Genomic DNA, 56,195 nt, shown 5'->3' on the forward strand with positions numbered 1-56,195 from the left:
GCTCTCCCATTCACCGCGTCGTACTTCCGAGCATGCTTAAGCAAAACTCACGTTATTTAAGTAGAGGAATAATCCAAGCCGCGACAAGGCTCACCAAAATCGCAATTTCCAAGGCAATCATCGTCGTCATTGGTTGAAACCATTTTCTCCAAGCTCCCTGCTGGACACTCGACCACCACCTAGAAAGCTGCCCAGACCAAAGAGTCGGACTATCTTTCTCGCGAAACTCCCAAGTCAGCATTGAGAGCAACAATGGAGCCCCACCCACTTTGGCATTCATCAACAGGTGTAGAGCAATGGCACCGACCATTACCACCCACGAAATGAGATGAGCGTAGTACCAAGCATGGTTTAACTCCCCATCGGGTAGCCAGTTTTCATCCATCATCTTGCCGCTGAACACAGCAAAGGTTAATGCCAGCAGTGCCAGAGTATTTGTCACTCGATTGAGGTTATACCACCAGATGGGTTTGCCCACTTGAGTCAGTTTTCTCAAGGTATTGGGTTGTATCAATCGTTTTTGCCCCCGATGGAAGGCATAGATGATAAACGCCGGAAATATTAGTAATGTCCACAGCCCAAAAGTGCCATGGATGCCCTCAATGTCTGGGAAGGTGGGCAGGGGAATTTTGCCCCAGCGACCGTCGTAGGTGTCGTATGTCCAATAGGCGGTGAGAATAGCGGCCATGAGGAATAGCCCCACAGAGCCATGCAAAATACGCAGGAGAAGGGGTTGATAAGGGCGGGATAATGCCATCTTTTTAGTTGATTTTGTCTAAGGTTGAAGGATTTTAGATCTGCAAAAGGGTTGTGACTTAGGGGCTTTCCATCGCAGCGAGGATGCCAAAGCCGATAAATAAGACACCGCCTAATGCTGTGAGTAGACGCTCAGAAATACGTCCAGCGATGAGTTTGCCACAGACTACGGCGATCGCCGCGCAACTGACATGACCCAAAATTGCTCCTAATAACACGCCATAGGGATGCTGGGCAGATGCCATGGTGACGGTTGCAATCTGTGTGCGATCGCCCCATTCGGCAACAAAAGTGAGGGTAAATGCTTCCAACATAATGGATCTAGCAGACCAGATAACAATGTTTCGTTCACGCTGTTCGACTGCCTCTAGAGCCTCCGCCTGTTCACCGTCCATGGTTGCTTGGCCAGATAGGCGACTGGCATCATAGAGCAGTTTTAGCCCAAAACCAATAAACAACGCGACAGCAATGCCCCTGACGTAATGCTGCGGGAAAAAAGTCATGATTTGCCCAATCCAGACCGAGAGCAAAGTCATGCTCGTCAGAGCCGCCGCCGCCCCAATAAACACCCACTTTCGGGGGTGACGCATGGCTAAGATTGCCCCAATAAAAAAGCTTTTATCCCCGATTTCCGACAGGGTGATCAGTAACAACCCAGAGGTAAATCCTGTTAAAAAGTTCATGCTCTACTCCAATTTGAGATGGATTAAGTAGGCATGACGGATATCTAGAAAGACCCCACCAAGCCCACTTTTTCCGTGGACTTAGTGAAGGTCTCGCTGACAAATCAGAAAAACTAATTTGCTATCGGCACCAGGCTCATCACCAGTATGTTGACGCCGATAACGGGCGATCAATCGCCCAAGCTACTCCCCTTCATTGATTTAGAAGCACCATGATTTTCGGTGAATGTCAAAGCAAAATGATCGCCATCAATCCCCGACTCAGGCGATCGCCGCTTTCCTATTCCAATCCCTATTTCCTGTCAGCCAACAAACTGGATAAGATAAAGAGCAACGGCGATCGCCACCTTTTTTACCTGAACCCCAGAAGTTATGACCATGCGCATCAAGGAAATCCTAAAATCTGCTGAAATCCAGTCCACCGTTACCATCGAAGGCTGGGTCAAAACAAAGCGGGAACTAAAAGCGTTTTCCTTTATCGAGATTAGCGATGGCTCCACCATGGACGGCATACAGGTGATCATCGACAAAGATTTAGCCGACTACGACAACATCATCAAACAGCTCAACACAGGTGCATCGGTCACAGCAGAAGGATTAGTGGTCGAATCACCGGGAAAAGGCCAACGTATCGAAGTGCAAGCCTCCGCAATTACTGTGCACGGCGAAGCAGATCCTGAAACTTATCCCCTCCAGAAAAAACGCCATAGCTTTGAATTTTTGCGGACAATCGGTCATCTTCGGGGCAAAACCAATACCCTCGGCGCGGTAATGCGGGTGCGTAACGCTTGTGCCACAGCCATTCATCAATTTTTCCAAGAAAAAGGCTTTATTTGGGCGCACACACCGATTATTACAGCGAGTGATTGTGAAGGAGCTGGCGAAATGTTTGCGGTCACGAATTTTGATATTGCCAACCCAAAACGTGACAAAGCTGGGGCAATTAATTACGCCGAAGACTTTTTCGGTCGTCCGGCCTATTTAACGGTGAGTGGTCAGCTCGAAGCCGAAGTGATGGCGATGTCTTTTAAAAATGTCTATACTTTTGGCCCCACTTTCCGCGCCGAGAATTCCAATACCTCCCGTCACCTCGCAGAATTTTGGATGGTGGAACCGGAGATGGCTTTTTGCGATATTATTGGCGACCAAGATTTGGCGGAAGAATTTCTCAAGTACATCTTTAAATATGTGCTGGAAACTTGCCCAGAAGACATGGAATTTTTCAATAAGCGTATCGACAAAACTGTTCTTGAAACCGCCAACAATATTATCGATAACGAGTTTGAGCGCATTACCTATACCGAGGCGATCGCCCTACTAGAAAAAAGCTCTAAAAAATTTGAATTTCCCGTGGCATGGGGTATCGATATGCAGTCCGAACACGAACGTTATTTAGCAGAAGAATTATTCAAAAAGCCCCTAATTGTCACCAACTATCCCAAAGAAATTAAAGCCTTTTATATGCGTCTAAACGACGACGAAAAAACCGTTGCCGCCATGGATGTTTTAGTCCCAAAAATTGGTGAACTCATTGGCGGTTCCCAGCGGGAAGAACGACTAGACGTACTCGAACGCCGCATCAAAGCAATGAATATCGAAGCCGATGACCTCTGGTGGTATCTCGATTTACGTCGCTTTGGCACAGTGCCCCATGCAGGCTTTGGTTTAGGCTTCGAGCGACTGGTGCAATTTATGACGGGCATGGCAAATATCCGCGATGTGATTCCCTTTCCCCGCACACCTCTCAATGCAGAATTCTAAACATCATGTTCGATAAGCAACGCCGGAAAATTTTGATCGTAACAAAAACATACCCATCTATCAGTACAAAATATAAAGAGACAGTCTGTACTGCTGGAATGCTATTAGATGACGAAGAGAAACCTCTAGGTTGGATAAGAATTTACCCTATCCGCTTTCGAAAACTAGATTTTGATAAACGATATCCTCGTTGGTCAATTATTAGTGCCGAAATTTGGCGTGATGAAAGAGATAGCCGAAAAGAGAGTCATAAAATCGAAGATCAATCTATTCAGTTAATTCGAAAAATTGACACACAAGATGCATGGCAAGAGAGAAAGAGCTTTATTCTGCCTTTTCTTGACCAATCTATTAAACAAATCCAATCTGAAAACAGATCTTTAGGACTACTTAAACCTAAGCAAATTAAGAAGTTTTACATTAAAGAAACAACAAGGGCTTGGAGTGAAAGACAACAAGGAGTACTGGATCAGTATGATTTATTAGAGAAACCTGTCGATTTAGAAAAAATCCCATATCAATTCGGTTATGAATTCATAGATGAAGATGATTTTTCTCATAAATTTTCCATTAATGATTGGGAGATTGCTCAACTTTACCGTCAATGTCGTGATAGATCTAGGAAGATAGGTTTGGAGGCAGAACAAGAAGCTTTAGTTAAAGTAAAGGCGAAACTTGAAGGAGATTTCCTGAAAAATAAAGATCTTTACTTTTTTGTCGGTAATCAGAAAAGATTCAAAAACTTCATGACTATTGGCTTGATTTATCCTCCTAAAGTCAAGACAAAACAATTATCATTTGATTTATAATTTTTCAACTATGCAAACTCAATCTCCACAAGCATCTATTTTTACATTCGGCTACGGTAATCGGAAAAACTATGACCAATTTCTCGAATATCTTCAAAATCATGAAATTGATTGTGTTGTGGATGTTCGACACACTCCTAGGGCTTGGACTCGAAAGTGGTATGGTCAACAAATTCAAAACTTGTGTTCAGAACATGATGTTGAGTATTACTCTGAGCCAGCATTAGGGAATACTTCTGGTTCCAAAAACTGGATTCCACCAAACCTTGCCCAAGCGGATCAAGCACTCCAAGATCTTGCTAAAAAGATTCAATCATGTAGGGTTCTTTTATTATGTTCTGAACTGGATCACCACAAATGCCATCGTACTGAAGTTGCGGAACAACTTATGAAGTTAACAGGGAGTGAGATTCACCATTGCTGTTAGTTTCTGAATTACAAAGCGTTCTGTTTATGACAACTTCAATATTCTGTCGCTAGAGCATACTGCGTCATTCTCGTTTAGGCTTCGAGCGACTGGTGCAATTTATGACGGGCATGGCAAATATCCGCGATGTGATTCCCTTTCCCCGCACACCTCTCAATGCAGAATTCTAAACACCATGATTTCTAGACCGCGCTGGACGATAGGTTGTCTATTCGTGCAAAGTATCCTCTTGGGTAATCGGTAAACGGATGGTAAACGTCGTACCTTGTCCTTTACCCGAAATACATTTTAAAGAACCTCGATGTTTTTCGGTAACGATTTGATAGCTAATCGATAGCCCCATACCTGTACCTTTACCCACCGCCTTTGTCGTGAAGAAAGGATCAAAAATGCGTTGACAGGTTCCTTCAGACATGCCAGTACCATTGTCTTGGAACATGATCGCAACAGCATGGTCATCTAGTTGTTGGGTGCGAATAGTGATGCAGGGTTGTTTTTCTTTAATCTCTTGGTAACTGAGGCCTTTATTGCTTTCTTCAATAGCATCGATGGCATTGGCCAATAGATTCATAAATACTTGATTAAGCTGACTGGGAAAACATGTCACTAGAGGTAAGCTGCCATAGTCTTGAATAAGTTCAATGGCAGGGGAACTACCTGTATCCTTGAGGCGATGTTGCAAAATTAATAGGGTGCTGTCGAGACCTTCATGGATATCGACGGCTTTAAATGCGGCTTCGTCGATGCGGGAAAAATTTCGGAGGGATGTGACAATTTCCCGTATGCGCTCGGTGCCTAGGGAAATAGAATCAACAATTTTTGGGAAGTCTTGTTTGATGAAGTCGATGTCATATTCATCTATGGCTTGGGCTACGGTGGCTTCTGGTTCTGGGTAAACGGCTTCGTATACTTTTAGGAAGTTGAAAAGGTCGTGGACATGGCCATTGAGATGGCTGAGATTGCCATAGATAAAGTTGACGGGATTGTTGATTTCATGGGCCACGCCTGCAACTAATTGTCCTAGGCTAGCCATTTTTTCGGTTTGGATGAGTTGGGCTTGGGATTCTTTGAGGTTATCGAGGGTGTTTTTGAGTTGTTCGGCTTGGTTCTGGATATATTGGACATAATCAGCTTGCTGTAGGGCGATACCCAGCTGTTCGCCGACTTGGGCTAATAGGTCTATTTCGTCGGCTTGCCATGATCGGGGAGCGTTATTTTGGTAGGCGGCTAGTAGTCCCCATAGTTTATCGTCGTCAAAAATCGGGGCGATCGCGTAGGCTTTTGCTTGAAATTCTTCTAGGAGTTTAATATGGCAATCTTGGTGACCAACGGTATAGATATCATCGACGCTAAAAGTCTCGTTGCGGCGGTATCTTCCCCCTTGGTTTTCCATTAAAAAGGTATCTTCGACCGGTGGGATGTTGTTCACTAGGGGCTGCCATTGCTCTGCCACGGACTCGAAAAGGAATTGTCCACTCCAGTCGCTATTGAATTGATAAATGGCGACGCGATCTGCGTTAAGGATACTGCGGACTTCATCGGTAGCGGTCTGACAAATGTCCTGAAAATCAAAGGAGCGACGAATCTTGCTCACAATCTTGATTAGGGATTTTTGGCGATTAATGGCGCGTTCTTGTTCTAGGGATTGTTGGATGGCGATGCCTAGTTGTTCGCCAATTTGTGCTAATAACTCGACTTCATCATTTTTCCAAGGGCGAGGGCCTGTATTTTGGTAGGCGGCTAGTAAACCCCATAGTCTATTGTTTTCAAAGATCGGGGCGATCGCGTAGGCTTTTGCTTGAAATTCTTCTAGGAGTTTAATATGGCAATCTTGGTGACCAACGGTATAGATATCATCGACGCTAAAAGTCTCGTTGCGGCGGTATCTTCCCCCTTGGTTTTCCATTAAAAAGGTATCTTCGACCGGTGGGATGTTGTTCACTAGGGGCTGCCATTGCTCTGCCACGGACTCGAAAAGGAATTGTCCACTCCAGTCGCTATTGAATTGATAAATGGCGACGCGATCTGCGTTCAGGATACTGCGGACTTCATCGGTGGCGGTCTGACAAATGTCCTGAAAATCAAAGGAGCGACGAATCTTGCTCACAATCTTGATTAGGGATTTTTGGCGATTAATGGCGCGTTCTTGTTCTAGGGATTGTCGGAGGGCGATGCTGAGTTGTTCGCCGATTTGGGTGAGGAGTTCTATTTCGTCGGTTTGCCATTGTCGGGGGCCTGAGTTTTGATAGACGGCGAGCATGCCCCAAAGGTGATCTTTTTCAAAGATTGGGGCGACGACATAGGCTTTTGCTTGTAGTTGCTCTAGTAGTTTGATGTAGCATTCTGTGTATCGGGCTTGGTAGATATCATTGATGGCGAGAACTGTGTTGTTTTTGTAGCATCCGCCCTTGGTTGCCATGAAGTGGGTGTCTCGGATATTGATTAATGTTTCTGTTAGGCTTTGCCAGCCTTCTTTGTGGGATTCGAATAAGAATTTACCGCTCCAATCTTCGTTGAATTGGTAGATGGTGACGCGGTCTGCGTCGATGATATCTAGTGTTTCTTTGGTGGCGGTCTGGCAAATGACTGTCCAGTCAAGGGATTGGCGAATGCGATTGGTGATTTTAACGAGGGCTTTTTGGCGTTTGAGTGCTCGGCTTTGGGCTTTGGTTTTGGCTAGGAGGGTTGCTTGGTTGGTGATTTGTTCGAGCTGTTCTGCTTGTTGGAGGGCGATCGCGAAGTAGTCGGCAATTTTTCGGACAAATTCAATTTCTGGCAATTGCCAGCGGCGGGGCTGGTGACATTGGTGAACACAGAGTAAACCCCAGAGTTCTCCGTCTTTGAGAACTGGCACGATGAGGTTTGCTCGCACTTGGAATCGCTTGAGGATCGACATGTAGCAATCGCTCAGGTTTGCTTCGTCAATGTCGGCGATCGCCTGTATGCGTCCTTGGGCATAGTCGGCGGTAAATTGTGATCCGAAACAGCGGTCATAAACTCTCTCGGCGAGGGCAGAAGAGATTCCTTCAGTAATATCTTCGGCAACAAATTCTCCTTCTTCACAGCCACTTTCTGGAAGGAAACGAAATACACAGACACGATCTGCATTCAGTAGCTGACGAATCTCTGTGGCAGTGGTGTTTAGGATTGTATGGAGATCGTTGGACGAGCGAATTTTGTCAATGATGCCGGCGATCGTTTTTTGCTGCTGAATCTGCTCAAAAAGTTTGTCTGTACAAGAAGCCAATTGGTAGGCAGCTTGTTCGAGAGCATTAAAATTTGATTGGGGATCAGGGACGGCTGCCATAGGTACTCAAGGGAAATGTGGCTGAAATTAGTCGGATGAATTTTAAGTCAGCGGGAGTATTGCGGTGGGAATATGAACGAAAAGGCTTTTTTTATTCTAAATACAAGGTAACGAAAACTGTTCCGCCATGTTTACTAAAATAATAATTTAATAAGTTAGATGAGCTTTTCAGGGTATTTGGTGTTGGTAATTGTGAAGCTATGGTTCATAAATGTTTCACATGGGATATGGGTAAAGGAAGGGGATTTGGATAATGCTTGAGAAGTGATGAAGCTGGCTTTAGATGTCATACTAAGGTCTCATGACTAAAGCTTCTTTCTCTGTTTTCTCATAAGTGAGGGGCGATCGCCCTAGATAACGTCAGTTATGGATAAGAATTTAGCTGATATTTCTTTAAAGAAAAGAAGACAAGGAGAGGTAGAGACACGGAGAACCAACGAAAATTTGCGTTTTTTGACCCCTAGGATTGTTTGGATAAAACATCTCCCTATCTCTCGCTCTCTTATTCGCCGCGTCGTATTGCCGAGTACCCTTAAGCAAAACTCAGGTTAGATATGATGACTCGCTGATTATCTTTTCGTAAGGATTTTAGTTTACCCATTGGCCGCTCTAATTTTTTTAAATTGATATAACCATCTTTGGTATGACAATCTTTGAATTTTTTTTATCTTTTTTTTGATTTTTCATATCAAAGGGTTTAGGAGACTTTTTTTAGCTTTACAGATGAGTTTATTTAGCCTTGATTCTGTGCTTGGTCAAATAGATATTGATTGTAAGGTCCCCAAACTTCGGCAGCAGTGTGGTAACCGTACTCAAACCTTTTCTTGCTCTTGACTGCCCAGAATTGCTGGAGTGCATACATCGCAGCCTCTATGATGGCGTTGTTTATACCATGAGCACGTAACATCCCAATCACATTGGCTGTGGTTGCCGATGGCCCTGCATTTTTCTTTGTATGCTTTGGTAGCTTCTTACTCCAAGCACTTTTTTTGTTGTATCGCGGCATTCCCAATATATTTTTACTCTTTCTCCCCGCAGCCAAAGGCCCATGACGAGGTAAAGCGGATGCAGTCGCATCATCGTCAAATATTGATGATAGATTCTCTAAGTCATCTGCATATTTATAATGCAAGGCAAGATCAGCAAGTAAGCCACCGGTTCTTGCAATGCCCCAGTCCCTTGACCATGTTCGTAGGCCGTCGCCTAAAGTCATGTTGCTGCCACTGCCCCAATGCTTCGCATCTCGACCAACTCCTGCGAGTAGATTGTCTAATTTTCCTTGCCATTGTGCTTGGTCGTTGAGGTCGTCCATGTCATCAATCATCTGTTGGATGTCTGCTATTTTCTGGTTTATCGTTCTGATGATCGTTTCTAGATGGCCTAGTTCTACGTTGTCGTCACGGTTTTGTGTCACCGTTGTTTCGACGGGATCTTTTTTGGTTTGAATGCGGGATGATGGGCTTTGTTGCTGGACGACATGGGTTAGCTCATGGGCGAGTAATGTTTGGCCTGTGTGGCTATGGGGTTGGTATTGGCCTTTGCGAAAGAAAATATCTTGTCCTGTGGTGAAGGCTTTGGCTCTGATGGAATGGTTTAGATGATCTGCGTTGCTGCTGTTATGGATTCTGACGTTACTAAAGTCATGGCCGAAAGCTTGTTCCATTTTTGGTTTGAGAAAGTTCGGGAGTTTTTGTCCTGTGCCTCTGGCTTGATTGATGGCTGTTTCGAGGCTTGCGGTGTGATGGGAGGATGGGCGATCGCCTTTGCTTTGGAGATTTGGAAAGTTGAGAGGGGTAATGTTCGGTAATTGTTGGTTTGTTGCTTTTTTTTGTTGTGGCTGCTCTTTTTCTAATGATGTAATCTGGGGCGTTTGAATCTGTTTAATGATTTGAGCTGCAACGTGATCGGCTTCTTTTTCGTATTTGTCGTTGGGTTTAGCGATCGTTAGTTTTGTTTGAATCGGAAAAGATGGCTCGTGGGATAAACCAAAAAAGTTCGGGTTACGAGGTTTTACGCTTGACTGGGAATCTAGGGAAAAGTTAGGTGTTTGCTGAGGAGATGGGGAGGCGATCGCCATGCTAGGTTTCTGGGCGGGCGTTGTTGTCTGTCGCTGTCTACTAGTCATGGCGATAATTCCAATGCGCAATAAGTTTATTGTAAGAAGAAAAGTCCTTGGTATGGATCTTTTTTATGTGGGCATAATTTTGCTTTTTTCACTGTGGTTCATTGCGTCACTCGTCATTTTTATAAATAAAAAAAGAGATCTACTTTATAGATCCCTTTTTCCATTATGATGCTAAATTTCAAGCCTTAAAGTGCATCTACTGGGCTAACGGTATCGATGACTTCTAGGCTGCCATCTTCATTAACTTGCCAAACATCGTAACTACCGGCGAGGTCACCATTGTCGTCAAACTCAACGTTACCGCTAGCGCCTTGGTAGTTGATTTCCTTGCCTTCACGAATCATGGCGATCGCCTCACAGGGATCACTCACTTCTTCGCCGGGTTCGTTGGTCACCGCCCGGAGATTGTCACGGATGCCTTCGCCAGTATTTACATCGGCTTTTTCTGCTGCCAACATCATGGCGATCGCCGCATCCCAAGAGTGAGGCACAAACGCGCTAACTTCTTTGCCAGTTTCCTCTTGCCACAGTGTCGTGAATTCTGCCAGAGCCACACCATCAGCACCGGGCACAGTACCGAGGGAGCCAGCAATGATGGACTTTCCATCCGGCGTTGTCCCAACTTGCTGCGTGAAGTCAGGGCTATAAACACCATCGGTGAGCAGTACCGTTACACCTTCACTTAAACCCTGCTCATAGGCGGCCTTCAGCAAAACACTACCCGTCTCTGCGTAGAGAACACCAAGAACCGCATCAGGCTCCCCAGCAAAGGCTGCCGCCGCCTCACTATCGAGGGTTGCCGCTTTGGGATCATAGCGAACAGGATTATCCTTATTGACGATTGTGCCGCCAAGTTTTTCGAATGCTTTCACAAATTCCTGCTCAAAGCCCACACCATAGTCGTTATTAATCACAACGGTGGCCACACGCTCGAAGCCTTGCTTTTGAGCCAAAACGGCCAAGGCGGGAGCTTGATAACTATCGGGCGGCGCAGTCCGTGCCCAGTAGCCATCAAAGTCACCTGCTGCTGCGCGCTCAGTAAACACAGGACTGGTACTACCGGGGGAAATTTGCATCACGCCATTCCGCACTGCCACGTCCACCGCCGCACTAGAAACACTACTGGCAAAGGAACCCACAACGCCCGCAACTTTATCAACTTCTGCCAACTTCGTCATTGCGGCACCGCCAGCCGTGGGGTCAGTTTGGGAATCCTCTTGGACAAGGCCCACGGGCATGTCATTCACACCACCACAGGCGTTAATGGTGTCAACGGCCAACTGCACTGCCACGGGCATATTTTGACCGATGGAAGAAAGGTCTCCCGTGGTGGGGGTTAGGGAGCCAAGTTTTAAACCACCTTCGTCACCGCCAGCAGAGGTTTCTGTGGTTTCGCCACCTTCTGCACCTCCGGGAGGAGCGGTCTCCTGACAAGCTGCTGTAAAGGCTGTTAGTGCCGCTAAAAACAGGGCGATCGCCGTATTAAATCTAGATTTCCCCATGGTCGAAGAACTCCTCACAAATTCATTTAATTCCCCCCATTCTAGGCATAAACCCCCACCGCATTAAACATTCGACTCGGAAAAGAAGTTTAGAATAGCTAATATTTCCAATACGCCAAGAACTCAATGGTCACTGCCCCGAATCCGAATCTTTCCGCCACAAAACCAGCCTGGTCAAAACTCTTTGAACAACCCGCCCAGCCTTTTGCCTTAACAAAGCTAGAAGTTCTTACTGGTTCGGTACCAGAAAAGTTGCGCGGTACTCTATTTCGCAATGGCCCCGGACGACTGACTCGCGGCGGCGCTGCCATGGGTCATTGGTTCGATGGTGATGGTGTGATCTTGGGAATTTACTTCACAGAAACTGGTGTTCAAGCGCAATATCGCTATGTTGAAACTCAGTATTTCCAAGCGGAATCCGCAGCGGACACATTGCTCTATCCAAATTACGGCACAGTTGCACCCGGAAAAGTTTGGCAGCGGTGGGGGAAATCTGCTAAAAATTCTGCTAATACTTCTGTTCTTCCTTTAGGCGATCGCCTACTTGCATTGTGGGAAGGTGGCAAGCCCCATGCCCTTAATCTTGAAACCCTCGAAACACTAGGTGAAGATAACCTCGGTTTAGGCAAAAAAGATACTTTTTCAGCCCACCACAAAATCGATCCAGCTACAGGCGAAATCTATAACTTCGGCGTAATTTTTGGGAAAGACGCGACTTTCCAAGTTTACAAATTAGATGCCCAAGCAAATCTCCTGAAGCGTGCTCAATTCACCGTAAAGGGCTTGCCGCTCACCCATGATTTTGTCCTAGCGGGCGATTATTTAGTTTTCAGTATTTGCCCCGTGCGTTTACAGGTATTCCCTGCATTGTTCGGCCTCAAGAGCGTGAGTGATTGCCTACAATGGCAGCCAGAACTCGGCACAGAACTTGTCATTCTCAACCGCCATACTTTAGAGATTATTAGCCGTTCCACCCATGATGCTTGGTTCCAATGGCACTTTACTAATGGTTTCGTGAATGATCATGGTGAAATAGAGCTAGAAATGGTTCGCTTTAATGACTTTGCCAGTAATCAACAATTTGTCGAAATTCCCCAAGGCAGTATCCAAACCTATGCAAAAGGAACCCTCTGGCACTATCGTATTGCTCCAAAGACGGCCAACATCCTAGAGTCCTACCCAATGGGCGATCGCCTCAGTTGCGAATTTCCTATTACTCTAGATTCCCAAACAGGTCAGCCTTGGGATAAAACCTTTATCGGTATCCATCGTCAAGAATCTGATATTGGCCATGAGATTATTAATGGCATCGCTTGCCTTGATCAGAAATCCCAAGAGTATACTGTCGCAGATATGGGCGCTGGACACTATCCATCCGAACCTATCCCTGTCCAAAATCCAGATAATCCCCACCAAATTTGGGTCTTAACGGTGGTCTTTAATGCTCCAGCGAACAGAAGTGAGCTGAGAATCTATGACGGCGATCGCCTGAACGACTCACCTTTATGCATCCTTCAACTCCCCCAGATTATTCCACCGAGCTTCCACGGAAAATGGCAACCCAAAAAAAATTAAACCCCCTAACAAACTAAGAGATTTAGAGATTGATTCATTAAAAATTCTTCCGTATCGATTTAGAGATCTTCCACAGGAATAGCATTCGCCTCGACCGTTGGGCCTGTTTCTTCAGCCTGAGCAGCTTTAGATTTGAGGTCATTTTGTCGAGCCTGAAAGATGTCCATTACAATTTGCGATAGCTCCGCAATAAGTAAAGAAACCAAAATTACATCATCTATCTGTCCGGCGATCGGAATAATATCCGGAGCAAGATCAAAAGGGCTAACTAAATAAGCAAGCGTACCTAAAATAATCCACCAACGATACTTAGGATTGCGAAGAGTATCCCGATACCAATCGTAGATAGCCTTTGGAGAAAGAGACATATAGCGACTTCAACCTTCTAAATGAATAACTCTATCTTGCCAAGGGATCGTCTTTCTTACCTAGTGTAGAAAACCGTCATCACCATACAATTTAATTTCTCCATGACATAAAAAAAGGAAGCTAACCTAGCGGCTAACCTCCTTTACCTGATTTTGTTACTTACCGAGGGTCAAAAGACCTCGTAAAACAACTAAATTTAAGTTCTCTCAGCATTAACTGTAGACTTGTCACCAACCTTCTTATAGAAGCCCCACTCAACCTGAGTGTTAGCGAGTTCAGGGTCAACACCAGCGAATACGTCGCGGTAAAGAGTACGAGAACCATGCCAAATATGGCCAAAGAAGAAGAGAAGCGCAAATACAGCGTGACCAAAAGTAAACCAACCACGGGGGCTAGTGCGGAATACACCGTCAGAACCTAAAGTCTCAGTATCAAATTCAAAGGACTCACCAAGCTGAGCACGACGAGCATACTTTCTTACAGTTACAGAATCATCAAAGCTTTGACCATCAAGATCACCACCATAAAAAGAAACTGTTACACCAGCTTGCTCAATGGAATACTTAGACTCAGAACGACGGAAAGGAATATCAGCACGGACAATGCCATCAGAGTCAGTCATGACCACAGGGAAAGTCTCGAAGAAGTTTGGCATCCGGCGAACAGTGAGTTCACGACCTTCCGCATCGGTAAAGATGGGGTGTCCAGACCAAGACTGGGCAATACCATCGCCTTGATCCATCGGACCAGTACGGAACAAACCACCTTTGGCTGGGCTGTTACCGACATAATCGTAAAAAGCAAGTTTTTCAGGAATTGTGTTCCAAGCTTCAGACAGGGTTGCTCCAGCTGCAACTTCAGCATCTACACGGCGCTGAATTTCAGTATTGAAGTAACCACTATCCCACTGATAACGGGTAGGACCAAATAACTCGATAGGAGTCGTAGCGTTGCCGTACCACATAGTACCTGCAACGATAAATGCTGCGAAGAATACAGCCGCAATACTACTGGACAATACAGTCTCGATGTTACCCATACGGAGTGCCTTATACAGACGCTCAGGAGGACGAACACTGAGGTGGAAAAGACCAGCAATAATACCGACAATACCCGCAGCGATGTGGTGTGCTACAACGCCACCGGGGCTGAATGGGTTAAAGCCGCTAGGACCCCAATCTGGGGCGACGGCCTGCACGTGACCGGTTACGCCATAGGGATCAGAAACCCACATACCAGGTCCCCACACACCACTGAGGTGGAAGGCTCCAAAGCCGAAACAAAGGAGACCGGATAAGAACAGGTGAATACCAAACATTTTGGGTAAGTCCAATGCGGGCTTACCAGTACGGGAATCGACGAAAAGATCAAGATCCCAGAATACCCAGTGCCAGACGGCAGCTAGGAATAAAAGACCGGAAAGAACGATGTGTGCTGCGGCAACACCTTCGAAGGACCAGAAGCCGGGGTTGGAAGCAACGTCACCGGTAATGTCCCAGCCGTTCCAAGAGCCAGTAACGCCCAGACGTGCCATGAAGGGCAGGACAAACATGCCCTGACGCCACATGGGATTAAGGACGGGATCACTAGGATCAAAAGTAGCTAGCTCATACAGTGCCATTGAGCCAGCCCAACCTGCAACGAGTGCAGTGTGCATTAGGTGTACAGAAATCAGACGACCTGGGTCGTTAAGGACGACTGTATGTACGCGGTACCAAGGTAGTCCCATTGACTACTCTCCTCCTAAACAATCGTGTCTACTATGACCAAACATTTTCTCATTATTATTGAGGTTTGGCCGGAATCGACGTTACAACCTTCAAACTATTGCTAGTTCTGGATTGAAACGGCTTTTTGGTGGCTATTTCTCCGTAAACTCAGATGAATTATCTTCATAAAAGTTTACAGATCATGCTCAAGAAATTTGTTTTATAAATGCTGTTTGTCACAGGGACTTAAGCTTTATGTCTTCTTCTCTACGGTGTCTAGACGACTGGGGGTCATCTCGATTTGGTAGGGAAGATTGTTTAAAGAAGTGTAACTATTGTTAGATGGCTTGGCAAGGGAAATCACCTAAATGTAACGGCTTTATAAGGTTTGGCTGTTGGCGGTTGATAGATGATTGGCTTGATTGAGCTGGGCGATCGCCTCTTCGGGTGTCATTAGGCGTTTAATTGTCACTTGGCCGATATTTGATGTGTTATCGGTGGTGGGGTGGGGGCTAACTTCGAGCATCAGGATGGGGTCTTCTACTTGGTAGAGCCAGAGTCTTTCGCCTTTGTGTTCCATGGCGATATTGGTGCGATTAATGCGGGGCGATCGCCTCCAGACAGCGTCATCCCAAAGTCCACCAAATTCCCAAACGCGACCAATTTGCCATCCTTCTGTTAGAAAAAAATATTTCATTGAAATTTGCTGGAAAAGTACTTCTCACAGAAATATTAGGGGCTTCTTTCGGTTTTGTATGCTTTTTTTGGTATTAGAAATTTTGTCTAAAGCGCAAGGCTATGGCGATAAAAGTGATTTTAATCGTTCACCAGTTGGCAGGTCTGGAGGCGATGAAAAAGGGCGGGCAGATACTCTTAGTAGCGCTCGGATTGCATATAAAAAGCGTCGTAGGCGCAGGAGCCACAGGTTGCTTTGTCTGCTTCGCTTAGGCTAATAATTTTGTTGGCATCTTCGCCAATCCACGGCAAATGACCTTGGGGGGCTGTGGTGCTGTAGTTTATTTCGTCGGAGAGCTGCCAGGGGAAAGAGTCTCGGGTTTGCCATTGGGTAGATCGTTCTGTCGGGGGAGTGGGCTGATACCAACCAAGGCGATCGCCCCATTGATTGACCCAATCTCTGTGGGTTGTGGCTTGGGTTAAGGGGGTTGCCAAATTTCCTTGGACAGAAAAACCAAATTGACCACCGCTATATTGCCGCCACATACCGTCAGCAATTTGTAAGGTCTCGCAGGCAAGCTGTTCTGGTTGAATTGGGGCGTAGTTTTTCGGGAAAATACTGTTCAGGAGTAGTGTGCGGGTGAGGTCATTCGCCGTTTGCCATTCTTGATTGAGTAATGCTGTTTCAAGATGGCGATAAAAATCGTCTGGTTGCAGCAGGGCCGCTGGACGGTCAGAAACAGAGGGTTCCGCTGCCCATGGTTCATTAATGCCGAAAGTGGTGATGAGGCTCACGGTGGCGATCGCCAAGCTTCTGGGGGGCAGTAATTTCATAATCCTAATTTCCACTGAAAATGATCTTAAGAAACTGGCAGTATTGCGCCCCTCGCATTATTCGCATTTAAAGTAACCAAAATTAGTGTTTTTCGGTTAAAGAAGGGGGCGATCGCTAAACACAATCACTTCCGCTTTATCTTTCGGCAGGCCAGAAGCACTCAGTTGAGTTTGGTTTGTACCTAGTCTTTTCGCCGTGACGGTGTCTCCCAACAAACCAAGGAAATCATCAACAGGATTTAGGCGACAGCTCTCATCGGCGGCGGCTTCGCTGAGGTAGTGAGTCGGAATAATGATCTTCGGACTCAGTAAATCAAGGGCTTTTACCGCTTGACTCGGCAGATAGCCCTTCGGCGGAAAAGATGGCGAGCTATTGACATGGGCATCAGTGCCGCCCACTGGGAGCATCACCACATCGGCCGCACCACCAGCCAAAATAAAATCGTCGATATCAACTTCTTCACCAGCACCACCGAGGTGAAGGAAACCAACTCCAGCCATTGTCCAGCTCCAGGCAACATTGCCCGGAAAACGCCAGCCACGATAACGCTCTAGATTCGCATGATCCATGCTGATGCCGTTAAAGACAAGACCTTCAGCTTCAAATTGTCCTGCTTGCCACAGTACCGTTGGGTTCCCTTTGAGGTTTTCGATATAGCCTTCGTCAAACAGTTGACTCGTGATCAGGACAATATCGGCTTCAGGGAAAGATCCTTGATAACCAGCCGTACAACCACCAGCTTTATAGGGATTGATTAAAATTCTGACACCATTACCGCGCACAAAAAAGCAGGTGTGCCCATACCATTGCACTGAGACAGAGCCTGTTTGGGCTTGGGCTGCCCGGTTACCGTTGAATAAGGAGTAGCTGGCGATCGCCCCCAATGCAGAAGCACTAGCGGTTTGAATAAACTGTCGACGTTTCATGGTGTAACTAAAAAATCCTCTATCAGGTTTAGTGGGCAAACTTAGTGAGCAAGTTCGGGGACAGGTTTAATGGCGACCAGAAAATTGCGTAATAAGGACTTGCCAGCCGTGGTCAAAATGCTTTCCGGGTGAAATTGTACCCCTTGTATGTGGGGATAATCACGGTGGCGTACACCCATAATGGTGCCATCTTCTACCTGCGCAGTAACCTCAAGGCAATCAGGGCAAGTTTCTTTTTCAATGACGAGGCTATGATAGCGGGTCGCAGGAAAAGGATTTTCTAAGCCTTCAAAAACACCTTGGTTGGTGTGGTGAATTTGGGAAACTTTGCCATGCATCAGTACAGGTGCGCCGATAATATTCCCCCCAAAAATTTGACCAATACTCTGATGCCCTAGACAGACACCGAGGATGGGAAGTTCCTGACCGAGTTCACGGATGATATCTAGGGAAACACCGGCATCGTCAGGGCGGCCGGGGCCTGGTGAAATCACGATACCATCGGCATTTTTGGTGCGGATCTCGTCGAGGGTAATTTTGTCATTGCGATAGACTTCTATCTCGCTGGCGACGGGTAATTCTTTACCAAGTTCACCGAGGTATTGCACGAGGTTGTAGGTAAAGCTGTCGTAGTTATCGATCACGATAATCAAGGGGGTTAATCTCCTGATGGCAACGGTTTAGGACGTAAGCATGGTACGGAAATGGGGAAATGAGATCAATACGGCAACGGCTAATGAGGCGATCGCCCCGACGAGTACGGCAGCAGCGGCACAGTCCTTCGCAATTTTCGCTAGCTCATGGTAGGTCTGTTGCACGGTCAGATCGACAACGGATTCGAGGGCAGTATTAATCAGTTCGAGGACGAGTACAAGGGCAACCATTGCGGTTAATACAGCTGTTTCAAGAAAACTTAAGGACAAGAAAAAACACATTGCCCAGACAAAAATGGCAATACCGAGGTGAATCCGAAAGTTCCGTTGGGTTCTAGTCGCATAGACGATGCCTTGCCATGCATAACGAAAACTCGCAAATAAATCCGGTGCCACTTTCCAAGCCAGCGATCGCCGTTCTGTGCTTTTTGGCAATGTTTGTTTTTCTGGCGTCATCTCACCCCTAGGTAAATCCACCCCATTATGGAATAAGTTGAACTTTTCGCAAGAGTAATGCTTGACGATCTAGCATTTTTTCGAGACTGGCATCGTCGGGATGATCCCAGCCAAGAAGGTGTAGTAAACCGTGGCTTACTAGCCAACCGAGTTCTATCTGTAAGCTATGGTCGCGGGCGATCGCCTGTTTTTTTGCCGTCTCTACCGAAACGATAATATCACCGAGATAAAGCGGTTCAGATGCTGGTAAAGGCATTCCGAGATGGTCTTCTAACGCCGCAAAGGAAAGCACATCAGTGGGTTGATCTTTTTGACGATATTGGGCATTAAGTTTGTGAATTTCCCCATCATCGGTAAATCTGAGGGTCAGCTCATAACCGATAGCTTTCGGTAAGGTTTCGTCTAAGTCCTGAAGCCAAGAGTCTAACCACACCTGCCAAGGGGCGATCGCCAACTCCGGTAACTGTTCAGCGAAGGTCGTCTCAACAAAAATATCCCTATCCATCACTTAGTGAGTTAGCCATGCCACCAACACGAAAAAGCCTAGTACACCTATTGTTGTCAGCGTGAAATGATAGATAGCTTTGCCGCCCTTACGCACCATATTCCGCATTGCGAGTTTGATATAGGTGGGTTTCGGTTCTGTTGCCACTTGTTCCGTTGCAGTTTGCTCGGTTGCCGAATCAGTGATGGGCGTGGTTTCAGTCATAATGCCAAAACAAAAAATTGTTGGTGAAAAAATTGAACGCCTCTAATGTAACAGTTCATTGCTTGGGATGGATTGGGAGACGGTTTTCTGCAGCAAAATTTTTCTGAAAAGGCGATCGCCGCCCCTGTAAACTGATATTTCAAAGCTGTTTTCGGGTAAAGACAATGCGAATTTTGATCATCGGTGGCACTCGTTTTATCGGGATCTACCTCACCGAACTTTTGGTAAAAGCAGGTCATGAGGTTGTTTTGTTTAATCGGGGCAATCACCCGGCTCCTGAAGGTGTGCAGCAAATTCAGGGCGATCGCAAAGACCCAGCCCAGCTCAAAGAAAAACTCTCAGACGAATCTTTTGACGCTGTTTTTGACAATAATGGTCGCGAATTAGCCCATACACAGCCCCTCGCAGAAATTTTTGCGGGCAAAGTTAAACATTTTGTTTACGTTAGTTCGGCAGGCGTGTATCTGCCCACTTCCCAACCGCCTCATAAGGAAGGTGATGCCGTTGACCCCAACAGTCGCCACAAGGGCAAACACGAAACGGAAGCCTATCTAGCCGCTAGCGATTTGCCTTGGACATCCATTCGACCCACTTATATTTATGGCTCCAAAAATTACAATGATCTTGAGGCTTGGTTCTTTGATCGCATTGTGCGCGATCGCCCAATTCCCATCCCCGGCAATGGTCAATTTATTACACAGTTTGGGCACTGCTATGATTTAGCGGCAGCAATGGCAGCGGTGCTAGGCAACGAAAAAGCAATTGGACAAATTTATAATATTTCCGGCGATCGCTTTGTCACATTTACAGGCTTAGCGCAAGCTTGTGCCGAGGCGGCAGGCAAAAATCCTGATAATGTAGAACTCGTTTATTACGATCCAGCAGAATTTAGTTTCGGCAAACGCAAAGCCTTCCCCGTGCGCTCTCAACATTTCATGGCCGATATCAGCAAGGCGTTAAATGATCTTGATTGGGCACCGAAATACGATTTAATTTCTGGTCTTAAAGAGTCCTTTGAAAATGATTATCTTGTCTCTGGACGGGATAAAACGGACATTGATTTTTCCACCGATGATCAAATTTTAGGGAACTAAATTTTAGGGAAATGACCCAAACTATCTATCTCCACGGTTTTGCCTCTAGCCCCCAATCCCGCAAAGCGCAGTATTTTTTAGGGCGATCGCCGAATTTAGTCCTACCCGACTTAAACAAACCTAACTTTGGAGAACTCACCGTTAGTCGCCAGATCGACCAAGTGAGAAAGCTACTGACAGAGCCAAGCTACATTATCGGGTCGAGTTTGGGTGGCTTGACGGCAGCAGTTTTGGCGGAGGAATATCCTAACCTTGTCAAAAAAATTGTGCTGTTAGCTCCAGCCTTTCAATTCACAAAAAACTGGCGCGATCGCCTCGGTAAAGATGTTTTAGAGCGCTGGCAAAGTGAGGGCACTTTACCGATTTACCATTACAGCTACAAAGAAGAAATCCCCCTACATTATGAGTTTTTTCAGGATGCAGAAACCTTCTGTGATTATCATTTCACCAATCAAATTCCGACGCTAATTTTGCATGGCACTAACGATGAAACTGTTCCCCTTCGGGTGAGTGAAGCATACGCAGCGGGGAAGGCTTGGGTCGAATTAATTGCCCTCGATAGTGACCACAGTTTGGGCGATCGCCTACCGGAATTGTATGAGCGTACCCAGACTTTTCTATTTGATGCTTAAATCAAGGGCAAGCGACTGGGGAAAGATCAAAGATGCGGATTTTGTGTTTAAGCAATGGTCACGGAGAAGATGCGATCGCCGTACAAGTTTTAGAAGAAATTCAAGACCAAAATCCAGATATTAGCCTTGCCGCTTTACCTATCGTCGGCACAGGTCACGCCTACCAAAAACTCGACATTCCCATCATTGGGCGCACCCAGCAAATGCCCTCCGGCGGCTTTGTTTACATGGATAATCGTCAGCTGGCGCGGGATATAAAAGGCGGTTTGATTAAACTCACTTGGCAACAATACAAAGCTGTCAAAAAATGGGCAAAACAAACTGATGAACAATCATTGATTTTAGCGGTGGGCGACATTGTACCGCTCATTTTTTCCCTACTGAGTGGCACTAATTACGCGTTTATTGGTACGGCTAAATCAGAGTATTATTTGCGGGACAGCGACGGACAATGGCTATCGAAAACATCGGGCTTAGAAAAATGGTTCGGTTCTGTTTATCTCCCGTGGGAACGGTGGCTGCTAAGTAGAAAAAAATGTTTAGCTGTCTATCCACGCGATCGCCTCACCACAGATATTTTGCAAAAATACGGCATTGCAGCAGTGAATCTCGGTAACCCGATGATGGATGGTTTGGAGCCGCCAGAATTAGAGCTAGACGAAGAAGAACGCACTTTAACAGCGGTTTTATTACCCGGTTCGCGCTTGCCGGAAGCCTTGGGCAATTGGCAAAAAATCCTTGTCGCTGTGCAATCCCTCCTTGAACAGTACAAAACCGTAAACTTGATTGCGGCGATCGCCCCCAGCCTTGATACCGCCGAATTTTGCGAAGCCCTACAACAATTTCAGTGGCAGCCAAACCCACAAATTCCCGACGATCTGCCATTGGACGATCCAAATATTCAAAGCTTTACCCAAGGAAAAGCTCATCTCATTATTTCTCAAAACAACTACGCCAAAAATCTCCACCGCGCCGATCTGGCGATCGCCATGGCAGGCACAGCAACAGAACAATTTGTCGGTTTAGGAAAACCCGCCTTTACCATTGTCGGTGATGGCCCCCAATTCACCCCAGCCTTCGCCGAAGCCCAAACGCGTTTATTAGGTCATTCCGTAATTTTGCTAAAAAAACCAGAGGCGATCGCCCCCAAACTCAAAGCCCTATTCCAAAAACCCGACATCCTGCAAAACATTGCCGCCAACGGAAAACAACGCATGGGTCAACCCGGTGCAGCCCAGCGCATCGCCACCCATATACTCAACCAGCTTTAATCTGTCACTATTTCTTTCAGCTTCGGAAACGCAGATCGATGGGCTATATCCGTCGCAAAAGTTTCAATATCATCAGGATCGAGGTACTGGAGCTGAGACAACAGGCGATCGCTCTTCTCAATAAAATCAACAATATCAAACCCAGCATAAACCTCCTCCCCGCTCTTGCGCAGTCGCCGCAAACCTTCCCCCACTAAAATCGTTGCACCACGCAAATTGTGATTGCCGAGATGATAGCAACCCACCGCAACTTGCAAAATACCTTGGTACAAAGATTTTTCAGGCTCCATAGCCTCAAACCATAGAGCCTCAAAAGTGTCATGGCAGCAATAAAACTCCTGTTCATTGAGCTGCCGTACACCATCAAAAAAAGACGCGGGAACTTCCACCGTTCCTAGCCCTTCATCTTATTTGTAACTTCTTTAATATAATCAAGCTCGATATCCTGCTGTTCCCCAGCAAAATCATTATCTTCCGTAATAAAAAGCATGCAGTGACAATCATTACGCTCACGCATGGGAACACAAGGACAATTCCAAAATGCGTTTTTCACTTCTGCCTCTTTATCTTCATAGTGGCGACAAGGACAAAGGGGAGCACCCAGCTCCTCTTTATGCTTCGCTAAACCTTCAATTACCACTGCAGTAACAGAAGGGTCAACACAAAAATAAGTGTCAGTACGTTTTGCGTACTTTTCGGCAAAGTTTTTCATCAACTCTAATGCCTTGTCGGAAGCTGTATTCTCAGCAGTCATCGCAATTAGTTCTGAAGTATGGGATAGGTTTATCTAGCTTATACGATAGTACGGTTTTGTGAATTTCCTCAACTGCTGTGTCAGCCCTAGAAAAAACTTCGCTAGGATTAAGTGACCTACAAATACATAAGGAATTGCTCCGAGGTGATGCATCACAAACCATAATCATTACGGTAATGGAGGACTCATAAGAAAAACTTAAGATTTATACAGGTAAAAGTAATACAATTACATGGTGGCGTTAACGCCACCATGTAATCAAACACTTTGTGTTGTGAGGAAAGTCCAATGACTGGTTTAATCGTTTTTTCCGTTTATGCTATTGCCTTAAGTTTTGTTTTTTACTATTTCAATCAACCCTACAATCGTAATTGGTGGCTCAAGATTACAACGACCAAACCCTATTGCATCTATTATTTTGGCCCTTTCCACAGCCAGCAGGAAGCAAATGACAATATCGCAGGCTATCGCAAGGATTTAGAAGCGGAGCAAGCAAAAATTGTACAGGTCAAACTTAATCAATGCTTTCCGCCTGCTCAGCTAACTTTCAGTCGCGATGAAGCTTAGGGTATTTTTGAGTTTTAAATTGCAAAAATCCGTTTAGATGCTATTCTTTTCGGTTTTTTTGTTTGCTATTGGGTTAGACAAAATATTTTTTGTGACATTTTATTAGTTGTAGCTTCGCCACACACCAATCAATACGCCTTGTATTTGTACATCTGTCGGATTGGTCTTAATTGGTTGATAGTTGGAGTTGGCTGGTTTTAATAGAATATAGTCATGTTCGCGATGGAAATGCTTTAGGGTTGTGCCGTAGCCCTCTACACGCGCGGCAACAATGGAGCCATTTTTAACTCGTTCTGGCTCGATGACTTTTTCCATAATTGCAAAATCTCCTTCGGTAATGAAATCTTCGATCATGCTGTCTCCTGTCACCCGCAAGGCATAGCAGTTGGCATTATCTAATCCGGCTAGCATTAATTTATCGGTTTGGTCGTCGGTAAAGGGTTCGACTAAACCACCGGCGGCAATACTACCGAGGATCTGAACACCTTCGTTTTGAGGTGGATACAAAATCTTTAGGGTACGAGCTTGGCCATCGATCCAGTCAATATATTTTTTCTTCCGTAATCGTTCGAGGCGACTCTGGATTGGTGCGGGGGATTTTAGCTTCATTGCTGCCATCATCTGACGAATTGAGGGGGAATGCTGGTGTTCGCGGATATATTCCACTAGCCAATCGTGTAATTCTTTTTGGGCTTTGGTTAGTTTTTCCATAATTTTCTAGTGTGGCGATCGCCCTACAATGTCGCTCAGAACATCGGTACTAGATCAATGATGCCACGAAATTTGTTAAAAACATATGAACTGACGAAAGTTTGTACTAAATTGCGTATTTTTACCAGTTATTTTGGCGATCTTAAACTTGTCTCAATCGATAAAGATCAATTGAAATTTTTTTCGAAAGGCAGGATGTTAACGGCCAGTAAGTTAATTTTAAAATTGAGAAGCAATTGCTGTAAAGCCTTGAGGGCAAGGCCTATGGTGCTATTGGTTTCAAAAAAAGAGTTGAGTCCATCAGTAAATGTGTCCTTGTTTAAGGTAAAAATATGAAACTGATTTTCTGAATGCTGTGGGGCGATCGCCGAAATTTCTTGGCTAGAAAAGAATCACCTGACCATAATGAAATTTACGAATTTTTTGAGCGGCTACCAATTAAATTGGGTTCAACGGTAGGCAAAAAAGGTGACTCAGTACCAGTGACATTATTGTGATGTTCGTAGAGTTCCGCTGGTGGAGAATATTGGGGTAGATCGGCCTGGGGATCTCCCGAAGGTAGCCATTTAACGAAAATTAACGGTAACAATGTCGTCAAATTTGTGATCGTCACCAAAAGCCACATGTGTTCAAAATTTGTCTCAGTAACGCCGAGCCATGCTGTTAGCAAACCACCCAACTCGTGGGAGAGTAAACCCGCCAAATTCCAGATGGACATCAACAGCGCAAACATCGTCGCTTCAACGCCCTCTGGACAAAGCCGCGCGGACAAAACAAGCACGGGCATAAAGGCAATTTGTCCGGTCATGGTTAGCACTAAATTATCGCCGAGACTAAACCAACGGTCGTCAATGCCAATGGCGCGGTTTGCATGGGTCACCAAAATCAGGGTGGTAAAGCCGAGTACGCAGGAAATAACAGTACTCCACCCCAAGATATTGCGGAAGGAAACCTGCTTTAAATATTTTTGATAAATACCGATACCCATCAGGGCGGCAATGCTTGTGACTAGACGGACACGTCCTAAAAATTCGGGATTAAACTCAAGCTCATTGGTGGCAAAGAAGAAAAAGGCAGAATCGGCGCTGGGTGTTGCTTGCCACAAAAAGACAAAGGCTGTGGGCAATAAAATTGCCTTTTGGCGCATTGTGTGCCACAAAATTTTAATTTGGCCGCCAATATTAGCTGTGGTGGCTTGAATGGAGGTGGAAGGTCGCGGTTGTTCAATGATCAACAGGGCGATCGCCGAAACCAGTAGCGGAAAACAGGCCGTAATCCCAAATACAACGCGAGTACTAAATTGCTCTAGCAGCCAACCACTGAGATAGGCCGTAATCAAACTACCAACAGCAGACACCGCCCAAGTCAAAGACTGTAACGAACCAACGCGATCTAAAGATTCTTGCCGCGCCCGCTCAACAACGACCGAGTCCACAATGACATCACTAATGGCCACCGACAACGAACTTAAAATAATCATTGCCGCCGCGAGCCATGCCGTCTCGACAAAGGTTGCCATGGCAAACCAAGCAAAGCAACCTAATAACCCTGAAATGACGAGGTAGGATCTGCGTCGATACCCAAACAGAGGAAAACCGTCGGATAAAAAGCCAAATAATGGTTTAATTACCCAGGGAAAAGCGGCCAATCCCGTTAAAGCAGCAACTTTCGCTGGCGTTAAGTTCAGGTCGTCTTTGAGGAAAAAGCTAACGGCAAGGCGAGATAAATTCAAAATGCCCTGCACAAAGTACACCGTCAAAATCGCAAACAACTCTGGGGTGACGCGTTGTCCGAATAATTCGATATTGCTTAGCTTTTTTAAAACACTCATTAATGTCGAGACAAGTAAAGTTTTGTAAATACTTACTCTAGTATAGTCAAGACTCTCTCAGAACTGCTCATATTAATCCCTGACCTATGGCGGTGAAATCTTTGACTGTTTGTTCTGATAAGCTGTGGGTCGTCATTGTCTGAAGTAGTCCAAAGGGCACGGTGATATGGTCTGCGCCAGCAACCATGGCTGCATTAATTTCCGCGGGGGATTTGAGGCTCGCGGCTAAAATGGTGGTTTCACTGCCTTGCAAAATGGTTTTCATTGAACTGACTAACTCGCAGCCATCGCCTTGGAATCTGGTGGCACGGTTGACGTAGGCGATCGCATATTTTGCTCCACCTTCTGCGGCGATCAGGGCTTGGGTCGGATGATAAATGGCCGTGACAGAACAGGTGATTTCGGATGATAGTTTTGGGAGTGCCGCAAAGCCTGTGGCTGTGGCAGGAATTTTCAGTACTAGCTGTTCCCCAACTAAATCTTTGGCTTTGTGGGCTTCGCGAATCATGTCATCGAGGGTTTGGCCAACGAGCTGATAATACAATTCACCGTCGGTAATATTTGCTAGGGTCTTTAGGGTGGCGGCTGGTTCGGTATCGCTTTTGGCGAGGAGAGTCGGGTTCGTGGTAATGCCCTTCACCCACCCCCATGCCATGGCTTGGGATGCTTCGGTGGCGATCGCCGAATCTAAATAAATCATGCTTTTTATTTTATAAACCAAATTTTCTGAATTTTACTTGTATTTTTTGTCTTGCCTAATCCGTAATCGGCGCAGATTTATCGTTTCTTTTGGCCAATAAAAAACCCTCCAGTCGTCACTGAAAGGTTTTTTTAGATTATAAAAATACTTAATCTTAAAATCTTTGAGGCAAGCTTGGGGCGATCGCCTAAATACCGCGTTTTACAGAAATATTTACACTATCAAACTCTTTTGTGAGGCGAGCTTTAAGCTTATTCGGCAAAGGACGATTACCAAAGGAACTGTAATAACCAGCCAAAGCATTTAGAGCCGTTTGCATAGTTGTAAAAGAGCGCAAACCAGAAACCTTGCTATCCCGACGATAACGAGACATGTACTCATTCATTTGTTGGCGGGCTTCTGCCTGAACCTCGCTGCGGTTAGGCGCATCAGCAGGAAGCTCGATCGCCGCAGTCAAGTTCTCGACAACGAGTAACGTGTCATCGACATACTTGCCCGTTATGCCCGTAGGAGTTTCGCCGCTACAACCAGCAAGACCAGCAAAACTAACAGTCACAACTAAAACAAGTGCCACGAGGCGAGACAAAATCCGTCTTAACATAGTTTTCTAATATAAAAAGCACTTTTCTAAAACAGCTTTTATCCTACCGCGAAATTCTCTGTTTTTCAGAGTTGGTCACGAAATTAGCCTATGTAAAAGCCAAAATCTAGGCTCATCCAGCCCCGCAAAAAATAGTAAATTGTGCCAAATAAATCTTCGATTACCCTTGTTGTTGCCGTTAAGGAGCTAATGGAAGGAATTAAATCTGTTCCCCGAAATTGGGGTTTTAATTGATCATTATCCTGGGCAAAACTATAAAAATCTGTGGGTTTCGCAATGACGTTTAAGCCGAGCCTTTTAAAGGTTAAATAGCTCCGCGCCATATTAATAGCAGAGGTGACCAACATAATTTGCTGGTTTTGGAGCTGTCGTTCTTCTAGAAGCTTCAGTACTCTTTTGGCGCTGCTACGGATATTGGGACTCTTTTCATCTCGGACAATCGCGGTTTCTGGTACACCTCGTTGTTCAAGAAAGGTCTCGATGTCTTGGGCTTCGAAGCGTAGTTTTTCGCTACCGTCAAAATTTTGCCTGACACCTGCGCTGATAATGACGAGGGGATTATTGCGGGCTTGCTCTTGGTATAGCTGTGCTGTGTATAGTAGGCGATCGCCGCGATCGGTGAGTTGAATCTGTGTCCCACCGGGTAAATTAACACGAGTTGTTTCTTGCCCTAACAAAACGATGACAGGAACTTGAATATTTTGATTTCTTTTCGCCGCAGCGGCACTGCCATTTTCGTAGAGCTGCACAAGCTGTTGACTAAAGACTGGTGTACTCAAGAGAAGTAATAATAAAAAAGACGAAGACAAGATAATCTTGAGAAATTTGTCCTTAGAGGTTTTTAAAATATTGACTAGGGCCACAAGTAATAAACAAAGGGCAATACCGAGAGGCTTAAATGGCAAAATGAAAAATTGCCAAACTGACTCTGGGATATTTTGGGACGGCTCATAAAATGACAACACCATAATGGTGAGTAGCACCGCACCACCAAAAGCCGCAAACAGACTTTTCGGGATGAATTTTAGGAACAGCCAGTAAATGAGGTAGCCAACCACGAGCCATAGTAAAACTCGAATGAGAAGCAGGATCATACAACTACAAAAAAGGCGATCGCGAATAAGTCCGTCTACATTATCTAATCAGATCTTGGGATCCAGTCGAATTTGCAATGATTTTGTGTATTTACCCCAAAAGCGATTGTCCTTAAACAGCGGACAGTGACGGTAAAGATGTTGTCGGCTCTATGGACTCAATATCGGTTATGGCAAGATTTATGCCCATTTCACCGTTACTTTCTAAATGTTGTTCAAAGAACTTGTCACAATGATTTTGTTCGTCAGCGATAATCACTTTGGCGCAATGGCCTTTTTCTAAAACTTCGCTACGCTCTTTTGTTTCATAGGCGGCAACAATGAGGCGATCGCCGGGATGACAAAGATGGGCAGCAGCGCCATTAAGACACACAACGCCACTATTAGCTTCTCCGGGTAAAACATAGGTGGAAAGACGGTTGCCATTTTCAAGATTCCAGATGTGAACTTCCTCCAAGGGCAAAATTCCCACCTGTTCGATTAACGTTCGATCAATTGTAATGCTACCGACATATTCCAGCTTTGCCTCTGTAACCCGTAGATGATGCAATTTGGCGTGCATGAGTTTGATCTGGGCCATAGCAAAGAAAAATTAAAGGTAAAAGGTATGAGTCTTGGGAGATTAGTCTTGGATATGGGGGCGCGTTTTTCCCCTCTAAGTTTTTCATCCCTAAATTTAGGCAGGTTTAGTGGCTATTTTAGGCGCTTTGTTTGACCCAGTTAACGAAGTTCGCCAACATCTTTAAGCCGATATCAGAGGATTTTTCGGGGTGAAACTGCATGGCCATGAGGTTATCTTTGGCGATCGCCGCCGTGACTGTCTGGGAACCGTGGGTCACTGTCGCAGCATCCACTGTTTTATCACTAGGCTGAACATAAAAAGAATGCACAAAATAAACGTAGGGATCTGCCGCTAAATCTTGCCACAACGGCAAATCCTTCTGGGCAATCTCTAGCTGGTTCCAGCCCATGTGGGGAATGGTGATGCCCGCTTCCGGTTGAAAACGTTTTACCATACCGGGAATAATGCCTAAGCCCTTTTCTTGCCCTTCTTCGGAGGCTTCAAATAAAATTTGTAACCCTAAACAAATGCCTAAAAATGGTTTACCGCTTTCAATGGCTTTCTGAATCGGTTCCTCTAGATGGCGATCGCGAATATGTTGCATCGCCGGATCAAACGCGCCCACACCAGGTAATAAAACAGCATCGGCCGCCAACAAAATATCGACTTGATCCGTAACAACAGGGGTTGCCCCAGCGTTCTCTAGTCCCTTACAAGCGGAATGGAGGTTGCCCATGTCGTAATCAACGACTGCGATTTTGACCATGTAACTGTACTAGCTGCAAAAATGTTAAACATACAATACTGATTGTGAGATGTCGAATCGTCTTGAAAAGATCACGACTTAGATGACAATCTCGGCGATCGCCTCAGTCTCTAGCCACTCATACAACTCACGATTAACGGCCTCAAGAAACGTCGAGGACAAAACCCGCACTTCCAAAGTTCCATCGACCCGGGCATAGACCTTGGATTGGTCATAGTTATTATGACCAAAAGCTAAACGGTGTACCGAGCCATCATTGAACTTTAAAATCACAGAAGCGAAAGGAGCGTCCAAACCATAGTCCACAAGATTTTCAGAGGCAACCATAAAAGATTTACTCGGACGATGACTCGTGAGCAGGCTAATGAGGTGCTGAATCTTGACGCGGCTCACAGGGGCTGTTTGAGGCGTAACCATACGCCAACTAGAATCAAGCGTCCCTTGACGCTCAAAGTCTAATGTTTCCCCTTGTACAAAAATCGTAAAGCCGATTAGTTGCATTTCCGCAATGCTAAACAAAGGATGAAAATCCACAGATTCGGCTACAGGGGTCGGAAAGATATGGCTGAGGGCGATCGCCAAGCCACCACAAAAGATGGCGGTTAACAAACAAACTATTGTGCGGCGCTGGAGCCCTGTCATGACTTAACCTCTTTCGCGACTTTTTCCTGTAAATGGGTAACTAATGCTTTTAATCCTAAAATATAACTCTCTTGCCCAAAGCCAGAAATCTGACCAATTGCAATGGGAGCAATGTAAGAATAATGTCGAAAGGCCTCACGCTTGTGAATATTGCTAAGGTGTACTTCTACCGTTGGAATACCCACACCACTAATGGCATCTCGTAAAGCAACACTCGTGTGAGTATAGGCTGCCGGGTTAATCAACAGGCCGTCAATGTTACCAAAAGCAGCTTGAATCCGATCCACTAGTGCCCCTTCATGATTTGACTGGAAAGTTTCTAAAATCACGTCAAGACCTTTAGCTTCTGCCGCCAACCGACTATTGATCTGAGAGAGGGTCAGAGACCCATAAATTTCAGGCTCCCTGACCCCCAACATATTCAAGTTTGGACCGTGAATTGCCAGTACTTTAAACTGCGTCACTTATTCTCCAACTCAAATCAAAAAAAACCTATTAAAATCGCCTAACACAAAAATCCTAGTAACGACGGCGACGGTCATTTACAGGAATTGGGATAAGCTCAGGCTCAGGTTCTGGTGTGGGACCAAGAAGAGTCTCAATCACTTTACCAGCCCACTCTTTGAGTTTTTCTAGCACTTTTTCGATATAACCCATCTAAAAGAAAACTCCTGTAATTTCTATGTGCTCTGAGCTTATCTAATCACAAATCAAACAATCTAGAACACGTTGTCTTTATAGATATATTAAGAATAGCACAACTTTTTTGGGTCGGGGCAGACTCGGTTGAGGATAACCGCCCTTTACTTTGCGTTTTGTTTCGTGATGTTGCGTAGGGTTACTTCTCTTCGTAACTCGCAACACTAGGCGGTGAGGAGTTGACGTCGTAGGCCGTCGAGGGCATCGCAGGTGCTGAGCAACCGAATTAAATCCCGGGCGCGATTTTCGCCGTAATAGAAGGTTTTACTGGTTGTTTGATGATTTGGATCTGCCCAGGCAATGCAGACCATACCCACGGGTTTTGTTGTATCGTCACTTTTTGGGCCCGCAATACCGCTCACGGCGATCGCCCAATCTGTTTGCAAATATTTTTTTACTCCCAATGCCATTTGTGCGGCGATGGTTTCGCTGACTGCACCGACGGAGGCTAGATCTTGAGGATTCACCCCAAGTACATCTTGCTTAATTCGGTTTTGATAGGCGATGACACCGCCGATAAAGTAGCGTGAGCTTCCGGAGGCGCTGGTAATCATGCTCCCTAGCCCTCCGGCTGTGCAGGATTCTGCCACGCTTAGGGTTTGTTGGCGATCGCCCAGAAGTTTGCCAACTATACTGGCGAGAGTCTCATCATCGGAACCGAAATAATCTAATCCGGCGATCGCCTTAACCTCGTTGACAACGGGTTTGATCAGCTGTTGAGCTGCGGCAATGGAGTCTGCCTGTGCCGATACCCGCAATTTCACTTCTCCTTTCGAGGCATAGGGGGCGACGGTCGGATTTTTTTGGGCAAATAAATGATTAACCTGACTCGCCAAGGTTGATTCGCCAATACCTCGAAAGCGCATCGTTTCACTGTAAATGATTGCCTGTCCCCACCCTTGCCTCCGCAGAAAAGGAACGGCTGTTTCCTGCCACATTCGGTGCATCTCATAGGGGACACCGGGAAAAGTGAAAATTGTTAAATCTTCCTTTGGCTGCCAGATCATGCCGGGGGCTGTGCCAATAGGATTCGGTAGTACAGCAGCGCCTTGGGGAATTAAGGCCTGTTTGCGATTACTCGCCACCATTGTGCGTCCCCGCTTCGCAAACTTCTCGGCGATATCTTGAATAATGTCTGGCTGTTCAACCAGCTCCGCCCCAAAATAAGTGGCGATCGCCTCAGTCGTCAGATCATCAGGCGTTGGCCCTAACCCACCCGTAAAAATAAGAATTTTAGATTGGCGGGCGATCGCAATATCAAGCAAAGAGTGAATGCGCTGAATATTATCGCCAACAACAGATTGAAAAAAATGTGGAATACCAAGGTTTGCCAATTCCCGCGCTAAAAACTGACTATTACTATTGACAATATCGCCCAGCAAAATTTCCGAGCCGACACAAATAATTTCTGCCGTCATCTGCCATCTCCCCTAAAGGAATAACGTTTTTTAACCTACTAAATTCAGGTATTTAAAAAGCCCACAACAGGACTTGAACCTGCGACCGGCTGATTACAAATCAGCTGCTCTACCAACTGAGCTACGTGGGCATTGGTTTTTTAACCGAAATTGAGTATAGCAAACCCCAACCAGATGTTGTCAAGTATTTAGACTAAACCATTATCCATCGCCCATCTTGCTAGCTCTGTGCGGTTATTTAAATTAGTTTTATTCAGCATGTTCGAAACATGACTTTCAATGGTGCGCTGACTAACATTGAGCTTTTCAGAGATTTCTCGGTTGGATAGTCCCTGGGAGACAAAACTGACAACCTTAGTCTCTGTCGGTGTCAGCTCCACATTACTCGGTACCTGAATCATCGAAGACTTGTTGCCGCTCCCGGAATAATTTAACATCCGCTTTGCTTGGCTCAGGGATGATTCAACTTGAGCAACCAGCTCTTCTGGCTCGAAAGGCTTCACAAGGTAAACGTCAGCACCTTGGTTTAAACCCTGAATGCGGTCTTGAATTTGGCTTTTCGCAGAGAGAAAAATAACCGGAATCCAACTTGTTTTAGGATCTTTACGCACTTCTTGAATAAATGAGTAACCATCCATTTCTGGCATCATCACATCACAGATGATCAAGTCTGGAACGTCTGCTTCGAGGGCTTTCAAACCTTCCGCACCGTTATTGGCGGTCATAATTTGATACCCCCGGAATTCGAGATAATCTTGCACCAAAAGAATCAGGTTCGGATCATCATCAATGAGAAGTAATTTTGTGGTTTGGGGGTTGAGGGAGTCGCTCATACTTTGAAAGGTTCTGCAATGTTAGTCAAATCTTAGCAACCAAACCCCTTTCACCACATGAAAATGTGTCAAAGTTTATGGGTTGATTGTGTAAAGTTTTACGGTTGGGGTAAGGGATGTTCAGCAATGACATATTCTGTCACTGGGCGATCGCCGAGGAGATGTTCTTGGATAATGCGCTCAATAACCTCTGGTGTAGCCTGCCGGTACCAAATGCCATCGGGGTAAACAACAAGAATTGGCCCTTGGTTACAAACTCTGAGACAGTTTGCTTTTGTCCGGAAAATGTGGGGTGATTCCGTCGATACACGGTCTAATTTTAATTCTTTTAGACGTGTTTTTAAGTAATTCCACGCTTCGATGCTTGCGGCTTTATCACAACATTTCGGCTTAGTTTGATCGGCGCAGATAAAGATATGGCGGTCAATCTGCGGAATTCCTAAACTTTTAATACAGGCCACAAGGTTGGCATCACATTGCTCAGGGGGAAGTTCAGCGTTAGTCATGTGCTTTTGGTAACAATAATTTTTGGTGGCATGGGTCTGGCGTTAATTTTACTGAAATCATGCCGTTAGTAACGGTGCTCGGAACATTGGAGGATACACTATAGGGAACTGAAAATATTAAGTACATGTTTGATTTTATGGATGTCATGCTAAAAGACGCTTTTGCTCAAGGTCGGGCATTAAAGGTTATTAGTGGTCTTAAGAATTTAGACAAGGAAAATGTGCTCGCTGTCGCACGGGCGGCGGAAATGGGCGGTGCTACATTCGTCGATATCGCGGCAGATGCAGAGTTGATTCGCCTCGTTAAAGCAGCTATTTCTTTGCCTGTTTGTGTGTCGGCGGTGGATGCTGAAGTTTTGGCCGCAGCGGTAGAGGCTGGTGCAGATCTCGTTGAGATTGGTAATTTTGATGCGTTCTATGAAGAGGGTCGTCGTTTTGAGGCTCCAGAGGTTTTGGCACTCACTCAAGCAACCCGTGCGCTATTGCCGAAGATTACGTTGTCGGTGACTGTGCCTCACATTTTGGCGCTTGATGAGCAGGTTGTCCTCGCTGAGGCTCTAGTTGAAGCTGGCGCGGATATTATTCAAACGGAAGGTGGTAAGGCGAGCCATCCCATCAGTGCGGGAACTCTGGGCTTGATTGAAAAGGCTGCGCCGACTCTTGCGGCGGCTCACGCGATCGCCCGTGCGGTTGATGTGCCTGTAATGTGTGCGTCTGGTTTGTCTGATGTGACGGCTCCTATGGCGATCGCCGCTGGTGCTCAAGGCATTGGTGTTGGTTCAGCGATTAATAAGCTCAATGATCCTTTAGCGATGGTGGCAGCAGTCCGCAAATTAGTCGAAGCCCTTAATATCTCAAATATCGAAGTTCGTAATTAATACATTCGTAATCAGTTCCGAGAAAAAGATAGTCGGTGGGGTGTTTCACGAAATGCCCCATCTCTCTATGGCTCTGCCCAAAGTGCTCTAGGGTAATTTGACTTCAGGTTAAGCAAAGCCCAGCAGTAATGACACGTGACGGAGAGGTTGCTTGAGCTCATTAGCTCCCAAATTTGGTGGTAACAATGCCAATATTGTCGCGTTTCGTTATTTATTTCCGCATTCTCTTCACTTCACTTGCCCTTTGTCCTAAAAATTTCAACAGTAGCGACAGCTAGGTCTCAAAGGCCGGCATTTTTTTATTGCGAGAAAATCTTGAGCCGACTCTTCCCCGGAAAAGATCAAGTTAGTAGAAGGGTGCTTAGGCAATTATTCATCAGAAAATAAACAACCATCATTCCTGCTGCTGATGATGCCACAAGGGTTCCTGCCAACATTAGAGAAAACTCCTGTTGGTCAAATGCTTGTTGCATAAGGTGAAGCGACCACGCTACCAGAGCAACATTAAATATGAGAATTGGAACCAGCATATTTTAATTTTTGTTAACTGATATCTATTCTAGTACATCTCTCTATGCCACTAGGGAGAACATTCAGGGTATCTTAAGATTTGGGTATTTTTCTCGATGTCCCTATTGATGGGGATTAGAGGCAAGTGGGTGACAATACTAGTCGAAAAAGGGTCTTGAAAGATTTTTGTCAAGTTCTGCTTATCGCATAAATATCTTTTCGTTAACTTTTTTAAGGAAGTCTTCGTAATTTCAAGTGGGACGCACGGGAACTTTGTGTTGTTGGAGATAAGTTTTAATCTCGGCAACGGTTAATTGACCATAATGCAACAGGGAGGCGAGGAGGGCAGCTTCGGCTTTGCCTTCGGTGAGGGCTTCGTAAATGTGGTGGGTATTGCCTGCGCCCCCGGAAGCGATCACGGGAATTTCTACGGCTGCGGCGATCGCCTTCGTTAAGGTCAGGTCATATCCGGCTTGTGTGCCATCGGCATCCATACTGGTTACCAGCAATTCACCCGCGCCCCTTTTCGCCATTTCTTTTGCCCAAGTTAATGCGTCGATGCCTGTATTTTCCCGGCCACCACGCACATAAACATCCCAACCGGGATTTTCTGGATCAACGCGACGACGGGCATCGATCGCCACCACAATACATTGAGCACCAAAGTGATCGGCGGCTTCGTTAATGAAATCAGGGTTACGAACGGCTGAGGAATTGACGCTGACTTTATCGGCTCCGGCTCGTAGTAATTGTTTGATCTGGGATTTTGTGCTGATGCCACCGCCCACGGTCAGGGGAATAAAAACTTGTTCGGCGGTTTGGTAGACCACATCGATGATGGTGTCGCGGTCTTCGTGGGTGGCGGTAATGTCGAGAAAAACGAGTTCGTCTGCGCCTGCGTTGTTATAGACTTTCGCCAATTCGACGGGATCGCCTGCGTCTTTGAGATCAACGAAATTTACTCCTTTCACAACTCGTCCGGCATTAACGTCTAAACAAGGTAAAATTCGTTTTGCGAGCATGGCGGTGGTCTCCGATTAGATTTCCAGGCTCACATCTTACCGTAGAGACACCAGATATTTAGAGTAAAAAGGTAATCAGGATATGGTGAATATTTATAGTTTAGTTGTATTCACTAAATAAGTTAATTTCTGCCTCTAAAAAATCACTAAAGCAGTCGTGAATTTGGACAAAGATCTTATTATTTTGCCCTTCAGAATAATGATAAATTGGTGGGTCTTGACCTTCAGAAGTTTTAAAAAAGCTGAATTGATAACCTTGGTGCATAAAGAATACGAAAGCATCAGAAGGCAGCTTTACTAGGGACTTATCTTCATCTAATAACTCCGCAGCCCATACTTGAAGTGAAGGTAAATGCTTAAAAAAGCAGTCTTCGCCTTTCCAAAAGTCTCGTGCCCCGTGACCTAGGATTAACAATAAGTCGATATAGACTTGGGGAAGAGAAATATCCAATGCCTTTTCAAGTTCTCTTACTTCATTTAGAGAACAGGGTTTATTGTCCTTGAGGTTATTTTTTAAAAAGTCCAGAGGATGATTAGTAACGATACTCATGATTTTCTCAATCCTACGAATAACTATGACTAACTTTCAAAATTATGTTAGGAAAACGCCTCTTGAATTGAACAATGACATCCTGACAGGAAAGGCATGGTGCACGTTCTGTGTGTAAGCGAATTGTACCGCTAATGTTATGGGAGTTGCTGTACATCGACGCAATGTATTCCAGTACTTTGTATTCTGAATCAGCGTCACGATCATGTCCCGGCGGCGGATTTATCAGTGTGAACTGACGATTTTGTTGCTGTGGCAATGGCAAACCACCATAGCTGTTATTTCTTCCGCTTACTGCATATATGACAGATGTATGAGAACCGATTACACAAACAGCGACCGTAATATTTCTACGACCAGAGATATTGTGCCGTCTTTTCAGCTCATCGATAACGGTTTTTAAACTCATTTAGATAAATCAATAGCTGCAGTCAATGTCGGCTTATTTAATTGGCACTTTGAATCGCTTGTTGTTGCAGTTCGGTGAGTTCTTGAATTCCTGTTTCCGCCACATCAAGAATTTGATTGAGTTCGGCGCGCGTGTAGCTGCCAGCCTCCGCAGTACCTTGCACTTCGATGAGATTTTTTCCGTCAATCATCACCACATTGCAATCGACATCAGCGGCAAAATCTTCGGGATAGTTCAAATCAAGAAAGGCTTCTCCTTCGATGAGACCGACTGAAATGGCAGCAACGGGAGCAATAATGGGTGATTTTTCGAGAATACCTTCTTTCACTAGACGATTGAGGGCGATCGCCACCCCGACAAAACCACCTGTAATGGAAGTTGTGCGTGTACCACCATCAGCCTGCATCACATCCGCATCGACCGTAATCGTTCTTTCCCCAAGGGCTTCGAGATCCACTGCCGCCCGCAGACTCCGACCAATTAACCTCTGAATTTCTTGGGTACGCCCGGACAGTTTCATAAATTCCCGCCGCTGACGTTCTGGCGTTGCACCCGGCATCATGCGATATTCTGCCGTCAGCCAACCTTGCCCACTATCTTTCAGAAAAGGTGGCACGCGATCTTCGACTGAAATCGTACATAAAACCTTGGTATCGCCACAGGATGTCAACACAGAAGCCTTGGCAAATTTTGTGAAATCCACCTCAAACTTGAAAGGGCGTAGTTGATCAAAGGTGCGATTATCCGGACGTTGCCAAGCCATAAAAATAATTTAAATATTGCAAAATTCTGACAACGCCATCATACTCGTTTGCCCACGTCGCGAAAAAAGTCGTCTAAAAACTCAAAAATCCTGCCAAGATGTTTGATCTTGCAGGACTCTCAAAAAAATGGGTCGTCAGAGATTCGAACTCTGGACCAATCGGTTAAAAGCCGAGTGCTCTACCGCTGAGCTAACGACCCTTTTGTGTTGCTCAACACAGTTATACAATCTAGCATCGGTTTTCAAGAAAGGCAATAGTAAATTAAAAATTAGTGACAAAAAGTTTTAGAGTGATGGCGATCGCCAAATTTTTAGAGTTCTAAGATCAAATCCTCCTTCAGGTTGTCATTTCAGAAACAGCTCTTTAGAATGAATGGGTATGTAGTGCTGGCATCAAATCCCTCAAAGCTTTATAGAGAAAGGGGTTTGCTACATTTTTTCCAGTATTTTTTATTCCTCTACCACTGACGCATTTCTATGGCAACGGCTCCGACTCTCACTCCAGAAAGCGCAAGTAAAACCATCCGTAAGCCTTATCCAAACTTTAAGGTGATTGTACTCAATGACGATGTCAATACCTTTCAAGGTGTAGCGGAAGCTCTGATGACTTATATTCCCAATATGACCAGCGATCGCGCCTGGGATTTAACGAATCAAGTGCATTTTGACGGCCAGGCGATCGTTTGGGTTGGCCCCCAAGAACCTGCAGAGCTCTATCATCAACAGTTGCGTCGCGCGGGTTTAACGATGGCTCCCCTAGAGGCGGCTTAAATGAATAGTTCTGATGAGTCTGGTCGCTTAGTCTGGAACCATTCCACCCACCTTGATGGTTTAATTCCGATCCTCAAAAAGTTGGTGGGCTACCAAGGTATTCGCACCATTACGCCGGGGGCTCTTGGTCGGGCGAAAGGCAATATCCCCAAGCTCAAATTGCGGGTATCTGTGCCCCTGCGCGGTGGCTTTAAGGTCATCGCCCGCAAGGGAAAGTCTGTACAAGAGGTTTTTATCGTCACAGATTTATCTCAACTGGAATTAGAACAGGCGATCGCCACCGTACTTTAAAGCTCATCATCGGAGGCTCCATGAAAAAAGTTTGCCTAGTGTTCAATCCCGTTTCAGGCTCAGGAAATGCCCCCCAAGACCTCGAAAAAATTCGAGCACAGCTTATCGATCATGTAGCGCTCGATATTCGATTTACAGCGCAGGATAAAAGCGCTGCCGCGATTACGGAAGAAGCCATTCGAGAAGGAGCTGAGTTGGTGATTGCTGCTGGCGGTGACGGGACTGTGTCCCAAGTTGCTTCTCTCTTGACAAATACCGATGTTCCGATGGCTGTCATTCCACGGGGTACAGCTAACGCTTTCGCGGCAGCATTAAATTTACCCACAGATATTAGTAAAGCCTGTGATGTCGTCTTATCGGGGCAACCTCAAAAAATTGATGGGGCGACCTGTCAAGGGGACTTTATGACCTTGTTAGCCGGCATTGGCTTAGAAGCTGCCACCATTGATCAAACTGACCGTGAAACAAAGCAGAAATTTGGTGTGCTGGCCTACCTTGCAACGGCAGTGAAACAGTTAAAGCAATTGCAGTCTTTCAGTGCTTCCCTTGACTGCGGCGATCGCCAAGCAGAATACAAAAATGTACTAGCAATCACCGTGGCAAACCTTGCCCCAAGCACTTCTATTTTGGCGCAGGGAACCAAAACAGTCTCAGGCAAAGACGGCCTATTAGATGTGACAATTTTAACCATGCCTGCCGCAGATGACCCTGTACTAGGAGTTTTGAGCGCATCTTACGAACTCTTTCAATCAGCTCTCCAGGACAACGAAGCGCAGCATCCGGCGGTGACTTCTCTACGGACTCCCACAGTCACCATTCAAACAGACCCGCCCCAACAATTAGTATTAGACGGAGAAATGAAAGGCAAAACACCAGTGTTTTTTGAAGCCATTCCCGATAGTCTCTGGGTGCAGATGCCAGCATGATTTGACAATCCGTTTCGCCATCAAGTTTAGTCGCTGCAACTCTTAAATTCACCTATCATTCCCGCGTCTCCCCATCTCCCTAAAAATTGCAGATGTAATCCCTCAAGCCAAACCAGCGTCATTTACTGTTGTGCTCGTAGGTATTGCAAGGCACGGCTCATTTCTTTAGTTTTTAGGGAGCTTTGATGCGGTTTAAACACACTCCATGAAAAAGCAGTTTCCTTCGCGGCTGATAGCCAGAGCAAACGTTTAGCGCGGGTCATGGCCACATATAGTAAACGATATTCCTCTTCCTGTTTGAGTTGCTGGGCTTCCTGCCAAGCAGCCGCAGCATCAGAAAAGTTTTGCCGCGAAGCAGTGTGTTCTTGTCGGTGGACAAACTGCCGAATTTGGGCACGGGCGACCTCTGCTAAGGTGTAATCGCCTAAAAATTTAGCGGCATTGGGAACCCATCCGGCTCCGGAGATTTCATCTTCGTGGAGGAACGGCACAAAGACATAATCCCAATCCAACCCCTTTGACTTGTGCATGGTCAAAATGGTCACTTGATTTTTTTTTGTATAAACAGACTCGCTATCTTCATCAATATCTTTAAAGCCGTCTCGTATTAGCTCTTGCAAAATACTGAGGGTCTGCTGGAGGGATTTTTTGTCTGTGACTGTTTGGGCAATATGTTCGGATAATTTTTGCACTGTTGCCAACTCTGTTGCTCGGTAGTCGAGGGTCATTGCCAAAAAAGGAATGAGTTGATGGTGTGGTAATTCCCAACGGGCTTGCAAAAGGCGATCGCATAGTGCCTGTGCTTCAAGGATTTGCGGTTGGTCTGGTAGCGGGTCGAGGGGAGCGGGGTAGAGGAATTTTTCGGGGTAAGCGGCAAGGCGACTTAAATCTTGGGTGGCAATTTGCTGGCGATCGCCTAATACTTGGAGCGCATCCCGGAGACAATCGGGGGAATGGGGGCGGTCGAGAAATCGCAAAATGGCATAAATTTCAGCAGGGATCTGGCTATGATTATTTCCCTCTTGGGCTTCATACATCCCAAAAGCACTGTGGCGAAATCTTTCCTTTAAAATGTCTGCGATAAATTTCCCTTGGCGGTGACGACGCACCAAAATTGCGGCATTATGGTCAGGATTTTCTGTGAATAGCTTTTCTAGGCGATCGCCGATTAACTCAACCGTTTGGTAAATATTGTCCGGTTGCTCAATTTCAACCCCTTGCCCTGTCGGTGCAGGATTAGCATTCCGTTGCGGATCATCCGCTGCCACAGGGGTAATATCTTGCAGACGATAGGCACGCCGCTCAGGGCTTGATTGTCCCCCTGCCCAAGACAATAGTTGATTGGCCGCTGTAATGATGGTTTGACTCGACCGTCCCGCCTGCTGAATTTCAGCACAATAGACCTCTTCACAAAAGCGGTTGAAATAAAAGGGATCGGCTGGTGTAAAAGTGGAATTAATCGCCTGATTGGGATCCCCCACCCGCACCAAATTCGTTTTCCCCGCCACGCGATCGCCAGCGAGAAGCGATAAAAGCTTTTCCTGGAGGGGACTCGAATCCTGCGCCTCATCCTCAAAAACCCCATAAATCTGAGTTTGCCAAAGATCCTGTAACTCCTCCACCTCTAAAACTCGCAAAGCCCCTAAAATCATGTCGTCATAATCAATCAAATTACGCAGGCACATGAGCTGTTGATATTTTTCGTATAAACCTGCGGCCACCGTCATCAAGGAGTAGCGATCGCCCCTGAGATCTCCCAAATAGGCCAGCTCAGCAGGCTGCAAATTAGAGCTTTTCGCCTCATGGATCACCGTTTGTGCCAACTGTGGCAAGATTTCTGTCCTAAGGGCAAACTGCCGCCTCAGCCGTTCCGTCTCCTCCTGATCCTCCTGCTTACCTGCCAATAAACCTTGAAACAGCCCCTCATTTTCTTGAATCCATAGCTCGACCGCCTCCTGCATCACTGGATGACTGGCGTGGGTATGGGTTAAGGTCACCCGTTCTAAGTCCAGCCCTGAAACTTCCGGATGGCGACTCGCAATCTGTAAGGCCAGCCCGTGGAGCGTTTGCACCGTAAAGCCCACTGCCGGTAACCGCGCCGCCTTGAGATAAGCACAAATTTTCTGTTTAATACTGCTCGCTGCCGACCGCGTAAAGGTCACCACCACTAACTGTTTTTGCTGGTGCAGTTGCTGTCGCGCCAAGGTCATCACGGCGGCGATCGCCAAGGCATGGGACTTCCCGGAACCCGGTACTGCCGAAATTGCCATTGCCCCAGCTTGCCACTGCGCCAACTCAATTTGTCCCGGCCTCAAGCCCGACATTAACCCACGCAAAAAAGCTTCTTGATCAGAACTTAAGTGATTCATCTCCCTCTAAAGGATGATTTTTTATAAAGACGACTGTATTCAAAAGAACAAAAGACGACGCAAGAATATTTGATTTGCTTATTGATTTTAGTTCAAACAATCAGCAAAGCTTTTAAATAAGAAATCATAATAGGCGCTTTAGCCTGATCTTCTTTATTGGCGAGCAAACCCCTATCTATCAGGAAATTTAGCTTTTTTTTTTAGGTTGTGGAAGTCCGCGATATAGGTATTTTGTACCATTAAGGTCGGGGATCGCCCGGTTTTCCACAGGAATTGTTGGGTTATAAAACTTTAGACTGAAACAAATTTTACTTGCATTGATAGCTCTCTACCTAATGTTTTAAAACATCGGGATTGCAGTATCACAATACTTTCTCTGAATTTTAAAATTCCACTTGTTTATGCGCTTATCAAAACTGACGGGATTTCTGTCTGGTTTAGGGGTTTCTATGATTGTCACGGCGACTGAGTTTGTCCCTGTGCCGGCGATCGCCACGATGGAGCCTCCGTCAAAGTCCCATAATCGCTTCGACAGAAATCACACCGCGGATGTTGTGGCTACGCTCCAGTCACCCGCAGCAGCCGAGTCAAATGTTGACCAAACAAAGGGCTCCCTCGGCGGTGAAACCGTCCTTGCAGAAGCAGAGCTTGCGTCCCAGCGTGAGAGGTTAGCAGAAAATCCTCTATGTCAGTTGGTGACAGAAACAACGGCACGCCCTGAGGCGATCGCGACAGCAAAGATTAAAGCCCCGACACCCTCTAGATTTTCCAACTTTGTTTCTAGCTTTGTCCAGAGATTACTGCGCCTTGTTGGCCTTGAACGTTTAGCCCAAGCAGAGCCAGTGGCAACTAGCCCCGTGGCAGTGGTGAGTAAGCCCATGGCCAATCCCACGAATAATGCACCGTCCCAAACCGCATCTAATGCCGAAACTGCTCGGTTCGTCAGCGATCGCCCCCAGGCGGTGGCAGCGCCCCTAGAATCTGATTATGAAGTTTGGGTCAAGGGGAATTTGGTGGCAACCGTTCGTTCCCAAGAGAAAGCCAACCTGTTAGCCCAGCGTTTAGAGCGCCTAGTGGAAACAGAAGTGTTTAACGCCACAGCGATTACGCCGAAGCTGCACCAAGAACAGCCGGCGATCGCCATGGGAGAACAAATACTATTTGTCATTGACGAAACCATTACCCGCGAAGACATCAAAAACTACGAAATTCTCGCCATCCGTTGGGCAAATAATTTACGCCTCGCCTTTGGTGTACCAGCCTTAGATTTGATCACAGCCCAGACGAACATGTATCAAATTGAAGAAACAAGCCAAGCCCTCGATGGTCTAGCTTCTTGGTATGGCCCCTATTTTCATGGTCGCCTAACAGCCAATGGTGAAATCTATGACCAGTACGCCTTTACCGCAGCACATCCCTCCATGCCCCTCGACACTTTTTTGAAAGTGACAAATCTCGACAATCAGAAAAGCGTCATTATTCGATTAAATGATCGCGGTCCCTACATTGCCCCCCGTAACCTAGACCTTTCCCTCGGCGCAGCCCGCTGTTTGGGGAGTGTAGAAACCGGAGTGATTCCCTACAAAGCGACCATTATGGAACGGAGTCCAGCCCTAGCCGCGGAAGAAATCTAAGGTGACTTGAAACTCAGCCCATCAATGGCTTAATACGAGCAGAGGCAACTTGTCTCTGCTTTATAATTTCTTGTGCGTTTCATTTTGGGGCGCAATCTTAGTTCCCATCAATAACCCACAAATATCTAATAAATACGGCGATCGCCCTTTCGGAGTGCCCCATGTCCATCATTGCAGTTGAGCAACTGAGCAAAACCTATCCCGTTGCCCTCAAAGAACCCGGTCTTAAAGGTACGATCCAGCACTTCTTTAAACGGCGGTATCGCCACATTAAAGCCGTCGAAAATATTTCATTTCACATCCAGCCCGGCGAAATGGTCGGTTTCCTTGGCCCCAACGGTGCCGGAAAAACCACAACCCTTAAAATGCTCACCGGCTTAATCCATCCCTCCCAGGGACAAGTAAAAGTCGCCGGAGCAACACCATTCCGTCGCCAATCTAGCTTTCTGCGCAAAATTAGTTTAGTCATGGGGCAAAAACAACAACTCCTCTGGGATTTACCCGCCCTTGATTCCTTGCGCATCAATGCCGCCATCTACGATATTCCAGAAAATATTTTCCAAGAACGCTTAACCGAACTCAGTGCGATGCTTTCCCTAGACAGCAAACTGACCCAGCCCATTCGCAAGCTTTCCCTCGGCGAACGCATGAAAGCCGAACTCCTCGCCGCCCTACTCCACCACCCCAAAGTCCTGTTCCTGGACGAGCCGACCCTCGGACTAGATGTGAATGCCCAAGTGGCCGTGCGAAATTTCCTGCGGGAATATAACCAACGCTACGGCGCAACAATTTTATTAACCAGTCACTATATGGCTGACATTACAGCCCTGTGTGAACGGGTTTTACTCATTCACCAAGGACAATTAATTTACGACGGTAGCCTCGATCAGCTCCTGAGCGATTTTTCGCCCTATCGCGAAGTGAAAGTTGAGCTGGCAAATGTTTATAGCCGAGAGCAGCTCACTCGCTTTGGAGAAGTGGAAAGTATCAATGGCCAAGAAATTTGTTTTCTCGTTAAACAAGAACAATTAACCAGTCAAATCTCACAAATTTTAGAACAGCTACCTGTTTTGGATTTGAGTATCAATGATCCACCTATTGAAGAAATCATTGGACGCGTCTTTAGTCTGGGTGCTGTCACCTAAAGAAAATCAGTGGAGCGACTGGGGTCAAAGTAATGCAGTATATTCCGCTTGTCGCTATCATGGTGATGGGTTTTACGATTTTGTAAACCAAATTTGATTTCAACTCGTTTTTTGATTTTTATTAGGCGATCGCACCACTATGGTTCAGTCACTCACCTCCTACCAGAGCTTACTCAGCAAATCTAACCCCTACGCATTTTCCATGGGTAGCGCTGTTGTGCCGATGGTTGTCGAACAATCTGGAATGGGCGAACGTGCCTTTGATTTATACTCGCGCCTGCTGCGGGAAAGAATTATTTTCCTAGGTAGCGCCATTGACGATACCGTGGCCGACTCCATCGTGGCACAGCTACTATTTCTTGATGCAGAAGATGCCGAGAAAGATATTCAGATTTATATCAACTCCCCCGGTGGCTCTGTCTATGCGGGGATGGCTATTTACGATACGATGCAGCAGATTCGCCCCGATGTCGTGACAATTTGTTACGGGATTGCCGCCAGCATGGGTGCTTTTCTCTTGTCCGGTGGTACAAAAGGGAAGCGCATGGCTTTGCCTAGCTCGCGCGTCATGATTCACCAGCCTTTGGGCGGTGCTCAAGGTCAAGCTGTTGATATTGAGATTCAGGCTAAAGAGATTTTATACATTAAAGAAAAGTTGAATTCTTTAATTGCTGACCATACAAGTCAACCATTTGATAAAGTGGCGGAAGATACTGAGCGCGACTTTTATATGTCAGCGGAAGAAGCCTGCGAGTATGGCCTCATTGACAAGGTTATTACCCCGGACGCTACTTAAACCTTATTGCCCATCTTGACCAAGAGGCTCTACGAAAAACTTTATGTCTAAATATGACTCCCACCTTAAATGCTCTTTTTGTGGCAAGTCCCAAGAGCAAGTCCGAAAGCTAATTGCTGGACCGGGCGTTTATATTTGCGATGAATGCGTAGAGCTTTGCAATGAGATTCTTGATGAAGAGTTGATGGAAAACGCGGCAGGCATGCCCCCTAGTGTGGCGCGATCGCCGGAAAAAAATCAGCAGAAAAGTCCGCCCCCAAAGATCAAATTTGAAGATATTCCCAAGCCACGGGAAATCAAAGAGTACCTCGACGAACATGTCATTGGTCAAAGCGAAGCCAAAAAGGTATTATCCGTGGCGGTCTACAACCATTACAAACGCCTTAGTTTGCTGCCAGACGAAGAAGATCCAGAACCGGCTACCGATGGCATTGAACTAAATAAATCCAATATTTTATTAATTGGCCCCACTGGCTGCGGTAAAACGCTGTTGGCGCAGACTTTAGCCCAAATCTTGGATGTGCCCTTCGCTGTGGCAGATGCGACCACTTTAACTGAAGCGGGTTATGTTGGCGAGGATGTCGAAAATATTCTGCTGCGCCTATTGCAGGTGGCAGACCTTGACGTAGAAGAAGCCCAGCGTGGCATTATCTACATTGACGAAATCGATAAGATTGCCCGTAAGAGCGAAAATCCCTCCATTACCCGTGATGTTTCTGGAGAAGGCGTTCAGCAAGCTCTCCTAAAGATGCTCGAAGGCACGATCGCCAATGTGCCTCCCCAGGGTGGGCGCAAACATCCCTATCAAGACTGCATTCAGATTGACACCAAAAATATTCTGTTTATCTGCGGCGGTGCTTTTGTTGGACTCGATAAGGTGATTGAGCGCCGTGTCGGGAAAAAAAGTATGGGCTTTGTGCGGCCTGGTGAAGAGGGTTCGAAGAAGGAAGAACGGACTGCCGAATTGCTGCAACATCTTTCCTCGGAAGACCTCGTTAAGTACGGTATGATTCCTGAATTTACGGGGCGCATTCCGGTGATGGCCTCACTTAATTCTCTGGATGAAGATACCCTCATCGAAATTTTAACGAAGCCGAAAAATGCCATTGTCAAGCAGTATTGTAAGTTGCTGAAGATGGATAATGTTGAGCTAGAGTTTGAACCTGCTGCGGTACAGGCGATCGCCCAAGAGGCTTACCGACGCAAAACAGGGGCAAGGGCGCTACGGGGCATTGTTGAAGAACTCATGCTCGATGTTATGTATGAAATTCCATCGCGGGAAGATTTACGACGTTGTAAGATCACCCAAGAAATGGTCGAAAAACGCTCGACAGCGGAACTTCTACTCCATCCTTCTTCTCTCCCCAAGCCTGAATCTGCTTAGGAATTACGCAGTATGGCAAAGGTTGAAGTGCGCGGCGTTTCCCATTATTTTGAGTGGCTGCAGCAGGATAGTTCTGAAACTAAACCAACGATGTTATTTGTGCATGGTTGGGGTGGCTCTAGTCAGTATTGGCAGGAAACAGCACGGCAATTTAGCGCCCAGTATGATTGTCTGATCTATGATTTAAAAGGTTTTGGGCGATCGCCGCTACCCGCCAATTATCAAGGTGATTTTGCCCTACAAGAGTACGCGCTAGATTTAGCTGAACTGATTCGCGCGCTAAACATTTCAACACCGTTAGTGCTCAACGCCCATTCAATGGGTGCTTCCATCGCCGCTTTATTTACGGAAAAATATCCTGAGCAAGTTGAACGGTTAATCCTGAACTGCAATGGTGTTTTTAGCTACAATGAGCGGGCTTTTGCCATCTTTCAAAAAATTGGTAAGGGTATCGTTAAATTTCGGTTTCCTTGGCTCGCCGCTGTGCCTTTTATGGATCGCATTGCGATCGCCCGTTTTCTGAAGCGTCCCATTAATAAGGGCGATCGCCAACAGTTTTTAGCCGATTATCTTGCTGCCGATGGCGCTGCTGCTGCTGGAACACTGGTTGCCGCCGTAAACAAAGACATGGTGACCCGTTTACCCGCCGCTTTCAAACAGATCCAATGTCCGACATTATTTTTGTCGGGAGAAAATGATCAGATTATCCCCGCCGAACAGGCAAAGGCGGCGATCGCCCTCAATCCCAACTTTCAATACACAGAAATTCCGGGAGTTGGACATTTTCCAATGTTAGAAAGCCCGGACATTTACCAACAACAAATCCAGCAATTTTTAGGCCGTTAATCGAAATTTAGCAATTCTCTATTGCTTTTGTCTGAGTGAATGATACGCTCTAACAGAACATTCCATTCCGAGACAGCCCCTATGCGTATCTTGTTCGTATCTGCCGAAGCTACTCCCATCGCAAAAGCGGGGGGAATGGGTGATGTTGTGGGCGCACTCCCCAAGGCACTACGGCAATTAGGGCATGATGTTCGTATTTTTATGCCCTACTATGGCTTCCTCAACCAAAAAATGGAGTTGCCATCAGAGCCAGTTTGGTGGGGAACAGCAATGTTTAATGATTTTGCTGTCTACGAAACAACCCTGCCCGATAGCGACGTGCCGTTATATTTATTTGGTCATCCCGCTTTTGATCATTGCGGCATCTATGGCGGTATGGACGAATATTGGCGATTTACCTTTTTCTCCAACGGTGCGGCAGAATTTATTTGGAACCACTGGAAACCCCAAATTGTCCATTGCCACGACTGGCACACAGGTATGATCCCTGTTTGGATGCACCAGTCTCCGGACATTAGCTCTGTTTTTACCATTCACAATCTCGCCTATCAGGGCCCCGGTCGCGGTTTTCTAGAACAGACAACGTGGTGTCCTTGGTATATGGATGGTGACAATGCCATGGCATCGGCGTTAATGTTTGCCAATCAAGTGAATACCGTTTCACCGACCTATGCGGAACAAATTAAAACAAAGCTGTACGGCGAAAAATTAGAAGGCTTATTATCTTGGATTAGCGGTAAAAGTCGCGGCATTGTGAATGGGATTGATGCGGAGCGTTACAATCCGAGCACCGATACCTACATCCCCCAAACATTTTCGAGTGAAACGTTAGATGATCGAGCCGCCAATAAGGTTGCGTTACAGGAAGAGGTCGGCCTGACAGTCAACAAAAAAGCTTTTTTGATGGCCATGGTGACCCGCCTCGTCGAGCAAAAGGGCATTGATCTCCTGATGCAAATCCTTGAGCAGTTTATGTCCTACACTGATGCCCAGCTCGTTATTTTGGGAACTGGCGATCGCCACTATGAGACCCAGCTATGGCAAATGGCCTATCGCCATAAGGGACGGATGTCGGTGCAGCTGTTGTATAACGATGGTTTATCGCGGCGTATTTATGCGGGTTCTGATGTTTATCTCATGCCGTCCCGCTTTGAACCTTGTGGAATCAGTCAAATGATGGCGATGCGTTATGGTTCGATTCCCATTGTGCGTCGTACTGGCGGCTTAGTTGATACGGTTGCTTTTCATGATCCCATTGAGCAGACGGGTACAGGTTTTGCTTTTGATCGTTACGAACCCCTCGATATGTACACTTGCATGGTGCGGGCGTGGGAAAGTTTTCGGTATAAAGATGAATGGAAAAAGCTGCAACAACGGGCAATGCGCACTGATTTTAGCTGGTACAACCCTGCGGGGGAATATCTAAAAATGTATCGCCAGAGTATGGGAGCTGAGCCTGTTTTAACGGAGGATGAAATGGATAAAATCCAGCATCTCATCAAGGAAAATCAACTTTAATTTCCTTTAAAAAAGTCAGCTATTGAAATATCTGAAATAATGCTTTCAGCCATTGGGTATCTCGTTGGCGATCGCCGAGAATTTCAATTAATTGCATGCCTTGTTTAGGTAAATTTGAAAGCACTGAAACCAAGGCACTTTCATCGGTTATTTTTTGATAATTTATTGCGTAAGTTGCCGCTAATTTTTCTAGGCTGGGTAGTTGTGGTGTAACGAAATATTCTTCAAAGACATCATCGACGGTGGCGATCGGTAACATTTCAAAAATGCCACCACCATTGTTATTCACCACAATAATTGTCAGGGAGCCAGAGCATTGGGAGACTGTCAAAAATCCATTGGTATCATGCAGTAGCGCCAAATCGCCAGTGAGCAAAACACAAGGTCTATCATTGTTGCTGTGGGCTAAGGCGATCGCCGTGGATAGCGTCCCGTCAATGCCATTGGCACCGCGATTGAAATAGGGCTGGATTTGTCTTTTATTTTGCTGCCAAAAAAATTCGGCATAACGCACGGTCATACTATTGGCAAAAAAGATAGAGCTCTTTTCTGGCAAATATTGAGAGAGTAACCATGCCACTTTTGCCTCTATGAAATTTGGTTCAGTACGGAAAGATTTGGCGATCGCCACTAATGTTTGCTGCTGATAAAATTGCCATTTCTGGGCATAGTCAGAGTGAGATTTTTGATTGTTTGAAAGTACTTGTGAAATCTGCTCAATAGATGTTGAAAGTGTGTGAGTAGGACGGTGTAACGGGTCAAGATTATCGGAATTTGGCGAGATCACCCAAGTTGGAATTTGATCTTTTTGTAGCCAAGCTCTTAAGGTTTTACTCGTTGGCAATGCACCGATTTGAATCACAACTTCTGGCAATAACGCCTCAGCACTATCAGAATTCCTCAGAATGAAATCATAGGTTGTAATAAGTTCAAAATCAGCAAAGTTTCTGAGGGGTGAAAGAGCCTCTGCCAACACCGGGTAGCCGAGAGTTTGTGAAAGAGTAGCGATCGCCGCTGTATAGTTTTTCGGATTGTCAGGCTGATCAACGCCCGCGATGATAATCCCTTTTTTTCCTTCCCACTGCTCGACGGGTAAATGCAGCGACAAAAGTTGCGATGGTGTAGGAGAAGTAATATTTTGAAAAAAGAGAACTGGGTCGATTTGGTTTCGTAAAAAATCAACGGAATTATCTAGAATATTTGGCGGTAATGGGTCACGAAAGGGGCAGTTGAGATGGGCAACACCGCATTGGGGAAACAGCGATTTTCGCCAAGCTTGCACCATTGTTTGGCGAGCATATTGGAGCATTTCTAAGCGCGCGACGGGGGTTGCCATTTCACTAAAAAATTGGGCAAACTCACCAAAAAGATTGATCTGATTAATGGTTTGACCAGAGGAACATTGCCGTAATTCTGGGGGGCGATCGCCCGTTAAAACGATTAGCGGTACGTGACTGTAGCGGGCTTCGATGACTGCTGGGTAAAAATTCGCGCCCGCTGTCCCCGACGTACAAACCAAAACGGTTGGGATGCCCGAAGCTTTTGCCAATCCTAATGCCCAAAAACCTGCCGAACGCTCATCGAGGACGGGAATCGCTTCAATATCAGGGTGTCGGGCGAGGGCGACGGTGAGGGGTGTCGAGCGGGAGCCGGGGCAAATAATCGCACTTTTTAACCCCAACTGCGCTAGGGTTTCCACCATTACCGATGCCCACAGGCTGTTGAGGTTGTTGAAGTTTAAAGCCATGCTTGTCGGCGATCGCCTTTGTCTTTGCTGCGTATCAAATCTCTGGACTAAAATCCTTCCTTGGGGAAGGGGGTCGAAGACCGGAAGGGGTTTCGATAGGTCACGGGCTTTAGGTAAATTAATCTCCCTTGAAAGAAAGACTCAAATTACTTGATTTTCTCAGGATTTTTTATCCGCTCTTCTAACTCCTCAAAAGTTTTGAGCACAAGGCGCTTCGCTTCTAGTTGCCAACCCCACCGTTGCACTTGAATGGCGGCGGGAATAGCCAAGGCTGGCGCAATAAAATCAAGGGGCTGTCGCAAAGAAATCCCAAACAACAAACCTAAACCCGCAATACCCCAAAATGGCAATGCCACCGACTGACGATTATCTTCGATTAAGTTCGCGAAAAAACCCTTGGGCATTTGCTCAACGAGTTCCGCCTTGAGGGCTTCAATTTGCCGCAGATTGAGACCTAACGCAAATTTACGGCGTAATTTTTCAATTTTGCGGGCATCAGAGCTATATTCCGTCAGCTCATCCTCTGCCATGCGAATCAAGTTGTCTAGTTTTGTCGTCATTACATTTTGCTCCTGCCCAACCAAAGGTATTGTGACTTTACCAGTACCCCCAGTGCAACTATCCTGAGACAAAAACGCTGCAATCACTAAAATTGCCGGCGACTTAAAACGTAAATGGCGATCGCCTGCAAGAGCACCACATAGACAATGCCATAGATGGCACTAAACAATAGGGTATTGCCATCGGGAATCACACCGTACACCACATCATTGCGGAAGTTCAGCCGCGATAAATCCGGCAAAATCGTATAGAGATTTTCTGTAATCCATTGCACACCGGCGTTTTCACTCAGTTCACCGAGCTTCACTAAATCCGTACTAAAGTGGCCAACGAGATAAACCCCGAAAGATAAGAGCGTTGCCAAAAGCGAACTGGTAAACACACCAAAGGCGATCGCCACCGCCACAATCAACATCAACTCCAAAAATAAATAGGCGATCGATACCAAAATTGGCCCCGCAAAAAACGGTCGATCCGCCCAAGTGAGAAAGCCAAAATAAATGACCACCATCACCGCCAACATCACCCCAATCACCGCCGACAAGCCAATATGTTTGCCGATAATTAATTCTGCACGGCTAATCGGTTTGGGAATTAAAACCAAAATCGTACGTTTCTCAATTTCTTTGTTGACCAGCCCTGTACCCACAAAAATGGCCACCAAAACACTTAAAATACCGATCATTCCCAGACCAAAATCCACCACAATTTTGTCGCCCGCCGTCGCCGAAATATCTGGTAAAATCCTCACGGCAATGCCGAAGGTCAAAGCATAAAAGCCAAGGAAATACAAAATACGATCGCGAATCACTTCACGAAAACAGTTAGTGGCGATCGCCCAGATGCGCTTAAAGTTCATACTCTTGTTTAACGTCGTCGTCGCTGCTCTAAATCAAAATCAGCATATCAAGATTTTTCAGCCACAAAATAGGCACATCCGGTTTTCTTTAGAGATTCAGGTTTTCGTAACCTGTGATACTTTTTAACGTTTCGCAAACAAAATAGCGGTTTTGTCGATGGCACAGGGGAAAATGCTAAAAAACTGACCAGTCAATTTTTGTGATGGACGAAGGTTAGAGATTTGAGTGTTTAGAGTAAGGAATGACGCAGGCAATGGACAATTTAAGTGGTGAGCAGTTGCAGCGGTTAATGGCAGAGAAAGGCCTTACCTCAGAGTCACAACTGGCAGCAGCGACGGGAGTTGCAGAACGACAAATTTACCGTTTGGGTCAAGGTTTGATTTGCGCCTTACCGATCGCCGACCTAGTGAAATTAGCCCAATATTTTGAACTAAGCGTGGATGATTTTTTAGGAGCATTCCTCCCCATTGCAGTGCAGCCCATGGACTTTGACGCTAATGTTGGGCGATCGCCAGCCCCTTCAACCCCAGAACCAGAACTCCCGACCGACGAAATAGAACAGCAAATAGAAGCCTTAGAAAGCCCCGAAATCACAGCCCTCAAAGCCGAATACAATCGCCTCGAACAAACCTTTGAGCAACAAAAAAATACGCTCCAGCAACAATGGCAACAAGCCGCCCTTGAGCAGCTAGAATCTTGGCTTTTACAATGGTCAGCCGCCGCCAAAGCCGCCCAAGAGAACCCCGATTTTCCAGCCAAAACCCTAGTCGCCCTAGCAAAACCTTTTGATCAACTCCTCGAAAGTTGGCATGTCACTCCCATCGGCTCAGTCGGCGAAACTGTCGAGTACGATCCCCAAATTCACCAACTCGTTAAAGGCGGATTTGATACCCAAACTGGCGATCCCGTCACAATTCAAAATGTTGGCTACATGCAAGGCGATCGCCTCCTCCACCGCGCCAAAGTAATGTCCTAGCCTCATAAAAATGAACTAAGTATTTCCGGATGGTCGCCCCCAGAATCGAGTACTGGAGTAAAGCTACCCAGACACAATCCCATGTCAGCCAATGTCTGTATCATCACAAATCAGCCTAAACAAAAATCGAAACTAACACAGTTTCTGAGACATCATCCATTGGTTACAGCAAATTTTCCTCGCAATCTACAACAAATTTTTGAGTTGACCCAAGAGTCAACCATTTTACTGATCATCATTGCCCTGAACGAAGCACCAACCCTAGCAAAAAAAACCTGTCAGTCTCTCAAAAAGCATCCCCAGACCAAACACACCCCCATTGTTCTCGTCCAGTACAAAAGCCCCTTAGAAAAACAACAGTTGGCCGATGCCTATTTACCCAGAGACTTTAATCTCCAAGACTTTAACCAAATCATGCGCCAGTTAACCATTGGATACTAAAGTGACAGGTTTACCACATCCTATTGATAGACAAAATCACCCTTTAATGACCACTGAAACCCTCAGAAAAACCGTCGAATTCTTATTCAAAATACCTATACAATCAGAACAAATACGCCAGATACTTTTTTTGAGAATAGATTAATCAAAGATCTTTTTGCCACTCTAGGGTTGACAGATTTTTAGATAAAAAAAGAGTCTAGTTGATAAACCTTGGAAAAGAATTAATCAGGTTTAAATTCTATCTCAAAAAAACGGAGCATAAATATTTTATGCCTAGTTATTTTTCGCCAATAAAAAGCCCTGAACAGCTACTCTCGAAGCATTCAGGGCTCATCAATTTCTTTCCTACTTATTAGTATAGTGATAACTGATGTGAATAATATTGGGTAAATAGCGTAATTTATCAATTGGCCTTCTCGGTAATTTGGCGTAATTTAAAATCGATTTCTTTAAGATAAAAATATAGTTAGTTTAGGAACTTTTTTCGAAAGAAATATTTGCTTAATCGTTGTTTTGTACAAGAATTTATTCTTTTTAACGCAAAAAACCTCCGATAAAAAGTGGAGGTTCTCTATTTTATAATTGTTGTCTAACTAAGCTCTATGATAAAAAGCTTTTGTGATCTTGTAAAAAGAAATAAATCAAAAGATTTTGCCTTCTTCTCTGGCTAATAATGATGAGCTGCGCTTAACAGATATCATCACCATGTCAAATAAAGAGACTAAAATCTTTTGTTGTTGGAGAAAGAAAAGTTACTCGTCTCTATAGTTACTCGTCTCTATGTATTTAATTATTCGACCATAGCAAAAAAAAGAAAGTGACTTCATCAACCTTGTTCTATGAACTTTATCAGTAACGAAACTCGTTGATATTACAGTCTTCACCGGATCTATGTGGCGATCGCCAGTGATGTACATCACAAAAAAATCCCCAACACGCGGCACAGCGACATTGGGGACTGGAGTCAATTTTGTTGTTGAGAGGAGAGGAAATTTACAAGTTGAAAACTAAAAATCGTCAATTAAAATCGCAGATTTAAGCCATAAAACCAAGCTGCTTACCATTGTTACGGGCAAGGCGAATAAGATTTTGACGCTCTTTAGAGTCAATACCAATGAAGTTACAGAAATTGGAGATTACCTTGCAGTGTAGACCAATGGCTTTACCTCGAATTTGGTTGAAACGGCTGTTACCCATGAGTTGGCGTAATCCGACGACTAAAGATGCAAACATATTTTTATCCTCGCTATGGCTTAAATACTTCGAAAAAATTGGGGATTTAGAATCCCGAAATCTTGGAATTTAGAGTTGGAACAGGAGGTTGATGAGAGTGTCGCCACCAATGAGCTCGGTTGCAATCATGGCAACGAAACCAACCATGGCCAAACGACCATTGAGTTTTTCGGCATACTTCGTCCAACCGGCTGTGTTCTCTGCATCTACATAAACGGTAGGCTCGAGGGCAAAGGTGTTTGTGTAACCGTCATCAGTGGCGATGAATCCTTGTTGTGCGTATCGGCTAGTCATGGGTTGTTTCCTGTGTGTTGTCTATGTAAACCAATATAACAAATTATTACAAATTATTACAGTGATTGTGACTTGAATATTCTGTGATCAAGATCACATGTTGTTTTCAGGAGCTTTTAAAGTGCTTAATCTCCTTTTGTTAAAGGGTTCTTGGGTTTTCTGTGGATGCTTGTGATTTTTTGCTTGGGTGTCACTGTTAAAGGGCTCTTTTTGTCAAGTGATGTTACAGGGTGTATGTCTCTACCTCAGAAAATAGGATGATCAAGACGCTAAATTAAAAAATACCGGTGTTATGGTGCGTTGGAGTTTT

At 45.7% G+C, this 56,195-nt stretch carries 61 protein-coding genes, 2 tRNA genes and 1 pseudogene (1 of these 64 running past the window's edge); 22 read left to right on the plus strand and 42 right to left on the minus strand.

Features of this window, described 5'->3' with window-relative positions:
- Positions 1-52: 52 nt before the first annotated feature.
- Together NIES208_RS08410 and NIES208_RS08415 are read right to left on the minus strand one after the other, a co-directional pair.
- Positions 53-757, minus strand: coding sequence for a cytochrome b/b6 domain-containing protein (locus NIES208_RS08410; RefSeq protein WP_075891686.1), 705 nt, complete (start codon positions 755-757; stop codon positions 53-55).
- A 58-nt stretch (positions 758-815) separates the two neighbouring features.
- On the minus strand, positions 816-1,439 hold the full coding sequence (locus NIES208_RS08415) for a TMEM165/GDT1 family protein (RefSeq protein WP_075891688.1): 624 nt from the start codon (positions 1,437-1,439) through the stop codon (positions 816-818).
- 372 nt (positions 1,440-1,811) lie between these two features.
- Between NIES208_RS08415 and asnS the strand changes: the two genes are divergently transcribed.
- From asnS to NIES208_RS19775, 4 genes and pseudogenes are all read left to right on the plus strand, one after another.
- Complete coding sequence (asnS, locus tag NIES208_RS08420) at positions 1,812-3,200, plus strand: asparagine--tRNA ligase (protein WP_075891690.1); 1,389 nt, start codon at positions 1,812-1,814, stop codon at positions 3,198-3,200.
- 5 nt (positions 3,201-3,205) lie between these two features.
- A complete protein-coding gene (locus NIES208_RS08425) occupies positions 3,206-4,009 on the plus strand; it encodes a hypothetical protein (protein ID WP_075891692.1) in 804 nt (267 codons plus the stop codon).
- 10 nt (positions 4,010-4,019) lie between these two features.
- The gene (locus NIES208_RS08430) at positions 4,020-4,436 is read left to right on the plus strand and encodes a DUF488 domain-containing protein (RefSeq protein WP_075891694.1); all 417 of its coding nucleotides are present in this window, start codon (positions 4,020-4,022) and stop codon (positions 4,434-4,436) included.
- 74 nt (positions 4,437-4,510) lie between these two features.
- Positions 4,511-4,606, plus strand: a pseudogene (locus NIES208_RS19775) (amino acid--tRNA ligase-related protein); the annotation flags it as partial.
- Positions 4,607-4,644: 38 nt separating this feature from the next.
- On the opposite strand, the gene NIES208_RS08440 reads toward NIES208_RS19775, so the two are convergent.
- From NIES208_RS08440 to NIES208_RS08455, 3 genes are all read right to left on the minus strand, one after another.
- The gene (locus tag NIES208_RS08440; protein ID WP_084176577.1) at positions 4,645-7,743 is read right to left on the minus strand and encodes a GAF domain-containing protein; all 3,099 of its coding nucleotides are present in this window, start codon (positions 7,741-7,743) and stop codon (positions 4,645-4,647) included.
- A gap of 733 nt (positions 7,744-8,476) precedes the next feature.
- Positions 8,477-9,868: an eCIS core domain-containing protein gene (locus tag NIES208_RS08445; protein WP_139325017.1), complete on the minus strand. Its 1,392-nt coding sequence runs from the start codon at positions 9,866-9,868 to the stop codon at positions 8,477-8,479.
- 185 nt (positions 9,869-10,053) lie between these two features.
- Complete coding sequence (locus tag NIES208_RS08455; RefSeq protein ID WP_075891700.1) at positions 10,054-11,370, minus strand: ABC transporter substrate-binding protein; 1,317 nt, start codon at positions 11,368-11,370, stop codon at positions 10,054-10,056.
- Positions 11,371-11,496: 126 nt separating this feature from the next.
- Here NIES208_RS08455 and NIES208_RS08460 point away from each other — a divergent pair, with 126 nt between their 5' ends.
- Positions 11,497-12,945 (plus strand): carotenoid oxygenase family protein, encoded by a 1,449-nt coding sequence (locus tag NIES208_RS08460; protein WP_075891702.1) that lies wholly within the window; start codon positions 11,497-11,499, stop codon positions 12,943-12,945.
- A 59-nt stretch (positions 12,946-13,004) separates the two neighbouring features.
- Here the strand turns inward: NIES208_RS08460 and NIES208_RS08465 are convergent, their stop codons facing one another.
- The 9 genes from NIES208_RS08465 to NIES208_RS18575 form a co-directional block, all read right to left on the minus strand.
- The gene (locus NIES208_RS08465) at positions 13,005-13,313 is read right to left on the minus strand and encodes a YkvA family protein (protein ID WP_075891704.1); all 309 of its coding nucleotides are present in this window, start codon (positions 13,311-13,313) and stop codon (positions 13,005-13,007) included.
- Between the two features lie 197 nt (positions 13,314-13,510).
- Positions 13,511-15,043, minus strand: a complete 1,533-nt coding sequence (gene psbB / locus NIES208_RS08470) for a photosystem II chlorophyll-binding protein CP47 (protein WP_075891706.1) — start codon at positions 15,041-15,043, stop codon at positions 13,511-13,513.
- 359 nt (positions 15,044-15,402) lie between these two features.
- Positions 15,403-15,720, minus strand: a complete 318-nt coding sequence (locus NIES208_RS08475) for a hypothetical protein (protein ID WP_075891708.1) — start codon at positions 15,718-15,720, stop codon at positions 15,403-15,405.
- Between the two features lie 176 nt (positions 15,721-15,896).
- Entirely contained in the window at positions 15,897-16,532 is a 636-nt protein-coding gene (locus tag NIES208_RS08480) for a GUN4 domain-containing protein (RefSeq protein WP_075891710.1), read from the minus strand.
- 96 nt (positions 16,533-16,628) lie between these two features.
- Positions 16,629-17,459, minus strand: coding sequence for an MBL fold metallo-hydrolase (locus NIES208_RS08485; protein WP_075891712.1), 831 nt, complete (start codon positions 17,457-17,459; stop codon positions 16,629-16,631).
- Positions 17,460-17,500: 41 nt separating this feature from the next.
- Positions 17,501-18,112, minus strand: a complete 612-nt coding sequence (locus tag NIES208_RS08490) for an anthranilate synthase component II (protein WP_075891714.1) — start codon at positions 18,110-18,112, stop codon at positions 17,501-17,503.
- 27 nt (positions 18,113-18,139) lie between these two features.
- Positions 18,140-18,568: a diacylglycerol kinase family protein gene (locus NIES208_RS08495; protein ID WP_075891715.1), complete on the minus strand. Its 429-nt coding sequence runs from the start codon at positions 18,566-18,568 to the stop codon at positions 18,140-18,142.
- A 25-nt stretch (positions 18,569-18,593) separates the two neighbouring features.
- Positions 18,594-19,073, minus strand: a complete 480-nt coding sequence (gene ybeY, locus NIES208_RS08500; protein WP_139325018.1) for an rRNA maturation RNase YbeY — start codon at positions 19,071-19,073, stop codon at positions 18,594-18,596.
- Positions 19,074-19,076: 3 nt separating this feature from the next.
- Positions 19,077-19,277: a DUF3285 domain-containing protein gene (locus NIES208_RS18575; RefSeq protein ID WP_139325019.1), complete on the minus strand. Its 201-nt coding sequence runs from the start codon at positions 19,275-19,277 to the stop codon at positions 19,077-19,079.
- A 164-nt stretch (positions 19,278-19,441) separates the two neighbouring features.
- On the opposite strand from NIES208_RS18575, the gene NIES208_RS08505 reads away from it, so the two are divergent.
- The 3 genes from NIES208_RS08505 to NIES208_RS08515 are packed head-to-tail and all read left to right on the plus strand — an operon-like array spanning position 19,442 to position 22,274.
- Positions 19,442-20,371, plus strand: a complete 930-nt coding sequence (locus NIES208_RS08505) for an NAD-dependent epimerase/dehydratase family protein (RefSeq protein ID WP_075891717.1) — start codon at positions 19,442-19,444, stop codon at positions 20,369-20,371.
- A gap of 11 nt (positions 20,372-20,382) precedes the next feature.
- Positions 20,383-21,003, plus strand: a complete 621-nt coding sequence (locus NIES208_RS08510; protein ID WP_075891719.1) for a YqiA/YcfP family alpha/beta fold hydrolase — start codon at positions 20,383-20,385, stop codon at positions 21,001-21,003.
- Positions 21,004-21,035: 32 nt separating this feature from the next.
- Positions 21,036-22,274, plus strand: a complete 1,239-nt coding sequence (locus NIES208_RS08515; protein WP_075891721.1) for a lipid-A-disaccharide synthase-related protein — start codon at positions 21,036-21,038, stop codon at positions 22,272-22,274.
- Here NIES208_RS08515 and NIES208_RS08520 read toward each other — a convergent pair.
- Both NIES208_RS08520 and NIES208_RS08525 read right to left on the minus strand, forming a co-directional pair.
- Positions 22,271-22,663 (minus strand): DUF309 domain-containing protein, encoded by a 393-nt coding sequence (locus tag NIES208_RS08520; protein ID WP_075891723.1) that lies wholly within the window; start codon positions 22,661-22,663, stop codon positions 22,271-22,273. The genes NIES208_RS08515 and NIES208_RS08520 overlap by 4 nt on opposite strands.
- Positions 22,664-22,668: 5 nt before the next feature.
- A complete protein-coding gene (locus NIES208_RS08525) occupies positions 22,669-23,028 on the minus strand; it encodes a ferredoxin-thioredoxin reductase catalytic domain-containing protein (protein WP_075891725.1) in 360 nt (119 codons plus the stop codon).
- Between the two features lie 288 nt (positions 23,029-23,316).
- Here NIES208_RS08525 and NIES208_RS08530 point away from each other — a divergent pair, with 288 nt between their 5' ends.
- Complete coding sequence (locus tag NIES208_RS08530) at positions 23,317-23,595, plus strand: DUF1816 domain-containing protein (RefSeq protein WP_075891727.1); 279 nt, start codon at positions 23,317-23,319, stop codon at positions 23,593-23,595.
- A 102-nt stretch (positions 23,596-23,697) separates the two neighbouring features.
- Here the strand turns inward: NIES208_RS08530 and lexA are convergent, their stop codons facing one another.
- The 14 genes from lexA to NIES208_RS08595 all read right to left on the minus strand — a co-directional run bounded on the left by lexA (position 23,698) and on the right by NIES208_RS08595 (position 33,958).
- Positions 23,698-24,306 (minus strand): transcriptional repressor LexA, encoded by a 609-nt coding sequence (lexA, locus tag NIES208_RS08535; RefSeq protein ID WP_075891728.1) that lies wholly within the window; start codon positions 24,304-24,306, stop codon positions 23,698-23,700.
- Positions 24,307-24,718: 412 nt separating this feature from the next.
- Positions 24,719-26,137: a folate/biopterin family MFS transporter gene (locus NIES208_RS08540; RefSeq protein WP_075891730.1), complete on the minus strand. Its 1,419-nt coding sequence runs from the start codon at positions 26,135-26,137 to the stop codon at positions 24,719-24,721.
- A 67-nt stretch (positions 26,138-26,204) separates the two neighbouring features.
- Positions 26,205-26,837, minus strand: coding sequence for a transaldolase family protein (locus NIES208_RS08545; RefSeq protein WP_075891732.1), 633 nt, complete (start codon positions 26,835-26,837; stop codon positions 26,205-26,207).
- A 187-nt stretch (positions 26,838-27,024) separates the two neighbouring features.
- Positions 27,025-27,438, minus strand: a complete 414-nt coding sequence (gene psb27, locus NIES208_RS08550) for a photosystem II protein Psb27 (protein ID WP_075891734.1) — start codon at positions 27,436-27,438, stop codon at positions 27,025-27,027.
- Between the two features lie 83 nt (positions 27,439-27,521).
- Positions 27,522-28,532, minus strand: coding sequence for a YdcF family protein (locus tag NIES208_RS08555; RefSeq protein ID WP_075891736.1), 1,011 nt, complete (start codon positions 28,530-28,532; stop codon positions 27,522-27,524).
- 112 nt (positions 28,533-28,644) lie between these two features.
- Positions 28,645-29,112: an aspartate 1-decarboxylase gene (gene panD / locus NIES208_RS08560; RefSeq protein ID WP_075891738.1), complete on the minus strand. Its 468-nt coding sequence runs from the start codon at positions 29,110-29,112 to the stop codon at positions 28,645-28,647.
- Between the two features lie 118 nt (positions 29,113-29,230).
- Entirely contained in the window at positions 29,231-29,860 is a 630-nt protein-coding gene (gene hisH, locus NIES208_RS08565) for an imidazole glycerol phosphate synthase subunit HisH (RefSeq protein WP_075891740.1), read from the minus strand.
- 78 nt (positions 29,861-29,938) lie between these two features.
- Positions 29,939-30,502 carry a DUF4340 domain-containing protein gene (locus tag NIES208_RS08570; protein WP_075891742.1) on the minus strand — a complete coding sequence of 188 codons (564 nt, stop codon included), beginning with the start codon at positions 30,500-30,502 and terminating at the stop codon, positions 29,939-29,941.
- A complete protein-coding gene (gene aroQ / locus NIES208_RS08575) occupies positions 30,499-30,966 on the minus strand; it encodes a type II 3-dehydroquinate dehydratase (RefSeq protein ID WP_075891744.1) in 468 nt (155 codons plus the stop codon). The genes NIES208_RS08570 and aroQ overlap by 4 nt, the downstream gene beginning before the upstream one ends.
- Before the next feature lie 55 nt (positions 30,967-31,021).
- Positions 31,022-31,159, minus strand: a complete 138-nt coding sequence (locus tag NIES208_RS18930; RefSeq protein ID WP_171971743.1) for a hypothetical protein — start codon at positions 31,157-31,159, stop codon at positions 31,022-31,024.
- Positions 31,160-31,365: 206 nt separating this feature from the next.
- Positions 31,366-32,619: a competence/damage-inducible protein A gene (locus tag NIES208_RS08580; protein ID WP_075891746.1), complete on the minus strand. Its 1,254-nt coding sequence runs from the start codon at positions 32,617-32,619 to the stop codon at positions 31,366-31,368.
- A 58-nt stretch (positions 32,620-32,677) separates the two neighbouring features.
- Positions 32,678-32,750, minus strand: a tRNA-Thr gene (locus NIES208_RS08585).
- A gap of 57 nt (positions 32,751-32,807) precedes the next feature.
- Entirely contained in the window at positions 32,808-33,452 is a 645-nt protein-coding gene (locus tag NIES208_RS08590; protein WP_075891748.1) for a response regulator transcription factor, read from the minus strand.
- Positions 33,453-33,550: 98 nt separating this feature from the next.
- Complete coding sequence (locus NIES208_RS08595) at positions 33,551-33,958, minus strand: (2Fe-2S) ferredoxin domain-containing protein (protein WP_075891750.1); 408 nt, start codon at positions 33,956-33,958, stop codon at positions 33,551-33,553.
- Between the two features lie 125 nt (positions 33,959-34,083).
- On the opposite strand from NIES208_RS08595, the gene NIES208_RS08600 reads away from it, so the two are divergent.
- Entirely contained in the window at positions 34,084-34,836 is a 753-nt protein-coding gene (locus tag NIES208_RS08600) for a DUF561 domain-containing protein (protein ID WP_315861628.1), read from the plus strand.
- Between the two features lie 341 nt (positions 34,837-35,177).
- Here NIES208_RS08600 and NIES208_RS19655 read toward each other — a convergent pair whose 3' ends face one another.
- From NIES208_RS19655 to NIES208_RS08630, 6 genes are all read right to left on the minus strand, one after another.
- The gene (locus NIES208_RS19655) at positions 35,178-35,366 is read right to left on the minus strand and encodes a hypothetical protein (protein ID WP_075891752.1); all 189 of its coding nucleotides are present in this window, start codon (positions 35,364-35,366) and stop codon (positions 35,178-35,180) included.
- Between the two features lie 231 nt (positions 35,367-35,597).
- Positions 35,598-36,368: an imidazole glycerol phosphate synthase subunit HisF gene (hisF, locus tag NIES208_RS08610; RefSeq protein ID WP_075891754.1), complete on the minus strand. Its 771-nt coding sequence runs from the start codon at positions 36,366-36,368 to the stop codon at positions 35,598-35,600.
- A gap of 100 nt (positions 36,369-36,468) precedes the next feature.
- Entirely contained in the window at positions 36,469-36,918 is a 450-nt protein-coding gene (locus NIES208_RS08615) for an SMI1/KNR4 family protein (RefSeq protein WP_075891756.1), read from the minus strand.
- Between the two features lie 13 nt (positions 36,919-36,931).
- Positions 36,932-37,327 carry a deaminase domain-containing protein gene (locus NIES208_RS19910; RefSeq protein ID WP_075891758.1) on the minus strand — a complete coding sequence of 132 codons (396 nt, stop codon included), beginning with the start codon at positions 37,325-37,327 and terminating at the stop codon, positions 36,932-36,934.
- A 37-nt stretch (positions 37,328-37,364) separates the two neighbouring features.
- Positions 37,365-38,090: a ribonuclease PH gene (gene rph / locus NIES208_RS08625; RefSeq protein ID WP_075891760.1), complete on the minus strand. Its 726-nt coding sequence runs from the start codon at positions 38,088-38,090 to the stop codon at positions 37,365-37,367.
- Positions 38,091-38,218: 128 nt separating this feature from the next.
- Positions 38,219-38,290, minus strand: a tRNA-Lys gene (locus tag NIES208_RS08630).
- A gap of 277 nt (positions 38,291-38,567) precedes the next feature.
- Here NIES208_RS08630 and clpS point away from each other — a divergent pair.
- The 3 genes from clpS to NIES208_RS08645 are packed head-to-tail and all read left to right on the plus strand — an operon-like array spanning position 38,568 to position 40,078.
- Complete coding sequence (clpS, locus tag NIES208_RS08635) at positions 38,568-38,861, plus strand: ATP-dependent Clp protease adapter ClpS (RefSeq protein ID WP_075891762.1); 294 nt, start codon at positions 38,568-38,570, stop codon at positions 38,859-38,861.
- Positions 38,862-39,152 (plus strand): DUF2103 domain-containing protein, encoded by a 291-nt coding sequence (locus tag NIES208_RS08640; protein WP_075891764.1) that lies wholly within the window; start codon positions 38,862-38,864, stop codon positions 39,150-39,152.
- A gap of 20 nt (positions 39,153-39,172) precedes the next feature.
- Complete coding sequence (locus tag NIES208_RS08645; RefSeq protein ID WP_075891766.1) at positions 39,173-40,078, plus strand: YegS/Rv2252/BmrU family lipid kinase; 906 nt, start codon at positions 39,173-39,175, stop codon at positions 40,076-40,078.
- Positions 40,079-40,200: 122 nt separating this feature from the next.
- Here NIES208_RS08645 and NIES208_RS08650 read toward each other — a convergent pair whose 3' ends face one another.
- Positions 40,201-42,447 (minus strand): ATP-dependent helicase, encoded by a 2,247-nt coding sequence (locus NIES208_RS08650; protein WP_075891768.1) that lies wholly within the window; start codon positions 42,445-42,447, stop codon positions 40,201-40,203.
- 401 nt (positions 42,448-42,848) lie between these two features.
- Here NIES208_RS08650 and NIES208_RS08655 point away from each other — a divergent pair, with 401 nt between their 5' ends.
- The 6 genes from NIES208_RS08655 (at position 42,849) to glgA (ending at position 49,770) form a co-directional block, all read left to right on the plus strand.
- The gene (locus NIES208_RS08655; RefSeq protein WP_075891770.1) at positions 42,849-44,081 is read left to right on the plus strand and encodes a septal ring lytic transglycosylase RlpA family protein; all 1,233 of its coding nucleotides are present in this window, start codon (positions 42,849-42,851) and stop codon (positions 44,079-44,081) included.
- Between the two features lie 161 nt (positions 44,082-44,242).
- Complete coding sequence (locus tag NIES208_RS08660) at positions 44,243-45,226, plus strand: ABC transporter ATP-binding protein (RefSeq protein ID WP_075891772.1); 984 nt, start codon at positions 44,243-44,245, stop codon at positions 45,224-45,226.
- A gap of 139 nt (positions 45,227-45,365) precedes the next feature.
- Positions 45,366-46,022 (plus strand): ATP-dependent Clp endopeptidase proteolytic subunit ClpP, encoded by a 657-nt coding sequence (gene clpP, locus NIES208_RS08665; protein WP_075891774.1) that lies wholly within the window; start codon positions 45,366-45,368, stop codon positions 46,020-46,022.
- Between the two features lie 43 nt (positions 46,023-46,065).
- Entirely contained in the window at positions 46,066-47,406 is a 1,341-nt protein-coding gene (gene clpX / locus NIES208_RS08670; protein ID WP_075891776.1) for an ATP-dependent protease ATP-binding subunit ClpX, read from the plus strand.
- A 12-nt stretch (positions 47,407-47,418) separates the two neighbouring features.
- Positions 47,419-48,252, plus strand: coding sequence for an alpha/beta fold hydrolase (locus NIES208_RS08675; protein ID WP_075891778.1), 834 nt, complete (start codon positions 47,419-47,421; stop codon positions 48,250-48,252).
- 81 nt (positions 48,253-48,333) lie between these two features.
- Positions 48,334-49,770 (plus strand): glycogen synthase GlgA, encoded by a 1,437-nt coding sequence (glgA, locus tag NIES208_RS08680; RefSeq protein WP_075891780.1) that lies wholly within the window; start codon positions 48,334-48,336, stop codon positions 49,768-49,770.
- A gap of 19 nt (positions 49,771-49,789) precedes the next feature.
- Here the strand turns inward: glgA and menD are convergent, their stop codons facing one another.
- From menD to NIES208_RS08695, 3 genes are all read right to left on the minus strand, one after another.
- The gene (gene menD / locus NIES208_RS08685; protein WP_075891782.1) at positions 49,790-51,517 is read right to left on the minus strand and encodes a 2-succinyl-5-enolpyruvyl-6-hydroxy-3-cyclohexene-1-carboxylic-acid synthase; all 1,728 of its coding nucleotides are present in this window, start codon (positions 51,515-51,517) and stop codon (positions 49,790-49,792) included.
- 146 nt (positions 51,518-51,663) lie between these two features.
- Positions 51,664-52,077 (minus strand): hypothetical protein, encoded by a 414-nt coding sequence (locus NIES208_RS08690; protein WP_075891834.1) that lies wholly within the window; start codon positions 52,075-52,077, stop codon positions 51,664-51,666.
- A gap of 86 nt (positions 52,078-52,163) precedes the next feature.
- On the minus strand, positions 52,164-52,937 hold the full coding sequence (locus NIES208_RS08695) for an ABC transporter permease (RefSeq protein WP_075891784.1): 774 nt from the start codon (positions 52,935-52,937) through the stop codon (positions 52,164-52,166).
- Positions 52,938-53,179: 242 nt separating this feature from the next.
- Between NIES208_RS08695 and grpE the strand changes: the two genes are divergently transcribed.
- Both grpE and NIES208_RS08705 read left to right on the plus strand, forming a co-directional pair.
- Positions 53,180-53,914, plus strand: a complete 735-nt coding sequence (gene grpE / locus NIES208_RS08700; RefSeq protein WP_225875279.1) for a nucleotide exchange factor GrpE — start codon at positions 53,180-53,182, stop codon at positions 53,912-53,914.
- Positions 53,915-54,073: 159 nt separating this feature from the next.
- On the plus strand, positions 54,074-54,355 hold the full coding sequence (locus NIES208_RS08705; RefSeq protein ID WP_139325020.1) for a hypothetical protein: 282 nt from the start codon (positions 54,074-54,076) through the stop codon (positions 54,353-54,355).
- Positions 54,356-55,393: 1,038 nt separating this feature from the next.
- Here the strand turns inward: NIES208_RS08705 and pgr5 are convergent.
- A complete protein-coding gene (pgr5, locus tag NIES208_RS08710; protein ID WP_075891788.1) occupies positions 55,394-55,591 on the minus strand; it encodes a cyclic electron transport protein PGR5 in 198 nt (65 codons plus the stop codon).
- A 69-nt stretch (positions 55,592-55,660) separates the two neighbouring features.
- A complete protein-coding gene (locus NIES208_RS08715; protein ID WP_075891790.1) occupies positions 55,661-55,885 on the minus strand; it encodes a chlorophyll a/b-binding protein in 225 nt (74 codons plus the stop codon).
- A 292-nt stretch (positions 55,886-56,177) separates the two neighbouring features.
- Here NIES208_RS08715 and NIES208_RS08720 point away from each other — a divergent pair, with 292 nt between their 5' ends.
- A protein-coding gene (locus tag NIES208_RS08720) for a bifunctional metallophosphatase/5'-nucleotidase (RefSeq protein ID WP_075891792.1) crosses the window boundary here: on the plus strand, positions 56,178-56,195 show its 5' portion. Its footprint extends 1,479 nt past the window's final position; the window shows 18 of its 1,497 coding nt (coding positions 1-18); it begins with the start codon at positions 56,178-56,180; its stop codon lies off the right edge, out of view.

The sequence above is a fragment of the [Limnothrix rosea] IAM M-220 genome (assembly GCF_001904615.1).
Taxonomy (GTDB): Bacteria; Cyanobacteriota; Cyanobacteriia; order Cyanobacteriales; family MRBY01; genus MRBY01.

Excerpts from the sequence above, each read along its gene's own strand:
- NIES208_RS08410 (WP_075891686.1), bottom strand. The coding sequence starts at position 757 with ATGGCATTATCCCGCCCTTATCAACCCCTTCTCCTGCGTATTTTGCAT.
- NIES208_RS08415 (WP_075891688.1), bottom strand. The coding sequence starts at position 1,439 with ATGAACTTTTTAACAGGATTTACCTCTGGGTTGTTACTGATCACCCTG.
- asnS (WP_075891690.1), top strand. The coding sequence starts at position 1,812 with ATGACCATGCGCATCAAGGAAATCCTAAAATCTGCTGAAATCCAGTCC.
- NIES208_RS08425 (WP_075891692.1), top strand. The coding sequence starts at position 3,206 with ATGTTCGATAAGCAACGCCGGAAAATTTTGATCGTAACAAAAACATAC.
- NIES208_RS08430 (WP_075891694.1), top strand. The coding sequence starts at position 4,020 with ATGCAAACTCAATCTCCACAAGCATCTATTTTTACATTCGGCTACGGT.
- NIES208_RS08440 (WP_084176577.1), bottom strand. The coding sequence starts at position 7,743 with ATGGCAGCCGTCCCTGATCCCCAATCAAATTTTAATGCTCTCGAACAA.
- NIES208_RS08445 (WP_139325017.1), bottom strand. The coding sequence starts at position 9,868 with ATGACTAGTAGACAGCGACAGACAACAACGCCCGCCCAGAAACCTAGC.
- NIES208_RS08455 (WP_075891700.1), bottom strand. The coding sequence starts at position 11,370 with ATGGGGAAATCTAGATTTAATACGGCGATCGCCCTGTTTTTAGCGGCA.
- NIES208_RS08460 (WP_075891702.1), top strand. The coding sequence starts at position 11,497 with ATGGTCACTGCCCCGAATCCGAATCTTTCCGCCACAAAACCAGCCTGG.
- NIES208_RS08465 (WP_075891704.1), bottom strand. The coding sequence starts at position 13,313 with ATGTCTCTTTCTCCAAAGGCTATCTACGATTGGTATCGGGATACTCTT.
- psbB (WP_075891706.1), bottom strand. The coding sequence starts at position 15,043 with ATGGGACTACCTTGGTACCGCGTACATACAGTCGTCCTTAACGACCCA.
- NIES208_RS08475 (WP_075891708.1), bottom strand. The coding sequence starts at position 15,720 with ATGAAATATTTTTTTCTAACAGAAGGATGGCAAATTGGTCGCGTTTGG.
- NIES208_RS08480 (WP_075891710.1), bottom strand. The coding sequence starts at position 16,532 with ATGAAATTACTGCCCCCCAGAAGCTTGGCGATCGCCACCGTGAGCCTC.
- NIES208_RS08485 (WP_075891712.1), bottom strand. The coding sequence starts at position 17,459 with ATGAAACGTCGACAGTTTATTCAAACCGCTAGTGCTTCTGCATTGGGG.
- NIES208_RS08495 (WP_075891715.1), bottom strand. The coding sequence starts at position 18,568 with ATGACGCCAGAAAAACAAACATTGCCAAAAAGCACAGAACGGCGATCG.
- ybeY (WP_139325018.1), bottom strand. The coding sequence starts at position 19,073 with ATGGATAGGGATATTTTTGTTGAGACGACCTTCGCTGAACAGTTACCG.
- NIES208_RS18575 (WP_139325019.1), bottom strand. The coding sequence starts at position 19,277 with ATGACTGAAACCACGCCCATCACTGATTCGGCAACCGAGCAAACTGCA.
- NIES208_RS08505 (WP_075891717.1), top strand. The coding sequence starts at position 19,442 with ATGCGAATTTTGATCATCGGTGGCACTCGTTTTATCGGGATCTACCTC.
- NIES208_RS08510 (WP_075891719.1), top strand. The coding sequence starts at position 20,383 with ATGACCCAAACTATCTATCTCCACGGTTTTGCCTCTAGCCCCCAATCC.
- NIES208_RS08515 (WP_075891721.1), top strand. The coding sequence starts at position 21,036 with ATGCGGATTTTGTGTTTAAGCAATGGTCACGGAGAAGATGCGATCGCC.
- NIES208_RS08525 (WP_075891725.1), bottom strand. The coding sequence starts at position 23,028 with ATGACTGCTGAGAATACAGCTTCCGACAAGGCATTAGAGTTGATGAAA.
- NIES208_RS08530 (WP_075891727.1), top strand. The coding sequence starts at position 23,317 with ATGACTGGTTTAATCGTTTTTTCCGTTTATGCTATTGCCTTAAGTTTT.
- lexA (WP_075891728.1), bottom strand. The coding sequence starts at position 24,306 with ATGGAAAAACTAACCAAAGCCCAAAAAGAATTACACGATTGGCTAGTG.
- NIES208_RS08540 (WP_075891730.1), bottom strand. The coding sequence starts at position 26,137 with ATGAGTGTTTTAAAAAAGCTAAGCAATATCGAATTATTCGGACAACGC.
- NIES208_RS08545 (WP_075891732.1), bottom strand. The coding sequence starts at position 26,837 with ATGATTTATTTAGATTCGGCGATCGCCACCGAAGCATCCCAAGCCATG.
- psb27 (WP_075891734.1), bottom strand. The coding sequence starts at position 27,438 with ATGTTAAGACGGATTTTGTCTCGCCTCGTGGCACTTGTTTTAGTTGTG.
- NIES208_RS08555 (WP_075891736.1), bottom strand. The coding sequence starts at position 28,532 with ATGATCCTGCTTCTCATTCGAGTTTTACTATGGCTCGTGGTTGGCTAC.
- panD (WP_075891738.1), bottom strand. The coding sequence starts at position 29,112 with ATGGCCCAGATCAAACTCATGCACGCCAAATTGCATCATCTACGGGTT.
- hisH (WP_075891740.1), bottom strand. The coding sequence starts at position 29,860 with ATGGTCAAAATCGCAGTCGTTGATTACGACATGGGCAACCTCCATTCC.
- NIES208_RS08570 (WP_075891742.1), bottom strand. The coding sequence starts at position 30,502 with ATGACAGGGCTCCAGCGCCGCACAATAGTTTGTTTGTTAACCGCCATC.
- NIES208_RS18930 (WP_171971743.1), bottom strand. The coding sequence starts at position 31,159 with ATGGGTTATATCGAAAAAGTGCTAGAAAAACTCAAAGAGTGGGCTGGT.
- NIES208_RS08580 (WP_075891746.1), bottom strand. The coding sequence starts at position 32,619 with ATGACGGCAGAAATTATTTGTGTCGGCTCGGAAATTTTGCTGGGCGAT.
- NIES208_RS08590 (WP_075891748.1), bottom strand. The coding sequence starts at position 33,452 with ATGAGCGACTCCCTCAACCCCCAAACCACAAAATTACTTCTCATTGAT.
- NIES208_RS08595 (WP_075891750.1), bottom strand. The coding sequence starts at position 33,958 with ATGACTAACGCTGAACTTCCCCCTGAGCAATGTGATGCCAACCTTGTG.
- NIES208_RS08600 (WP_315861628.1), top strand. The coding sequence starts at position 34,084 with ATGTTTGATTTTATGGATGTCATGCTAAAAGACGCTTTTGCTCAAGGT.
- NIES208_RS19655 (WP_075891752.1), bottom strand. The coding sequence starts at position 35,366 with ATGCTGGTTCCAATTCTCATATTTAATGTTGCTCTGGTAGCGTGGTCG.
- hisF (WP_075891754.1), bottom strand. The coding sequence starts at position 36,368 with ATGCTCGCAAAACGAATTTTACCTTGTTTAGACGTTAATGCCGGACGA.
- NIES208_RS08615 (WP_075891756.1), bottom strand. The coding sequence starts at position 36,918 with ATGAGTATCGTTACTAATCATCCTCTGGACTTTTTAAAAAATAACCTC.
- NIES208_RS19910 (WP_075891758.1), bottom strand. The coding sequence starts at position 37,327 with ATGAGTTTAAAAACCGTTATCGATGAGCTGAAAAGACGGCACAATATC.
- rph (WP_075891760.1), bottom strand. The coding sequence starts at position 38,090 with ATGGCTTGGCAACGTCCGGATAATCGCACCTTTGATCAACTACGCCCT.
- clpS (WP_075891762.1), top strand. The coding sequence starts at position 38,568 with ATGGCAACGGCTCCGACTCTCACTCCAGAAAGCGCAAGTAAAACCATC.
- NIES208_RS08640 (WP_075891764.1), top strand. The coding sequence starts at position 38,862 with ATGAATAGTTCTGATGAGTCTGGTCGCTTAGTCTGGAACCATTCCACC.
- NIES208_RS08645 (WP_075891766.1), top strand. The coding sequence starts at position 39,173 with ATGAAAAAAGTTTGCCTAGTGTTCAATCCCGTTTCAGGCTCAGGAAAT.
- NIES208_RS08650 (WP_075891768.1), bottom strand. The coding sequence starts at position 42,447 with ATGAATCACTTAAGTTCTGATCAAGAAGCTTTTTTGCGTGGGTTAATG.
- NIES208_RS08655 (WP_075891770.1), top strand. The coding sequence starts at position 42,849 with ATGCGCTTATCAAAACTGACGGGATTTCTGTCTGGTTTAGGGGTTTCT.
- NIES208_RS08660 (WP_075891772.1), top strand. The coding sequence starts at position 44,243 with ATGTCCATCATTGCAGTTGAGCAACTGAGCAAAACCTATCCCGTTGCC.
- clpP (WP_075891774.1), top strand. The coding sequence starts at position 45,366 with ATGGTTCAGTCACTCACCTCCTACCAGAGCTTACTCAGCAAATCTAAC.
- clpX (WP_075891776.1), top strand. The coding sequence starts at position 46,066 with ATGTCTAAATATGACTCCCACCTTAAATGCTCTTTTTGTGGCAAGTCC.
- NIES208_RS08675 (WP_075891778.1), top strand. The coding sequence starts at position 47,419 with ATGGCAAAGGTTGAAGTGCGCGGCGTTTCCCATTATTTTGAGTGGCTG.
- glgA (WP_075891780.1), top strand. The coding sequence starts at position 48,334 with ATGCGTATCTTGTTCGTATCTGCCGAAGCTACTCCCATCGCAAAAGCG.
- menD (WP_075891782.1), bottom strand. The coding sequence starts at position 51,517 with ATGGCTTTAAACTTCAACAACCTCAACAGCCTGTGGGCATCGGTAATG.
- NIES208_RS08690 (WP_075891834.1), bottom strand. The coding sequence starts at position 52,077 with ATGACGACAAAACTAGACAACTTGATTCGCATGGCAGAGGATGAGCTG.
- NIES208_RS08695 (WP_075891784.1), bottom strand. The coding sequence starts at position 52,937 with ATGAACTTTAAGCGCATCTGGGCGATCGCCACTAACTGTTTTCGTGAA.
- grpE (WP_225875279.1), top strand. The coding sequence starts at position 53,180 with ATGACGCAGGCAATGGACAATTTAAGTGGTGAGCAGTTGCAGCGGTTA.
- pgr5 (WP_075891788.1), bottom strand. The coding sequence starts at position 55,591 with ATGTTTGCATCTTTAGTCGTCGGATTACGCCAACTCATGGGTAACAGC.
- NIES208_RS08715 (WP_075891790.1), bottom strand. The coding sequence starts at position 55,885 with ATGACTAGCCGATACGCACAACAAGGATTCATCGCCACTGATGACGGT.